The organism is Streptomyces sp. NPDC001920, assembly GCF_053594495.1.
Window position 1 is genome coordinate 334,549 of sequence record NZ_JBSFEP010000005.1, and the last position, 57,671, is coordinate 392,219.

Annotated in this window: 44 protein-coding genes (1 of these 44 running past the window's edge); 22 read left to right on the top strand and 22 right to left on the bottom strand. The window is 70.4% G+C overall.

Annotated elements, in window-relative coordinates:
- From ACWCPI_RS11125 to ACWCPI_RS11135, 3 genes are all read left to right on the top strand, one after another.
- Nucleotides 1–1,082 carry the 3' portion of a hypothetical protein gene (locus tag ACWCPI_RS11125; RefSeq protein ID WP_451037847.1) on the top strand. 376 nt of this gene lie to the left of the window's left edge, so the window shows 1,082 of its 1,458 coding nt (coding positions 377–1,458); its start codon lies off the left edge, out of view; its stop codon occupies nucleotides 1,080–1,082.
- A gap of 94 nt (nucleotides 1,083–1,176) precedes the next feature.
- A complete protein-coding gene (locus tag ACWCPI_RS11130) occupies nucleotides 1,177–1,599 on the top strand; it encodes a hypothetical protein (protein ID WP_451037848.1) in 423 nt (140 codons plus the stop codon).
- Nucleotides 1,600–1,695: 96 nt separating this feature from the next.
- Entirely contained in the window at nucleotides 1,696–1,938 is a 243-nt protein-coding gene (locus ACWCPI_RS11135) for a hypothetical protein (protein ID WP_451037849.1), read from the top strand.
- A 116-nt stretch (nucleotides 1,939–2,054) separates the two neighbouring features.
- On the opposite strand, the gene pntB is transcribed toward ACWCPI_RS11135, so the two are convergent.
- Together pntB and ACWCPI_RS11145 are read right to left on the bottom strand one after the other, a co-directional pair.
- A complete protein-coding gene (pntB, locus tag ACWCPI_RS11140) occupies nucleotides 2,055–3,509 on the bottom strand; it encodes a Re/Si-specific NAD(P)(+) transhydrogenase subunit beta (protein ID WP_451037850.1) in 1,455 nt (484 codons plus the stop codon).
- 6 nt (nucleotides 3,510–3,515) lie between these two features.
- Nucleotides 3,516–5,096: a Re/Si-specific NAD(P)(+) transhydrogenase subunit alpha gene (locus ACWCPI_RS11145; RefSeq protein ID WP_451037851.1), complete on the bottom strand. Its 1,581-nt coding sequence runs from the start codon at nucleotides 5,094–5,096 to the stop codon at nucleotides 3,516–3,518.
- Between the two features lie 174 nt (nucleotides 5,097–5,270).
- On the opposite strand from ACWCPI_RS11145, the gene ACWCPI_RS11150 reads away from it, so the two are divergent.
- Complete coding sequence (locus tag ACWCPI_RS11150) at nucleotides 5,271–6,038, top strand: class I SAM-dependent methyltransferase (protein WP_451037852.1); 768 nt, start codon at nucleotides 5,271–5,273, stop codon at nucleotides 6,036–6,038.
- Between the two features lie 234 nt (nucleotides 6,039–6,272).
- On the opposite strand, the gene ACWCPI_RS11155 is transcribed toward ACWCPI_RS11150, so the two are convergent.
- On the bottom strand, nucleotides 6,273–7,697 hold the full coding sequence (locus tag ACWCPI_RS11155; RefSeq protein ID WP_451037935.1) for a family 43 glycosylhydrolase: 1,425 nt from the start codon (nucleotides 7,695–7,697) through the stop codon (nucleotides 6,273–6,275).
- A 422-nt stretch (nucleotides 7,698–8,119) separates the two neighbouring features.
- On the opposite strand from ACWCPI_RS11155, the gene ACWCPI_RS11160 reads away from it, so the two are divergent.
- Complete coding sequence (locus ACWCPI_RS11160; RefSeq protein ID WP_451037853.1) at nucleotides 8,120–8,890, top strand: DUF4328 domain-containing protein; 771 nt, start codon at nucleotides 8,120–8,122, stop codon at nucleotides 8,888–8,890.
- A 179-nt stretch (nucleotides 8,891–9,069) separates the two neighbouring features.
- On the opposite strand, the gene ACWCPI_RS11165 is transcribed toward ACWCPI_RS11160, so the two are convergent.
- Nucleotides 9,070–10,197 (bottom strand): PP2C family protein-serine/threonine phosphatase, encoded by a 1,128-nt coding sequence (locus tag ACWCPI_RS11165; protein WP_451037854.1) that lies wholly within the window; start codon nucleotides 10,195–10,197, stop codon nucleotides 9,070–9,072.
- Nucleotides 10,198–10,439: 242 nt separating this feature from the next.
- Between ACWCPI_RS11165 and ACWCPI_RS11170 the strand changes: the two genes are divergently transcribed.
- Both ACWCPI_RS11170 and ACWCPI_RS11175 read left to right on the top strand, forming a co-directional pair.
- On the top strand, nucleotides 10,440–13,139 hold the full coding sequence (locus ACWCPI_RS11170; protein WP_451037855.1) for a SpoIIE family protein phosphatase: 2,700 nt from the start codon (nucleotides 10,440–10,442) through the stop codon (nucleotides 13,137–13,139).
- Between the two features lie 281 nt (nucleotides 13,140–13,420).
- Complete coding sequence (locus ACWCPI_RS11175) at nucleotides 13,421–14,152, top strand: hypothetical protein (RefSeq protein WP_451037856.1); 732 nt, start codon at nucleotides 13,421–13,423, stop codon at nucleotides 14,150–14,152.
- 246 nt (nucleotides 14,153–14,398) lie between these two features.
- Here the strand turns inward: ACWCPI_RS11175 and ACWCPI_RS11180 are convergent, their stop codons facing one another.
- The 5 genes from ACWCPI_RS11180 to ACWCPI_RS11200 form a co-directional block, all read right to left on the bottom strand.
- Nucleotides 14,399–16,549, bottom strand: coding sequence for a SpoIIE family protein phosphatase (locus tag ACWCPI_RS11180; RefSeq protein WP_451037857.1), 2,151 nt, complete (start codon nucleotides 16,547–16,549; stop codon nucleotides 14,399–14,401).
- A 130-nt stretch (nucleotides 16,550–16,679) separates the two neighbouring features.
- Nucleotides 16,680–17,168, bottom strand: a complete 489-nt coding sequence (locus tag ACWCPI_RS11185) for a hypothetical protein (RefSeq protein ID WP_451037858.1) — start codon at nucleotides 17,166–17,168, stop codon at nucleotides 16,680–16,682.
- The gene (locus ACWCPI_RS11190) at nucleotides 17,165–19,024 is read right to left on the bottom strand and encodes a glycoside hydrolase family 15 protein (RefSeq protein ID WP_451037859.1); all 1,860 of its coding nucleotides are present in this window, start codon (nucleotides 19,022–19,024) and stop codon (nucleotides 17,165–17,167) included. Before ACWCPI_RS11190 ends, ACWCPI_RS11185 begins: the two co-directional genes overlap by 4 nt.
- Nucleotides 19,025–19,079: 55 nt before the next feature.
- Nucleotides 19,080–19,766, bottom strand: coding sequence for a GTP cyclohydrolase I (folE, locus tag ACWCPI_RS11195; RefSeq protein WP_451037860.1), 687 nt, complete (start codon nucleotides 19,764–19,766; stop codon nucleotides 19,080–19,082).
- 26 nt (nucleotides 19,767–19,792) lie between these two features.
- On the bottom strand, nucleotides 19,793–20,524 hold the full coding sequence (locus ACWCPI_RS11200) for a helix-turn-helix transcriptional regulator (RefSeq protein WP_451037936.1): 732 nt from the start codon (nucleotides 20,522–20,524) through the stop codon (nucleotides 19,793–19,795).
- An 84-nt stretch (nucleotides 20,525–20,608) separates the two neighbouring features.
- On the opposite strand from ACWCPI_RS11200, the gene ACWCPI_RS11205 reads away from it, so the two are divergent.
- The 4 genes from ACWCPI_RS11205 to ACWCPI_RS11220 all read left to right on the top strand — a co-directional run bounded on the left by ACWCPI_RS11205 (nucleotide 20,609) and on the right by ACWCPI_RS11220 (nucleotide 26,280).
- Nucleotides 20,609–21,046: a hypothetical protein gene (locus ACWCPI_RS11205; protein WP_451037861.1), complete on the top strand. Its 438-nt coding sequence runs from the start codon at nucleotides 20,609–20,611 to the stop codon at nucleotides 21,044–21,046.
- 741 nt (nucleotides 21,047–21,787) lie between these two features.
- Entirely contained in the window at nucleotides 21,788–23,977 is a 2,190-nt protein-coding gene (katG, locus tag ACWCPI_RS11210) for a catalase/peroxidase HPI (RefSeq protein WP_451037862.1), read from the top strand.
- Between the two features lie 248 nt (nucleotides 23,978–24,225).
- Entirely contained in the window at nucleotides 24,226–25,206 is a 981-nt protein-coding gene (locus tag ACWCPI_RS11215; RefSeq protein WP_451037863.1) for an endonuclease/exonuclease/phosphatase family protein, read from the top strand.
- Nucleotides 25,207–25,269: 63 nt separating this feature from the next.
- Nucleotides 25,270–26,280 carry a DUF2278 family protein gene (locus ACWCPI_RS11220; protein WP_451037864.1) on the top strand — a complete coding sequence of 337 codons (1,011 nt, stop codon included), beginning with the start codon at nucleotides 25,270–25,272 and terminating at the stop codon, nucleotides 26,278–26,280.
- A 111-nt stretch (nucleotides 26,281–26,391) separates the two neighbouring features.
- Here the strand turns inward: ACWCPI_RS11220 and ACWCPI_RS11225 are convergent, their stop codons facing one another.
- Nucleotides 26,392–26,964, bottom strand: coding sequence for a hypothetical protein (locus tag ACWCPI_RS11225; protein ID WP_451037865.1), 573 nt, complete (start codon nucleotides 26,962–26,964; stop codon nucleotides 26,392–26,394).
- 192 nt (nucleotides 26,965–27,156) lie between these two features.
- On the bottom strand, nucleotides 27,157–28,692 hold the full coding sequence (locus ACWCPI_RS11230; RefSeq protein ID WP_451037866.1) for a fused MFS/spermidine synthase: 1,536 nt from the start codon (nucleotides 28,690–28,692) through the stop codon (nucleotides 27,157–27,159).
- A 443-nt stretch (nucleotides 28,693–29,135) separates the two neighbouring features.
- On the opposite strand from ACWCPI_RS11230, the gene ACWCPI_RS11235 reads away from it, so the two are divergent.
- From ACWCPI_RS11235 to ACWCPI_RS11260, 6 genes are all read left to right on the top strand, one after another.
- The gene (locus ACWCPI_RS11235; protein WP_451037937.1) at nucleotides 29,136–29,486 is read left to right on the top strand and encodes an alpha-amylase; all 351 of its coding nucleotides are present in this window, start codon (nucleotides 29,136–29,138) and stop codon (nucleotides 29,484–29,486) included.
- A gap of 86 nt (nucleotides 29,487–29,572) precedes the next feature.
- Entirely contained in the window at nucleotides 29,573–32,422 is a 2,850-nt protein-coding gene (locus ACWCPI_RS11240; protein WP_451037867.1) for a SpoIIE family protein phosphatase, read from the top strand.
- Between the two features lie 117 nt (nucleotides 32,423–32,539).
- Entirely contained in the window at nucleotides 32,540–34,045 is a 1,506-nt protein-coding gene (locus ACWCPI_RS11245) for a sugar ABC transporter ATP-binding protein (protein ID WP_451037868.1), read from the top strand.
- On the top strand, nucleotides 34,042–35,205 hold the full coding sequence (locus tag ACWCPI_RS11250; RefSeq protein ID WP_451037869.1) for an ABC transporter permease: 1,164 nt from the start codon (nucleotides 34,042–34,044) through the stop codon (nucleotides 35,203–35,205). Before ACWCPI_RS11245 ends, ACWCPI_RS11250 begins: the two co-directional genes overlap by 4 nt.
- 65 nt (nucleotides 35,206–35,270) lie before the next feature.
- Nucleotides 35,271–36,434 carry a substrate-binding domain-containing protein gene (locus ACWCPI_RS11255; RefSeq protein WP_451037870.1) on the top strand — a complete coding sequence of 388 codons (1,164 nt, stop codon included), beginning with the start codon at nucleotides 35,271–35,273 and terminating at the stop codon, nucleotides 36,432–36,434.
- Nucleotides 36,435–36,546: 112 nt separating this feature from the next.
- On the top strand, nucleotides 36,547–37,500 hold the full coding sequence (locus ACWCPI_RS11260; protein ID WP_451037871.1) for a cyclase family protein: 954 nt from the start codon (nucleotides 36,547–36,549) through the stop codon (nucleotides 37,498–37,500).
- Between the two features lie 312 nt (nucleotides 37,501–37,812).
- Here ACWCPI_RS11260 and urtE read toward each other — a convergent pair whose 3' ends face one another.
- The 5 genes from urtE to urtA all read right to left on the bottom strand — a co-directional run bounded on the left by urtE (nucleotide 37,813) and on the right by urtA (nucleotide 42,629).
- Nucleotides 37,813–38,505 carry an urea ABC transporter ATP-binding subunit UrtE gene (gene urtE / locus ACWCPI_RS11265; RefSeq protein WP_451037872.1) on the bottom strand — a complete coding sequence of 231 codons (693 nt, stop codon included), beginning with the start codon at nucleotides 38,503–38,505 and terminating at the stop codon, nucleotides 37,813–37,815.
- A 5-nt stretch (nucleotides 38,506–38,510) separates the two neighbouring features.
- Nucleotides 38,511–39,284: an urea ABC transporter ATP-binding protein UrtD gene (gene urtD, locus ACWCPI_RS11270; RefSeq protein ID WP_451037873.1), complete on the bottom strand. Its 774-nt coding sequence runs from the start codon at nucleotides 39,282–39,284 to the stop codon at nucleotides 38,511–38,513.
- The gene (gene urtC / locus ACWCPI_RS11275; protein ID WP_451037874.1) at nucleotides 39,281–40,402 is read right to left on the bottom strand and encodes an urea ABC transporter permease subunit UrtC; all 1,122 of its coding nucleotides are present in this window, start codon (nucleotides 40,400–40,402) and stop codon (nucleotides 39,281–39,283) included. The genes urtD and urtC overlap by 4 nt, the downstream gene beginning before the upstream one ends.
- Nucleotides 40,399–41,283, bottom strand: coding sequence for an urea ABC transporter permease subunit UrtB (gene urtB, locus ACWCPI_RS11280; protein WP_451037875.1), 885 nt, complete (start codon nucleotides 41,281–41,283; stop codon nucleotides 40,399–40,401). The genes urtC and urtB overlap by 4 nt, the downstream gene beginning before the upstream one ends.
- Before the next feature lie 95 nt (nucleotides 41,284–41,378).
- Nucleotides 41,379–42,629, bottom strand: coding sequence for an urea ABC transporter substrate-binding protein (gene urtA / locus ACWCPI_RS11285; RefSeq protein ID WP_451037876.1), 1,251 nt, complete (start codon nucleotides 42,627–42,629; stop codon nucleotides 41,379–41,381).
- A gap of 417 nt (nucleotides 42,630–43,046) precedes the next feature.
- On the opposite strand from urtA, the gene ACWCPI_RS11290 reads away from it, so the two are divergent.
- The gene (locus ACWCPI_RS11290) at nucleotides 43,047–43,520 is read left to right on the top strand and encodes a MarR family winged helix-turn-helix transcriptional regulator (protein WP_451037877.1); all 474 of its coding nucleotides are present in this window, start codon (nucleotides 43,047–43,049) and stop codon (nucleotides 43,518–43,520) included.
- Here the strand turns inward: ACWCPI_RS11290 and ACWCPI_RS11295 are convergent.
- Complete coding sequence (locus ACWCPI_RS11295; protein ID WP_451037878.1) at nucleotides 43,477–44,595, bottom strand: substrate-binding domain-containing protein; 1,119 nt, start codon at nucleotides 44,593–44,595, stop codon at nucleotides 43,477–43,479. The two genes, ACWCPI_RS11290 and ACWCPI_RS11295, sit on opposite strands and share 44 nt — an antisense overlap.
- A 114-nt stretch (nucleotides 44,596–44,709) precedes the next feature.
- A complete protein-coding gene (locus ACWCPI_RS11300) occupies nucleotides 44,710–46,116 on the bottom strand; it encodes a short-chain fatty acyl-CoA regulator family protein (RefSeq protein ID WP_451037879.1) in 1,407 nt (468 codons plus the stop codon).
- A 387-nt stretch (nucleotides 46,117–46,503) separates the two neighbouring features.
- Here ACWCPI_RS11300 and aceA point away from each other — a divergent pair, with 387 nt between their 5' ends.
- From aceA to ACWCPI_RS11320, 4 genes are all read left to right on the top strand, one after another.
- Nucleotides 46,504–47,787, top strand: a complete 1,284-nt coding sequence (gene aceA / locus ACWCPI_RS11305) for an isocitrate lyase (RefSeq protein ID WP_451037880.1) — start codon at nucleotides 46,504–46,506, stop codon at nucleotides 47,785–47,787.
- Between the two features lie 102 nt (nucleotides 47,788–47,889).
- The gene (gene aceB, locus ACWCPI_RS11310) at nucleotides 47,890–49,488 is read left to right on the top strand and encodes a malate synthase A (protein ID WP_451037881.1); all 1,599 of its coding nucleotides are present in this window, start codon (nucleotides 47,890–47,892) and stop codon (nucleotides 49,486–49,488) included.
- Nucleotides 49,485–50,354 carry a 3-hydroxybutyryl-CoA dehydrogenase gene (locus tag ACWCPI_RS11315; RefSeq protein WP_451037882.1) on the top strand — a complete coding sequence of 290 codons (870 nt, stop codon included), beginning with the start codon at nucleotides 49,485–49,487 and terminating at the stop codon, nucleotides 50,352–50,354. The genes aceB and ACWCPI_RS11315 overlap by 4 nt, the downstream gene beginning before the upstream one ends.
- Before the next feature lie 326 nt (nucleotides 50,355–50,680).
- Nucleotides 50,681–52,066, top strand: a complete 1,386-nt coding sequence (locus ACWCPI_RS11320; RefSeq protein ID WP_451037883.1) for an MFS transporter — start codon at nucleotides 50,681–50,683, stop codon at nucleotides 52,064–52,066.
- 58 nt (nucleotides 52,067–52,124) lie between these two features.
- Here the strand turns inward: ACWCPI_RS11320 and ACWCPI_RS11325 are convergent, their stop codons facing one another.
- The 4 genes from ACWCPI_RS11325 to lnt all read right to left on the bottom strand — a co-directional run bounded on the left by ACWCPI_RS11325 (nucleotide 52,125) and on the right by lnt (nucleotide 57,228).
- Complete coding sequence (locus tag ACWCPI_RS11325; RefSeq protein WP_451037884.1) at nucleotides 52,125–54,071, bottom strand: helix-turn-helix domain-containing protein; 1,947 nt, start codon at nucleotides 54,069–54,071, stop codon at nucleotides 52,125–52,127.
- 85 nt (nucleotides 54,072–54,156) lie between these two features.
- Complete coding sequence (locus ACWCPI_RS11330; RefSeq protein WP_451037885.1) at nucleotides 54,157–54,975, bottom strand: 3-hydroxybutyrate dehydrogenase; 819 nt, start codon at nucleotides 54,973–54,975, stop codon at nucleotides 54,157–54,159.
- 54 nt (nucleotides 54,976–55,029) lie between these two features.
- Nucleotides 55,030–55,509 carry an NUDIX hydrolase gene (locus ACWCPI_RS11335; RefSeq protein WP_451037886.1) on the bottom strand — a complete coding sequence of 160 codons (480 nt, stop codon included), beginning with the start codon at nucleotides 55,507–55,509 and terminating at the stop codon, nucleotides 55,030–55,032.
- Between the two features lie 105 nt (nucleotides 55,510–55,614).
- Complete coding sequence (gene lnt / locus ACWCPI_RS11340) at nucleotides 55,615–57,228, bottom strand: apolipoprotein N-acyltransferase (RefSeq protein WP_451037887.1); 1,614 nt, start codon at nucleotides 57,226–57,228, stop codon at nucleotides 55,615–55,617.
- Nucleotides 57,229–57,671 lie beyond the last annotated feature (443 nt).

The following is a 57,671-nucleotide window of genomic DNA, read 5'->3' on the forward strand; positions in this document are numbered from 1 at the left end:
ACGTCGGCAGCGACACCGACGGCGGCGCCGTCACCATCGTCTGGGGCTCCGCCACCGGCCTGGCGGGCGGCACCACCGTCGCCGACCCGAACGCCTCGGGCCAGGACAGGTTCGGCCAGTCCCTGGCAACGGGCGACTTCGACCCCGACGGCAAGACGGACCTGGCGGCGGGCGGCACGTCCGACAAGGTCTGGATCTTCAGGGGCGCCTTCACCAAAGCCGGCGGCAACGGCGGTACCTACTACGCCGTGCCGAACATCGTCAAGGCGAGCAACGCCGGTGCCCTGCAGCTGACCACCGGCGACTTCAACGGAGGAGGCGGCGACGACCTGATCGTGGGCGGCTTCGACGCCGACACCGGGTACAGGACCAACGTCCTCATCTACGCCTCGCCCACCGGCACCAGGCTGGAGGACGGCTCCCAGGACGACCTGGCGGCGGGCTTGATCACCGGCACCGGGGACCTCAACGGCGACGGCATGGACGACGTGGTCATGGGCGCACCCTGGGACGACGGCATCCCCGGTGCCGTCAAGGGCGGCAAGATCAGCGTCATGTACGGCAACACCTACCGCTCCTACCAGACGCACGTCATCGGCCAGGACTCCGCTGGCGTCCCCAGCGTCGCCGAGACCGGCGACCGCTTCGGCCTTGAGGTGGCCGTAGGCGACATCGACGGCGACGGCTACGCGGACGTCGCCGTCGGAGCGCCCGGCGAGAACCTCACCACCACGGCCACCTCGGTGATCGACACCGGGGCGGTCACCGTCCTGTACGGATCCGCCGCCGGCGTCACCGCCACCGGCAGCCAGTACCTGCACCAGGACACCGCCGGCGTGCCCGGCGGCAACGAGAAGTCCGACCAGTTCGGCGGCGAGGTCTTCCTCACCGACGTCAACGGCGACGGGAAGGCCGACCTGACCGTCGGCGCCAACGGCGAGAACGACTGGAACGGTACCGTTGTCGGTCTGCTCTCCGACGGCACCGCGATCGGCACCGCGGGAGCGGTCTCCTTCGGCCCGTCCACCGTCGGCATCTCCACCAGCGGATACCCGGAGTTCGGCAGCATCATGACCGGCTGACCCCTGTGCGGTCGCCCTCCGTCCGCACGCGATGGTGGGTCCCGAGACACATGTCCGGGGCCCGCCGGCCCACGAAGAAGGAGCAGTTCCCGCCATGCGGTACGCACGATCAGCCAAAGGCGCCCTGACCGTCGCCTCCGCCACCGCGGCCTGCCACGCCCTGATGTCCACCGGCTACGCGTGGGCCCGCGACCGCGAGGCCGCGAGCGGGGACGCGGTGCTCTCCGGTGCCTTCGAGTTCCTGCTCGCCACCGCCGCTTCCTGGGTTCTCATGCCCGTTCTGCTGTGGGGCGGCATGCGCGTGATGCGGGAGAACGGCAACGCGCTGCTCGTACTCGTCGGCGGGCTGGTCTGGGCCGGCCTCTCCGGCTACTTCATCGACGCCGTCGACCGCGCGGGCGGCCACATCCCGGTCCCGGCCCTCGCCGCGTACGTCCTCCTCGGTACGGGGCTGGCGGCGGTGGGCGGCCACACCACACGACCGCGCCTGCCGAGAACCGACGAACCACAGTGTTAATTTCATCGGACTGGTCGCATCGCCCGATACGTGGCGAACCGGACTGACGAAACCAGACCGGCGCACCAGACTTCGAACGGAATGAGGTGCTCGCAGATGCTGGTCCGTGCGTACGTGCTGTTCGAGGTGGAGCCGGCCGGCGAAGGCTCCGCACTCGACCGTCTGACGCACCACAGCCTCGGTGGCTGCAAGGTGCTGGCGACCGAGATCATGCCGAACGAGATCGTCGCCCATCTGGAGGCCGAGGGACTCGACAGCTTCAACGCGGCGTTGGCCGAGCTGCTGGGCGTCGGCGGGGTCAGGCGAGCCACGACCCTCAGACTCTCCACGACCGCATGACGTCCATGGGGGCGACGTTCGACGCGTGGTGGTGACAGCGGCGGTACGCCGCTCGCCGGCATGAGGCTGACCCCTTGTGACCGCGAGCGGCGTACCTGCGGACGGCGGGAGACCGGTCAGCGGGTGGTGCCGGCCATCTCCGGCTCCGGTGTGTCGAGGGCGTCGAGACCGCGCAGGATGTCCTCCACCCGCTGTCTGGCGTCGCCGAAGAGCATCTGGGTGTTCTCCCGGAAGAAGAGCGGGTTCTGCACGCCCGCGTACCCGGTGGCCATGGAGCGCTTGAAGACCACGACGTGGGCCGCCTCCCACACGTGCAGCACCGGCATCCCGGCGATCGGACTGTCCGGGTCCTCGGCGGCGGCCGGGTTGACGGTGTCGTTGGCTCCGATGACCAGGACGACCGAGGTGGCCGCGAAGTCGTCGTTGATCTCGTCCATCTCCAGGACGATGTCGTACGGCACATTGGCCTCGGCGAGCAGCACGTTCATGTGACCGGGCAGCCGACCGGCGACCGGATGGATGCCGAAGCGCACCTCGACGCCTCGTTCGCGCAGCTTGCGCGCCAACTCCGCGACGGGGTACTGGGCTTGGGCGACGGCCATGCCGTAACCCGGGGTGATGATCACCGAGGACGCGTCGCGCAGCAGTTCCGCGGAGTCCTCCGCGTTGATCTCCCGGTGCTCCCCCCGCTCGCCGTCGTCGTCACCCGTCGCCGTCGGGGCGCCGAATCCGCCCGCGATCACCGAGAGGAACGAGCGGTTCATCGCCTTGCACATGATGTACGACAGGTAGGCGCCTGAAGAGCCGACCAGCGCGCCGGTGACGATCAGCAGGTCGTTGGCGAGCAGGAAGCCCGAGGCCGCCGCGGCCCAGCCGGAGTAGCTGTTGAGCATCGAGACGACCACGGGCATGTCACCGCCGCCGATGGAGGCGACCAGATGCGCGCCCAGGGCGAGCGCGACCACGGTGACCGCGATGAGCAGTCCCATGTGGGGGCGCGCGACGAACGCCACGGTGAGCACGGCGAAGGCGGCGAGCGCGCCGAGGTTCAGGACGTGCCTGCCGGGGAGCATGAGCGGGCGGGACTTGATCCGCGCCGACAGCTTCAGGTAGGCGACGACGGATCCGGTGAAGGTCACGGCACCGATGAACACGTCGATGAAGACCTCGGCGTGGTGGATGCGCAGCAGCGAGCCGGTGAGTTCCTCACCGGCGTGACCACCGGCGTCCACGTCGAGGTAGCCGTTCCAGCCGACGAACGCGGCGGCGAGGCCGACGAGGCTGTGCATGATGGCGATCAGTTCCGGCATGCCCGTCATCTCGACGACCCGGGCGCGCCACAGTCCGATGCCCGCGCCGGAGACCGTGGCGAGGGCGATCAGCACGAGACCGGTGGTGGTGAGGGACCGCGAGGCGAGACCGATGGTGGCGGCGGTCGCGACGACCATCCCCGCGATGCCCCAGACGACGCCCGAACGGGAGGTCCGGTGCTGGGAGAGTCCGGCGAGGCTGAGGATGAACAGCAGTGCGGCGACGACGTAGGCGGCCTGTGCGGCCGTGTAGGTGGTCATCCCTGATCAGCCTTTCGAGAACATGGCGAGCATGCGGCGGGTGACGGCGAATCCTCCGAAGACGTTGATGCTCGCCAGCAGGATCGCGGCGAACGACAGCATGGTGACCCAGGTGTTTCCGTGCCCGATCTGCAGCAGCGCGCCCACCACGACGATCCCGGAGATCGCGTTGGTGACCGACATCAGCGGGGTGTGCAGCGCGTGGTGCACCTGGCCGATGACGTAGAAGCCGATGACGATCGCGAGGACGAAGACCGTGAAGTGGGTGATCAGCCGGGGCGGCGAGAAGGCGGTCACCAGGAAGAGCGCGAGCGCTCCGGCGCCGACGAGGGCGTACCCCGACCGCGGTGAGCGCCCTGGCTTCGCGGTGACGCCGGGCACTCCCTCGGATTCCGGGCCGTGCGTCGGGATGGGAGCGGGCGTGGCGGACACCTGTACGGGTGGTGGTGGCCAGGTCTTCTCACCGTCACGTACCACGGTCATCGACCGCTGCACCACGTCGTCGAAGTCGAGGACGAGCCGTCCGTCCTTGCCGGGGGTGAGCAGTTTCATCAGGTTGACGAGGTTGGTGCCGTACAGCTGCGACGCCTGGGCCGGGAGCCTGCCGGGCAGATCGGTGTAACCGATGATCGTGACGTCGTTGTCGGTGACGACCGCCTTCCCGGCGACCGTCCCCTCGACGTTGCCGCCCTGCGCCGCGGCCATGTCGACGATCACGCTGCCCGGCTTCATACGCGCCACGTCCTCGGCGGTGATCAGCCGCGGCGCGGGCCGGCCGGGGATGAGCGCGGTGGTGATGATGATGTCCACGTCGGCGGCCTGCTCGGCATACATCCGCGCGGCGAGCCGGTTGTAGTCGTCCGAGGTGGCCTTGGCGTAACCGTCGGCGCTCGTCTCCTGGCCGGCTCGTTCGGGCCGTACCTCCAGGAACTCCCCGCCCAGCGAGCGCACCTGCTCGGCGACCTCGGGCCGCGGGTCGGTGGCGCGGACCACGGCGCCGAGGCTGCGTGCCGCGCCGATCGCCGCGAGCCCGGCCACACCGGCCCCGGCCACCAGCACCTTGGCCGGCGGCACCTTGCCCGCGGCGGTCACCTGGCCGGTGAAGAAACGGCCGAAGGAGTGCGCCGCCTCGACCACGGCCCGGTATCCGGCGATGTTCGCCATCGAGCTGAGGACGTCCAGGGACTGGGCGCGCGAGATGCGGGGGACGGCGTCCATGGCGAGCACGGTGACCGGCCGCCGCGCCAGCTCCTCGACCAGTTCCGGGTTGAGGGCCGGGCCGATGAGCGCGATCAGCGTCGCTCCGTCCCGCAGCCGGCCGATCTCCTCGCTCGACGGACCGTTGACCTTCAGCATGATGTCGGCCCGCCACGGGTCGCCGAGACGGGCGCCCGCCTCCTCGTACGCCGCGTCGGAGAAGCGGGACAACTCCCCCGCCCCCGGCTCGACGACCACGTCGTACCCGAGGGCGACGAGTCTGGCCACGGTGGACGGTGTCGCCGCCACTCTGGTCTCGCCCGCGGTGGACTCGGCGGGTACGCCGATCCGCTGCGCTTCCTGCTCCGGTTCCCGTTCCGATGGGACCATCGTCTTCCTCTCTGATCGAGTGCCCTCCGCCGAAGGTCTGCCCTCAGTCGGCGGTCGGGAAGCGAGCCGGCTCCCCCGTGCGGCGGGCCGAGCCGCGAGTCCGGCCGGCGCCGGCCGCCGACGATCGAGTCCTTGGGCCGAGGCGTCCAGGCCGAGGCGCAGTAGCCTCGGGCCATGCCTGAGACCCCGGTGGCACGGTTCTACGACGGCCTGGCCGACAACTACCACCTGATCTACGCGGACTGGGATGCGAGCGTGCGCCGGCAGGGCCAGGCCCTGGACGCCCTGATCGGACGGGACCGGGCAGACGTGCTGGACTGCTCCTGCGGCATCGGCACACAGGCCCTCGGCCTGGCGCTGCGGGGGCACGACGTCATCGCGACGGACATCAGCCGCCGCGCAGCCGCCCGCGCAGCCCGTGAGGCCGCCCTCCGGAACGTGCCGCTGCGCACAGCCGTGGCCGACATGCGGCGCCTGCCCTTCTCCGACGCCCGCTTCGATGTCGTCGTCTGCGCCGACAACGCCCTGCCCCACCTGCTGACGGAGCAGGACGTCCACGCCGCCCTGACGGAGCTGCGCCGGGTGCTGCGTCCGGGCGGCCTGCTGCTGGCCAGCACACGTCCCTACGACGACCTGCTGCGCGACCGCCCCGTATCCACGCCTCCGCAGGTTTACCGTCCGACGAACGGTCAGGAACGGACCGTCACCTTCCAGCTCTGGCACTGGCACGAGGACGGCGAGCACTACGACCTGGAGCTGTTCCAGCTCCTGCCGTCCGGCGGAGAGTGGCGTGTCCAGGTCCACCGCACCACCTACTGGGCGCTCAGCCAGAACCGGCTGTCCGTTCTCGCGGCGGACGCGGGGTTCGTGGCGCCGAGGTGGCGGATGCCGCGGGAGAGCGGCTTCTTTCAGCCGCTGCTCTCGGCGTATGCCGCGGAGTAGGGCGGTCGAAGTCGCCACCGCCCCGCCGCCTGGTGAGGGACAGGCACGGGGCAGTGGGCTCCTGCGGTGGGGCAGTCGACGATGTTGAAGGTGGCGTCGGCGCGGCCCGTCTTGACGCTCGTGGACGCCAGTCGGGGCGTGGAGACTCTTCGCTTGTGGCGGGCCGGTTCGTTCGCGCAGCTCCGGCCCCGTGGGGTCGGAGCTGCCCGAGGGGTCACGGGACGCCGGTCCCGGTCACTGGGTGTAGAAGGTGGCGTCTGCCTGGGCGGTCGTCGTGCTCACAGCCTGGACGTACAGCAGGTAGTTGTAGTGGCGGATGTAGCGGCCCGGCAGGTTGAACGACTCGTAGGAGACCCCGGCGGAGTCCGCGAGACCGGCCCGGGCGGTGAAGGAGGCGTCACCGGCGAACAGCGACGTTCCGTCGTTCTTCTCCACCCACACCTCGTTGTTCTTGTGGCGCAGGAAGTAGCCGGGGAAGTTCGCCGACTCCAGGGAGACGGTGCCGGTGCCGGCGAGACCGGTGACCGTGCGGAACTGCGAGTCGGCCAGCGGGGCGACGTTCGCCTCGATCCTGGCGCGGTACTCCCAGTGCCGGATGAAGCGGTCGGGGAAGTTGTAGGAGGAGAGCCGGATCGGGGTGAGGCCGTCGGCGACGGGGATGCCGAAGTCGGGTGTGCCGTCGGCCTTCCAGTAGATCTTCTGGACGCGGGTGCGGCGGTTGGGGTCGTTGAGCGGGGAACCGCTGATGTCCCTGTAGCTGCGGTCGTGGTAGACGAGGATGTCGGACTTGCCGTCCTCGGAGACCGTGAACTGGTTGTGCCCGGGGCCGTACTGGCTGGTGGCGTCGTTGCTGGCGAAGACCGGGTTCGCGGTCTTGGTCCACGACGAGGCGCTGAGCAGATTCGCCGAGGCGGGCGCGGTCAGCAGGCCCATGCAGTAGGCGGCGTTGGTGGCGCTGGCGGAGAAGGTCATGAAGACCTTGCCGTTGCGCTGGATCACGGCCGGGCCCTCGTTGACCGTCTCGCCGCCGGCGGTCTCCCACGAGGCGGTCGGCCGGCTGATCATGACGGGCGTGCCGGTGATGGTCCACGGGTTGGCCATCTGGGCGATGTACAGGTTGGTGCCGCGGCCGACGGCCGGGTCGTTCTGCGCCCAGGACAGGTATCGGGTGCCGTTCACGACGAAGGTCGTAGCGTCCAGGGAGAACGTGTTGAGCGGCAGGGCGATGCGGCCCTTCTCCGTCCAGGCGCCCGTGATCGGGTTCGCGTCCGCGCACTCCAGGACGTAGGGCCGGATGTTCCAGATGTTGTTGGCGTCACCGGCGGCGAAGTAGATGTACCACTTGTCGTCGATGAAGTGGATCTCCGGTGCCCAGATGTGGGCGCCCATCGCACCGGTGGCGTGCTTGGTCCAGATGGTCGTCTCGGGGGCCGACGTGAGCCCCTGGATCGTCGTGGCCCGGCGCAGCACGATCCGGTCGTACGCCGGAACCGTGGCGGTGAAGTAGTAGAAGCCGTCGGCGTGCTTGAAGATGTGCGGGTCGGCCCGCTGCTCGGCAATGGTGTTCGTGTACGTCACACCGGGTGACGCGGGCACGGCGGCGTGGGCGGTACCGCCCGAGACACCGGTGACGGTCGCGGCGGCCGAGCCGGCGATCAAGCCGAGGACCGATCGACGGGTGAGTGCAGGTCTCACGGAGGACTCCCTCTGGTGCTGGCTGGGGCGGAGGTGGCACCTGCCCACAGTTTGCCGATATATCGAACATCGTTCGCAAACTCGACCAGAAGGTAGGTTCTGCGCCTGCCCCAGTCAACACTTCCGTCACATGAAGTCTCCCGGCGCACTTCTGCTCCGGCGCTTCCGCCGCCACCGTCGGCCGCTCGAACCAGGCCCGTCCACGGCTGGACAGACGCCGCGCCGACCGCCGTACGGAACTTCATGCCTGGTCAGACGCGGAAGGTCGCTGCTGAAACCAGTAGACGTGAAGGGGTGGTGAACCGTATGTTCCGCATACCGTGCGTGAGGTTCTGGGGAGGACCCGTACGGTTCTGCCGAATCCAGACACGGGGGGACACTCCACCATGCTGTGCACGCGATGCCACCACTTGGAGGCGACACCGGACGGCGTCATCTGCGCCCAATGCGCCGCGGCCGGGGCCCCGCACATGGCGCCGCCGCACGGCCACGACGCCCGGCTGAGCTCACCCGTCGGCCTCGGCAGGGCCGTCGCCCTGCTGCTCGGACTGGTCATAGCGACCGACCTGTTCGCCGTCTGGGCGGACATCATGTCGTACGACGTGCTGGGCACCCTCGTGGACGGTGACTTCAGCGAGGCCGTGCAGCGCAGGGCGGAGCGGGCGGACTCGCTGTCCGCGGCGGCCGGGGTCGCACAGACGGTCGCCCTCCTGTGCACCGGGGTGGTCTTCCTCGTCTGGTTCCACCGCGTGCGGGTCAACGCCGAGGTGTTCGATCCGTTCGGGCACCGCAAGAAGCGGGGCTGGGCCCTGGGCGGCTGGTTCGTGCCGATCGTGAACCTGTGGTTCCCCCGCCGCATCGCGCTGGACATCTGGGATGCCAGCGCCCCCTGGGCCACGCCCCGGCCGCACGGGCTGGTCAACGGCTGGTGGACGGCGTGGGTGATCAGCCTGTTCGCCGGCCGGATCTCCTCCACCACGTACCGCAGAGCCGAGACGGCCGAGGAGATCCGGCGGGCCGTGGGACAGGTGCTGTTCGCGGACGCCGTCGACATCGTCGCCGCCGTTCTCGCCATCTTCTTCGTACGCGCGCTGACCAGGATGCAGGACACGAAGGCCCGCAGCGGACCGGGCGTCCCGGTACCCGTCTCCGGCTGACCGCGGATGCGCGGGTGTGGACGGGAGGCAGCGGGGATGTGCTCCTGTCCACGATCGTCGCCGCCAAGGCGCGGCCGGGCGTCGCGCCCCGGGTGCAACCGGATCGGCGGCACGGAACACGCCCCGCCCGCCACGGTGGCCGCGCGCCTGCCTGAGGGCCTCACCCCGTGCGCCGGGACTCAGCACTCCCCGCCGACAGCACCCCGCTCCTGCGACCCGGAGCACCTCAGCGCGAGAGCCGCGATGTCGTCGTCGAGCTTCCCGCCCCCGTGCTGGAGCAGATCCCGGTGCAACCGGTCGAGCAGTTCGCGGGGCGGCCGCGGGCCCTGCTGCTGCATCCACTCCTGGAGCGGGAAGAACTGGCCGGCGTGGTCCCGGGTCTCCGACACGCCGTCCGTGTAGAGCAGCAACTGGTCGCCCGGGGCAAGGGCGACGCTGTCGACCCAGTAGCGGTCACCGATGAGCCCTGCGAGGTTGAGGGGCGGGGACGTGGTGGTGGGCTCCAGGACCCGGACCTTCCCGCAGTGCGCGATCAACGGCGGGGGGTGCCCGCAGTTGAGAAGCCGTACGCGGCCGCCGGCGTGCGGGATCTCGGCGAGGAGTGCGGTGGCGAAGTGCTCGGGCTGGTCATGGGCGGGAAACGCGGCGCTGTGACGTGTGACGGTGGTCTCCAGACGGTGGATGATGCCCTTCAGATCGGGCTCGTCGTAGGCGGCCTCCCTGAAGCAACTGATCACGGCCGACGCCGCCCCCACCGCGGACAGGCCCTTGCCCCGTACGTCGCCTATGAGCAGCCGGACCCCGTGTGGCGTGCCGATCGCCTCGTAGAAGTCGCCACCGATCCTGGCCTGCTCCTGGGCCGCCAGGTACAGCGACTCGATCTCGACGTCCTCGATGCGGCGCGGCAACGGGCGCAGCAGCACCTTCTGGGCCGCGTCGGCGACGAGCCGGACCTGGAAGAGGATCTCCTCGCGCTGAATGCGGACGTGACTCGCATATGCGGCCGCCAGGGTGACCGCGATGATCGCGGCCGACGTGTACTGCGTCCCCAGGTCGGTGTAGAAGAAGCTGAGGGAGACCATGGTCAGCAGGCAGAACGCCCCCAGCAGGATCGTGGGGAGCACGGGCCACATCGCGGCGGCAAGCGCGGGTGCGGCGGGCAGAAGGCGGCTGACGGCGATCTCCCTGGGGGTGGAGAACGCCAGTCCGGCGATGAGGACGGTCAGGATCACGGGTGACAGCCGGGCAGCTTCCCATCGGCCGCCGTAGGCGGTACGACGGCGCGACAGCCGTCCAAGCATGATCACAAAAATTATCATATCGACCAAAGCGGACATGTGGCGCGGATAAATCACACGTCGCGCGACAGATTGCGGAGGCCGCCCTCCGGGGGCGCCGAGGCCAGGTCGCGGATGACCGCACAGGCGCCCGAGGGCAGCCGCGGCGGGCGCGAAACGGCCGAGTTCGGTCGAGGCCGGCCGGGCCGATCGGACCGGGGTCGACTTCGCGAGCCCTAGCCGCCGGGAATCACCGATGTTAGAAAGGTCGCATGGCGAGGCGTTTCGCCCTTTTTCGGCACCTGTCAGTCAAGCGGCTGATCAGCAGGAGCACACGTAGCGTGGCCGGCCAGGTGCTGGTCTTCCAGGTGGCCCTGGTGGTGCTGCTCGTGCTCTGCGGCGTCATCGCCCTCGTCCTGCAGTCGGAGCGGGACACCAGCGCCGAGGCCAGGCGCCGCTCCACGGCCGTGGCACAGACGTTCGCGCACTCACCAGGCGTCCTGGCGGCCCTCGAGAGCCCCGATCCCAGCAAGGTCCTCCAGCCGCTCACCGAGAAGGCGCGCCGGGCCGCAGACGTCGACTTCATCGTGGTCATGGACACCAAGGGAATCCGCTACACGCACCCTCTGCCGGACCGGATCGGCAAGCGGTTCGTGGGCGAGATCGGGCCGTCGCTGGCGGGGAAGGTCTATGTGGAGAGCGTCGACGGCCCCCTCGGTCACGAGGTGCAGTCCACGGTTCCGATCGAGGACACCGACGGCACCGTGGTCGGTCTGGTCTCGGCCGGTCTGAAGGTCAAGAACGTCGAGAGTCAGGTGAACCGGCAACTACCGATCATCCTGGGCGCCGGAGCGGGAGCGCTCGTGCTGTCCACCGGCGTGACCGCGCTGGTGGGCAGGCGGCTGCAACGGCAGACCCACAGCCTTGCCCCGGACGAGATGACCTTGATGTACGCCCACCACGACGCGGTGCTCCACTCCGTACGGGAGGGCGTGGTGATCGTGGCCGCCGACGGTCGGCTGATGCTGGCGAACGACGAGGCACGACGGCTGCTGGAGCTGCCCGCGGACGTCGAGGGACGGCACGTCTCCGAACTTCCTGGGCTCGATCCCGAGACCAAGGCGCTGCTCACCTCCGGGCGCGAGGCCAGCGACGAGGTGCACTTCGCCGGAGACCGACTGCTGGCGGTCAACCAGCGGCCCACCGATCGCGGGGGAGGTCCCAAGGGGACCGTGGTGACACTGCGTGACTCCACCGAGCTGCGGGCGGTGACCGGCAGGGCGGAGGTGGCCCGCGAACGGCTCAGGCTGCTCTACGACGCCGGACTCGGCATCGGTACCACCCTGGACGTGCTGCGCACGGCCGACGAGCTGGCGCGGGTCCCCGTCCCCCGCTTCGCCGACTTCGTCACCGTGGACCTGTCCGACGCCGTCCTGCACGGCGAGGAGCCGGCCCCCACCGCGACGGACATGCGCCGTTCGGCCGTGTGCGGCCTCGCGGAGGACCATCCGCTCAACGAACGGGGCCGGCTGATCGACTACCTGCCCGCCACGCCCCAGGCACGCGGATACGGCAGCGGCCTCTCCCAGTTGGTGAGCGACCTGCCGACCGCCGCCGACTGGCGTGTGCAGGACCCCGAGCGCGCCCAGGAGATCATCGACTACGGCATCCGCTCCCTCATCGTGGCCCCCATCCAGGCCCGCGGCGTGGTGCTGGGCATGGCCTGCTTCTGGCGCACCGAACGGCATCAGCGCTTCGACGAGGAGGACCTGTCGCTGGCGGAGGAACTGGTGACCCGCGCCGCGGTCAGCATCGACAACGCCCGCCGGTACACCCGCGAGCACGCCCTCGCCGTCACCCTCCAGCGCAGTCTGCTGCCACAGGCCATGCCCGAGCAGAGTGCCGTCGACATCGCCCACCGCTACCTTCCCGCCCAGTCGGGCGTGGGCGGGGACTGGTTCGATGTGATTCCCCTGCCGGGGTGCCGGGTGGCACTCGCTGTCGGTGATGTGGTCGGCCACGGCCTCCATGCCGCCGCCACGATGGGACGCCTGCGGACCGCGGTGCACAATTTCTCCAGCCTCGATCTGCCACCGGACGAACTGCTGAGCCACCTGGACGACCTGGTCGGCCGTATCGACCAGGACGAGGCGGATACGAAGAGTGCCGCGGGCGTCGTGGGCGCCACCTGCCTGTACGGGATCTACGACCCCGTGACGCGCCGCTGTGTGATGGCGCGAGCGGGCCATCTGGCACCCGCGCTCGTCCACCCCGACGGAACCGTCGCCTTCCCGGACCTGCCGGCCGGCCCGCCCCTCGGCCTCGGCGGGATGCCCTTCCAGACCGCGGAGCTGTACCTCGCCGAGGGGACCCAGCTGGTCCTGTACACCGACGGCCTGATCGAGGACCGCAAGCGTGATCTGGACGTCGGCATGGAACTCCTGCGTGTGGCTCTGGCGGGCCACCCCGGCCGGCCACCCGAGAAGACCTGCCAGGACGTGTTGGAGAGCCTGCTTCCCGGACCCGGGCGCCCCAAGGACGACGTCGCCCTCCTCGTCGCCCGCACCCGGGGGCTGCCGTCCGACCGGATCGCCGACTGGGACGTACCGCCGGATCCCGCGGCGGTCGCCGGGATGCGGGACGCCGTTGCCGAGAAGCTCGAAGAGTGGGGCCTTTCAGAGCTCGGCTTCACCACGGAGCTGATTTTGAGCGAGCTCCTGACCAACGCAATCCGCTACGGCTGCGAGCCCATCCACGTGCGGATGATCCGCGACCGCACGCTCATCTGCGAGGTCGCCGACAGCAGCAGCACCTCTCCGCACCTGCGGTACGCCGCGACGACGGACGAGGGCGGCCGGGGCCTGTTCCTGGTATCGCAGATGGCCGAACGCTGGGGCACCCGGTACACCCCGCAGGGCAAGGTGATCTGGGCAGAACAGGCCCTGCCCGAGGTCGGCCGGCAGCCGTCCTGACACCGGCGAGGGCAGGACGGCGGCTCCCGCTTCGCGATCGGCAGCCGCAGCGTGGACGTGGGTGTCGCCCGTCTCGACTCGGGCCACTCGACAGCGGCTGTGGTGGGCGTATACGGCAGGGCCGCCGAGCCCAGCGTCGCCGGCGGCAGGCGCGCGTCGTCCGGCGCCACGCTGTGCGAGTCGGGCCGTAGAGCACAGGTCAGCCCCGCCCGCCCGGTGCGCGGCCAAGGCGACTCTCCCGGGCGGCAGTTGCCCGCCGTGGCGGCATAGGATCACCGGCCATGACCGACAGCAGACTGGGCGAGCTGATCGCCATCGGCTCGACCGACCACCTCGACGCGTACGACAGGACGCTCCTGGAGCGCCGCGCGCGTCTGAAGTCCGCTGGTGAGGAGCCGTTTCCTCTGGATCCTCGCGGCTGGTGGTTCGCCGTGCCCGGTGCGACGTACGAAGGGTGTTTCGAGGCACTCGGCCTGCACGACCGCTTCCCGGTCACGCTGGACGAGGGCGCCGACGTCGAGGACCTGCCGTTTCGCGGGGGTGCGCTCCCCACCTTCGTCACGCCCGAACTGGACGGATGGCGGCTGATCTTCGGCAATCTGGTCGATCTCGTCGGCCTCGACTGGGACGAGTGGATGGGCGCGGTGGAACGGCTCAGCGCCCACTGCGGCCAGGCACAGATGTTCTACGAGGACTCGGCGGCGGGTTCCGATGTCTGGGTGGTCGCCCACCGGGGCCGCATCCGCCGGCGATACGCGGCAGAGGGCTGCCCGGAGTGGACCGGCGATCCGCTCCCCGAGGAGGAACTCCGTGTCGGCGAGGCGGACTTCGACCCCGAGGTCGACGGTGCCTTCCCGAACGAGGACATGGCGGGCGTGAGTCCGGCCTGCGGGCGGCTCTCCGTCGATCCCCGAGACATCGGCCCGGCGACTCGTATGCGCGGCCACGGCTGGCTCGCCCTCCACGAACCGGGGGTCGGGCACCAGCAGTTGATCACGCTCGTGCACCGCTGAGTCACCGCACGGGGCTGCTGCACACGCATGTGCCCTCCGCCGACGCATGGCGGGGGTTTCGGAGGCAGCGACGGCCCGCGTGAACACCGGTGGCAGGAGGTCGCCCCGCTTGGTGTGTCCATGCGGTTCTCGTGACTTCCGCGGACGGACGACCGGCCGGGCCGTCCCGCGTGGGCGGGGCGGCCCGGCGGCCGCCGCGGACCGGCGCCCGGGGGGTCGGGATCGTGCCGGGCTCGGTCGGGTGGGTCAGGCTGTCGCCCGGATCAGCAGCAGGGCGATGTCGTCGTGGCGCGGTGCCGACACTTCGGCGTGGTGGAGGAGGGCGTCGGCCAGGTCGTCCAGGTCTTGCCGTCCTCCGTGTGCGAGTTGTTCGGCGAGGGTGCTGGTGGCGTCATCGATGTCGGTGCCGGGCGTCTCGACGAGACCGTCGGTGTAGAGGGCCAGCAAGGTGCCCGGGGGAAGGGGGAGCTCGACGTCGGGGTAGTCGACGTCCGGCTCGATGCCCAGCAGCAGCCCGGTCGGCAGGTCGAGCACTTCGCTGCGGCCGTCGGGGTGGCGTACGAGCGGTGGCGGGTGGCCCGCGGTGGCCAGCCGGGCGCGGTGCCGGGCGAGGTCGAGTTGGACGTAGAGGCAGCTGGCGAAAAGGCCGGGCTCCAGGTTGGTCAGGAGGCGGTTGGTCTTGGCGAGGACATCGGCTGGTGGTGCCGCTGTCGTGGCGTGGGCGTAGACCGCGGTGCGGACCTGGCCCATGAGGGCGGCGGCCTGGATGTTGTGGCCCTGGACGTCCCCGATGGTGGCGGCGGCACTGGCGGGGTGGCAGTGGATGAGGTCGTAGAAGTCACCGCCGATGTCGGTGCGGCGATCGGCGGGGAGGTAGCGGGCGACGGCCTCCAGGCCCGGGATCCGGGGCAGGCTGGGGGGCAGCAGGGCGGTCTGCAGGGTTCGGGCGAGGGTGTGTTCGGCGTCGTACAGGCGGGCGCGGTCCAGGGCCTGGGCGATGAGTCCGGCCAGGGAGGTCAGGATGGCGCGTTCCGGCGTCGGGAACGGGCGGGGCCTGTCGTAGGCGAGGACGAGTGAGCCGACGGTGCGGCCGGAGGTGATCAGGGGCAGGAAGGCCCAGGAGGCCATGCCGTCCTCGTGGACGGCCGCAGGGTAGGCCCGCTCCAGGTCGGTGAAGGTGGCGAAGAAGCTGGGGATGCCGGTGTTGAGCACGTGTGCGGCCGGGGTGCGCGAGGTCAGTGGTTCGCCGTCGAACCGGACCATCAGCTCCTCGGGGTAACCGCGATGGCCGAGGATGTGCAGACGGCCGCCCTGCACCGCCATGAGGGCCATGGCCGTCGGACCGAAGGCGGGCACGATCTGGTCGGCGACCCGCTCCACGACGTCACCGACCCCGACGGCCTCGGTGAGCGTGGCCGCCAGGTGCGTCAGGTGGTACAGGGCGGTCGCCCCGATCTGCTCCTCGGTTGTCGCGGAGGGCTGTCCGGTGTCCTCGGCCGGAGCGGGCCGGGTCGCGGCGGGAGCGATGTGGACGCTGATCCCCCGGTCGTCCGGATGGAGCTCGAAGGACAACCACTGGTCCGGCGGGCACAGCGCGGTGAAGGACGTGGGCCGGCGGCTGATCACCGCTGCCCGGTAGCGGTCCTCGAAGAGGGGGTTGCGCAGCCAGGTCAGTACCTCCCAGGGGCGCGTGCCCAGAAGGGCTTCGGTGCCGACGCCGAGCAGATCACCGGCGGCGGGGTTGATGTAGGTGACGCGGCCGTCCATGTCCAGCGCGCAGCACCCGGTCGGGACGCGTTCGGCGTAGTCGAGTGCGGCTGCCGCCCGGATCGGGTCGGGTGCGCGGGTCCGGGTCGGCGGCAGCAGCCACGGCTGGTCCGCGGGCAGCAGTGGACGGCCGCTGTCGGCCGCCTGCCGCACCAGCTGCGCGGCGCGGTGACAGCAGGCGCCGATCGCGTCCTGCTCGTCCGCACTCAGCTTCGGGGGGTGCTGGACGGGCCACAGCAGCACCAGCCCGCCGGACGCTCGCGCGCCTGAGGTGAACGGGGCCGCGGCCAGCATGATGTCGTAGGACAGCACGATTCCCAGGCGCGGATAGCGGCGCGCGATCTCCTCCTGGCCGGCCAGCCACACCAGACGCTGCTGCCGTATCGCGTCCACCACCGGAATCGGGTCGTCCATCGAAATCTGCAGCCAGGGGGCGGTGATCCGACGAGAGACGCCGCCCGCCGCGGCCAGCCGCAGCACCCGCTCCCCCGGCAGCATCAGGTACAGAAGGCCCAGCGACGCGCCGGTGCTTCGCATGGCGTCGGCCAGGACGGCCTGGAACTCTTCGGCGCCGGAGGCGGTCGAAGCGGCCGTGCGCCGCTGCATGCCCTCACCCGTGTGCCGGCGCATGCCCTCACCCCCCACCCCTCACCTGGCAGCAACGAGGACCCTCGCCCATATCGGGACAATACGCCGCCCTGTGGGGGACGGCATCCATGTCGGACGGTTCGGCGGCCGGGGGGCATCGCCGACCCGTCCATCAGGCCGCCAGCGCCGTGAAACCGCCGACGATCGAGCCGTAGCCGATATGGGCGACAACCGTCACCAGGGGGGTTCCCGGCCCGTAGTTGCGCAGGAGAAATCCGGGGGCCTCAAGCAGGGCGACCTTCGGAGCGCTGGTCAGCGGGCTGCCCATCCGCGGGTGGACGAGCGGCAGCAGGATGTTGACCAGTGCGGTGCCGGCGAACAGACCGTGCGCGAGTCCGAACAGCGCCCCCAGCCACCAGCCCGCCCGGCCGATCGCGGCGAAGACGGCGAGGTAGACGAACGCGAAGATCTGCCCGTTGAGGAAGTGCATCAGGTAGCCGACGAACTTCGCACGGGTGCGGTTGACGGTCACCGCCGTGCCCAGGAGGAACGGAAGGTCCATACGGGTCAGGCTCAGCTCGCTGGCGGCACGCAACGCGGTCGTCAGGGCCAACGTGCCGACGAAGGCTCCTGCCGCGGTGCCGCCGGCCCAGGCGCTCACGGCGCCGCGCCCGTGTCGTCGGCGGCATCGATGGCGCAGGCGGCGCTGATCAGCGCCAGATGGCTCAGTCCCTGGGGAAGGTTGCCGAGGAAGTCACCGGTGGCGGGGTCGATCTCCTCGCTGTAGAGGCCGACGTCGTTGGCCAGGCCGACCAGCTCCTCCATCAGGTCGACGGCCTGGGGGCGGCGTCCGGTGCGGGCGAGGGATTCGGCGAGCCAGAAGGAACAGGCCAGAAAGGCGCCTTCGGTGCCGCTGAGGCCGTCCTCCCCCGAGTACCGCTCGACGTACGGTCCGTGCCGCAACCGGTCGGCCAGTGCAGTGATCGTGACGTCCATCCGCCGCTGGTCACCCCGGTATCCGTACAGGTGGCCGAGGAGCACGGAGGCGTCCAGGTCGGCGCTGCCGGCGGAGCGGACGTAGCTGTCGAGGCCGTCCGAGAAGCAGCGGGTTTCGACGAAGGCGCGGATCCGGTCGCGCGCGGTGCGCCAACGGGCCAGGTGCCGACCCGGGATCAGATCGTGCTCGGCCAGGTCGGTGGCGCGGTCCAGGGCCACCCAGCACATCATCTTGGACTGGGTGAAATGGCGGGGCTGGCTGCGCACCTCCCAGATGCCCGCGTCGGGTTGCCGCCAGTTCGTGCAGACCAGGTCGGCGAGTTCCGCGAGGCGCCGGGCGACATCGGCGTCGAGGTGTCCGGCGGCGCGCGCGTACTGCCACGCCGTCTGCAGCAGCTCGCCGTAGGTGTCGAGTTGGAGCTGGCCGACCGCGGCGTTTCCTGTGCGGACCGGCCCCGAGCCGCGGTAGCCCTCCCAGGGCAGGGTCCGCTCCGGGGTGCGGTGGCCGCCGTCCAGGCGGTACAGCACCTTCAGGTGGGGGTGGGTGAGCTGGGAGGCGTGCATCAGCCACCAGAAGTAGGCGTGCGCTTCCGCAGGGCAGCCGAGCCGCAGGAACGCGGCGAGGGTGAAGGCGGAGTCTCGTACCCAGGAGAAGCGGTAGTCCCAGTTGCGCTCACCGCCGATCTGTTCCGGGAGCGAGGTCGTCACCGCGGCGGCGACCGCTCCGGACGGGGCGTGGACGAGCAGCTTCAGCGTGAGCAGGCTGCGCATGACCGCGTCGGACCACCGGCCCGGGTACATCCGGTCACGGGCCCAGCGCCGCCAGGCGGCGCTGGTGTCGTCCAGGCGTGCCTCGCACTCGGCGCGGGCCGGCAGAACGAGCGGTTCCTGGTCGGCGAAGGGCATCGCGATCAGGGCGCTGCGGCCGCCCGGAAGCTCGCATGCGCCGCTGATGGCCCGGCCGTCGCACTGCGGTGCGCCGGCGTCCCACGAGCAGACGGCGAGTGCTTTGGTTCCGGCTGTGGCCACGGGGACGCCCGAACGCCGGGCGAACCGCGTGCGAGCCATGCCGTAGCCGAAGCGTGGCCGCACGCTCCAACGCATCGGCACGGACCCGGACAGCCCGTCGATACGTCGCACCAGCTCACGCATCGGTGTCAGTGCCGCCTCGTCGTGCAGGGTGAGCGCGTCGGTGACGCCGACCGAGCCGCGAGCGGTGCTGAAGGTCGTCTGCAGCACGTTGGTGTGGGGCAGGTAGCGGCGCTCCGCCCGGTAGGGCACGGCCGGCTCCAGCGTGAAGCGTCCGCCGTGGTCGGCGTCCAGCACGGCACCGAACACGGCGGCCGAGTCGAGGTCGGGCAGGCCCAGCCAGTCCACCGAGCCGTCCCGGGCGATCAGGGCGGCGGTGCGGCCGTCGCCGATCACCGCGTACTCGCGCAGCGGGACGTAGCCACCGAGCCGCGAGCCGCCGGCCGCGGAAGCATGTGCTGCTGCTCCCGGAGAACCGCTGATGGCCCCCATGCGACCACGCTCCCATGTGCTGTGCCGTACCGCTCGCTCAGCCGGTTCGCCGGCTTCAGGTCAGCATGCCCGTGAGGGAGAGGAATTCGGCGCGGGAACGGGCGTCGTCGCGGAGCGTGCCGAGGAGGCTGGAGGTGAGCGTGCTGGAGCCGGTGGCCTGGACGCCGCGCAGGGTCATGCAGCTGTGCTCGGCCGCGATCACGACGCCGACCCCCTTGGGTTCGAGGTGAGCCTGCAGCCAGTCGGCGACCTGCTTGGTCAGGCGTTCCTGGACCTGGGGGCGACAGGCGAAGTGTTCGACCACGCGGGCGAGTTTGGACAGGCCGAGGATGCGGTGGCCCGGGAGGTACCCGACGTGGGCGGTGCCGACGACGGGCAGCATGTGGTGCTCGCACACCGTCCGGACGGGAATGCTGCGGGCCAGCACCAGCTCGTCGTAACCCTCGTCGTTGGGGAAGGTCGTCAGATCGAAGGGGCGCGGGCTGAACAGTTCGGCGTAGGCACGGGCCATGCGGCCGGGGGTGCCCCGCATGCTCTCGGTGTCGGTCGCGATGCCGAGCGCTGCGAGAAACCGGGCGGCGGCGCGTTCGGCTTCGGCGAGGTCGACGCCGTCGGTGTCGTGGACGACTCGCAGCGGGGCGGTGGACGCCCTCGCGGGCTGGGGCGAGGGGACCGCGGCGAAGCGGGCGGGGAGGTCGGCCGTGTCCTGCATGGAGGCGGCGGCCGAGGCGGAGATGTCCATGGGGTGCTCCTTGTGCGCGGGCCGGGTCAGGGGGTGGCGGGCGGTGGTGCGCCTTCGGAGCGCGGTGCGGCCCCGTGCGGTGGGGTGGCCGGCTGGAGGCGCACACAGCAGTGACCGGGGCTGGGTGACAGGCATGCCTGCAGGCCGGGTCCGTCGAGTCCGTCGAGCACGCCCCGCAGCAGATGCAGGTTCATGCCGCACACGGTCTGGGTGTGGTCGCGGGCGAGCGCGTGGAAAGGGCAGTTGCCCAGGACGATGGCGTCACCGTCGTAGCGGGGTTCGAACCCGTTGTCCTCCAGCAGGGCGAAGACGTCTGTCCGCTCCGGTCCGGCGATCTGCGTGCCGAGCTCGTGCGCCTTTCGGTGCAGGACGGTGCGCACCGGCTCGCCGGTGGCCTCGGATTCCTCCAGGGCCTGGGCGAGGAGGTGCCCGGCCAGCTCGTAGTGCCGCTCGGGCAGAGTGACGGTGACCTGTCGGGTGGAGCGTTTGTAGAGCTTGGCCGGCCGGCCCGCTCCGGGGCCGGTGCGTCCGCTGCGCCGCTCGTAGACGACGTCGAGGAGTGATTCGCCGGCCAGTCGATCCAGGTGGAAGGCCGCGGTCTGCCGGGCGAGGCCGAGGGCCTCGGCGGCCTCGTCGCGGCTGACCGGTCCCGGCTGTCGCACGACGTGGTCGTACAGCCTTCTGCGGGTCGGCTCGTCGAGCGCGGCGACGGCGGAGACGTCGGGGCTGGGTGCTTCTTTCGGTGCGTCCACGAACACCAGTCTAAAACACATGGGCATTGACTAAAGAAGGTTTCCGCGCTTCTATCGTTAGTAGAAGTTGTCGATAGAAGGAAGGGCGTCATGTCGTCCGCAACCACACCCCGCACGTCCGCCGCTCCCCGGCGGGCCGCGTTCACCGACCCCGGCTACCAGGCGTTCGTCATCCTGCGTACCGGGTTCGCCGTGGCGCCGATCCTGTTCGGGCTGGACAAGTTCGCCAACCTGCTCGTGGACTGGCCCGCCTACCTCGCGCCGTGGATCGACGACATCGTTCCCGGCAGCGCCCAGTCGGCCATGTACGCCGTCGGTGTCATCGAGATCGTCGCGGGCATCGCCGTCGCCCTCGCCCCGCGCTTCGGGGCCTGGCTGGTCGCCGGATGGCTCGCGGGCATCATCGTCAACCTGCTGACCGTCCCCGACTACTACGACATCGCGCTGCGCGACTTCGGCCTCCTGCTCGGCGCGGTCGCCCTCGCCCGGCTCGCCCAGCGGTACCACGGCGAGCGGCCGTCCGACTGACGGCAGCTCGCCCAGCGCTACGACGGCAAGCGGCCGTTCCGACTGACGGCAGCTCCCCCAGCGCTACGACGGCAAGCGGCCGCCGTCCGGCTCACTGCAGGCAGCGGCCGCTGAAGGGCGACGCAAGCGGGTGGGCACCGCCAACGGCTCACCCGCGGCCCTCGCCGTCCCGGGCACGACCACGCCGCGTTGCCGTGACCCGGGATCGCGTCGCCGGGCGTCTGATCCGTGCGGGTCCCAGTGCCCGCACGGATCAGACGCCCGCAGAACCGACCGGGTTCCGAGCAGAGCCCCCCTCGGCCCCTCCACGCCGAGATCCGGACCGGTCACGGGCGGGGCCCGGCTCCCACGGCGGCCCCCGAGTCGGCAGCACGGCGCGCGGTGGGTCCCTGCGGTGTCGTCCTTCCCGACAGCGGGGCGAGGGAGCCGGGGCAGCCGCCGGTCCCGGTTGCCGCCGGAGCACCGAAGGGCCCCGGGCACCCTGACCCCAGCCCCCAACACCGGCGCGCGCCCCGGCCGCGTCCTTGAGATCTTGTCTTCCAGGCCACCCGGAGGCGTATTCGAATTCTCCCGGACGTCATCGCACGACAAGAACTCGGCATTTCCTCGCACGTTCGCCATACGGGGACGCTCTGCGTGTTTCACAGCGGTGCGGTGTGCGGTGCGCGACCATACGGACGCCGACACCTCACCGACATCGGCATTGCGCGTGAGAACACCCAGACAGAAAGAAGGACGGACGTGTCCGGCAGCGAAAGCGAAAACCCAGCAATCGCCTCCCCCACTCCCACGCCGACTCGGCCCAGGACGAACCGGGACTGGTGGCCGAATCAGCTGGACCTCCAGATTCTCCACCAGCACTCTTCCCGTTCCAATCCGATGGACGAGGACTTCGACTACGCGAAAGAGTTCGCGACCCTCGACCTCGACGCGTTGAAGCGGGACGTCTTCGAGGTGATGACGGCGTCCCAGGACTGGTGGCCTGCCGACTACGGCCACTACGGGCCGCTCTTCATCCGGATGAGTTGGCACGCCGCGGGCACCTACCGGGTCGCCGACGGCCGGGGCGGTGGCGGCAGCGGCGCTCAGCGCTTCGCGCCCCTCAACAGCTGGCCGGACAACGCGAGCCTGGACAAAGCGCGCCGTTTGCTCTGGCCGGTCAAGCAGAAGTACGGCCAGAAAATCTCCTGGGCCGACCTTCTGGTCTTCGCCGGCAACTGCGCCATGGAATCCATGGGGTTCAAGACGTTCGGGTTCGGCTTCGGGCGAGAGGACATCTGGGAACCCGAGGAGATCATCTGGGGCCCCGAGGACACCTGGCTCGGAGATGAGCGCTACAGCGGCGACAGGGAACTCGCCGCCCCCTTCGGCGCTGTGCAGATGGGACTGATCTACGTCAATCCGGAGGGCCCCAACGGCACCCCGGACCCGATGGCCGCCGCCAGGGACGTGCGCGAGACCTTCGGGCGCATGGCGATGAACGACGAGGAGACGGTGGCGCTCATCGTCGGCGGCCACACGTTCGGCAAGTGCCATGGCGCCGTCGATCCCGCGTACATCGGCCCGGAGCCCGAGGCCTGCCCCATCGAGCAGCAGGGCCTCGGCTGGCGGAACACGTACGGCAGCGGCACGGGCGCCGACGCACTCACCAGTGGGCTCGAAGGCGCCTGGACCAACGAGCCGACCAGATGGGACAACGGGTACCTGGACAACCTGTTCCGGTACGACTGGGAGCTGACCACCAGCCCCGCCGGCGCCAAGCAGTGGACACCCACGGATCCCTCGGCCAGGGACACGGTGCCCGACGCCCACGATCCGTCGAAGAGGCACGCTCCCATGATGCTGACGACGGACCTCGCGCTGAAGCTGGACCCGGTCTACGGCCCGATCACGAAGCGTTTCCACGAAAACCCGGACATGTTGGCGGAAGCGTTCGCCAAGGCCTGGTACAAGCTGTTGCACCGCGACATGGGGCCGGTCACGCGTTACCTCGGCCCATGGGTCCCCGAGCCCCAGCTGTGGCAGGACCCCGTCCCCGCGGTCGACCACGAACTCGTCGGCGACGCGGACGTCGCCGCTCTCAAGAGCAGGATCCTCGCCTCGGGACTGTCCGTCTCCCAGCTGGTCACCACCGCCTGGGCGGCGGCGGCGAGCTTCCGCGGCACCGACAAGCGCGGCGGGGCCAACGGGGCACGCATCCGGCTCGCGCCGCAGAAGGACTGGGAGGTCAACCACTCGCCCGAGGTGGCCGAGGCGCTGCAGAAGCTGGAGCGGATCCGGCAGGACTTCAACCACTCACAGGCCGGCGGAACGAAGGTCTCGCTCGCCGACCTGATCGTCCTGGGCGGGTGCGCGGCCGTCGAGCAGGCCGCGAGGAACGCCGGGTACGACATCACCGTGCCGTTCGCACCCGGTCGCACGGACGCCACGCAGGAGCAGACCGACGTGGAGTCGTTCGCCGTTCTCGAACCCAGGGCCGACGGGTTCCGCAACTACCTCCGGGCGGGCGAGAAGTTGTCGCCGGAGACCCTCCTGCTGGACCGCGCCAACCTGTTGACGCTGACCGCTCCCGAGACGACGGTGCTGATCGGCGGCATGCGCGTCCTGGACACCGGCTTCAAGCGATCCCCCCACGGCGTCTTCACGCACCGGCCGGAGACACTGACCAACGACTACTTCGTCAACCTGCTCGACATGGGCACGGAGTGGAAGGCGTCGGTTTCGGACGAGAACGTGTTCGAGGGCCGGGATCGCGCTTCGGGTGAGCTCAAGTGGACCGCCACCGCGGTCGACCTCGTCTTCGGTTCGCACTCGCAGCTGCGAGCCCTCTCGGAGGTGTACGCGTCCCGGGACGCGGGAGGGAAGTTCGTGCGTGACTTCGTGACCGCGTGGGACAAGGTGATGAACCTCGATCGGTTCGACCTCTCCTGACCCCGGCGGCCCGGCGAAGGCGGGGACGCGAGTCGCTCGCGTCCCCGCAGCGCCCATGAGCGCGCGCACTCCACCCCGAGTGCGCGCCCGCGGCCTGCTCGCCGTCCGGCGGACCCGGACGGGGCTCTTACGCTCGGTTTCGCATTCAACAGCGAGCCCGCGGCTCAGTTTTCGCGGGCCGACCGATCGGGATACGCTGGGAATTGTTCGAGGCGCCAGGGGACAGATGGTCGATCGCGGAGGTCACCATGGATGTCGCCGTCGGAACATTCAACCTCAACAATCTCTTTTCACGATTCAACTTCCAGGCAGAGATTTCAGCTGTGCACCCGGTCGATGACGAGGGGCAGCTGACCTCCAGCTATGTCTTCGACGACCCGGAGAACGTACGCATACGTACGTACAGAGGCAAGCTGGTCAAGGGGATAGACCCCGAGGAGCAGAAAGTACTCGCCCGACGGATCAGGGAAATGAAGCTGGACGTGCTGGCCGTGCAGGAAGTCGAGGACATCGACACCCTGCGTTTCTTTGTTTCTCAGCACCTCGACGGCGCCTACCGTCACCTCTCATTGATCGAGGGCAACGATCCCCGCCTGATCGACGTCGCCGTCCTGTCCAAATTCCCGGTCGGGGCGGTGACCTCCTGGCAGCACGCGGTCCATCCGGACGTACCCGATGAACGCGTCTTCAGCCGGGACCTGTTGGAAGTGCACGTACTGGATCCGCGTGACCCCGACAAGCATCTGCTGACCATCTTCAACAATCACCTCAAGAGCCAGTTCATCGACCCGAACACCGACCCCGAGGAGGGCAAGCGCCTCGCCGACGAGCGACGCACCCGCCAGGCGGAGACCATCGTCCGGATCATCGGCGAACGGACCCGCCCCGACGGACGTTACATCGTGCTGGGCGACATGAACGACACTCCTGACGCACGGACGCTCGCCGAACTCGCCGAACCGACAGGCCCGTTGGGTCTGAAGGAGGCGCTCGCCCATCCGGAGGAGACCCGGGCACCCAAGCCCGACGACCCTCCGCCGCCTGCCTCGGGGTCGTGGACCCATCGGTTCAAGGAGAGCGGACAGCGAGCCAAATACGAGCTGTTCGACCAGATCTGGCTCAGCAAGAGCCTCACCACGCGACACAAGAGCTCTCACATCGACCGACGTACCAGGCACGGCGGTGACGGATCGGATCACGATCCCGCCTGGGTGGTCCTCGATCTGTGAGCCTCGATCCCCGTATGCATCACGGGCTTCGTTCCGGCTCGAGTACCGGCGGAAGGAAGAGTCATGCCTCTGAAGAACTACGGAGTGCTGGCGTGCACAGTCGTCGAGCGACGTCGTGAAGGGGCGCCCGACGACACCCCGCACTACCAACTGCATGTCACCGACAGCACGGGCACGCACTACCGCGGTGCGGTCAACGTCCTGTCCCAGCAGGCTCCTTCCGAGCTGCTGTTCCTGGCCATCGACGACTTCCGGCATCCCGTGACCGCCCAGCTTCCGCCGGCGGGCAGCGGTTGGACGGAACTGCAGTCACGGCCGGGAACGGCCAGCCTGGACTTCATCCGCGGCAACCTCTTCGCCCCGGAATCGATGCGGAAGCTGCCTCCTGATGTGGCCGGCCCCGACAACGACCTGTCCGACAGGCTGGACCACTACATCGAGCGCGCCATCGGCGATCCCACGGCCGCCCTGTACCTCTTCGGTGAGCGTTGGGGGCCCGAACGCAACAAGCGGGACAAGGTGTTCGACTTCGAGACCGGCAATGGGGTGCACGACATCCATATGAACCAGGGCAGTGTCGGGCGTTTCCGTTCCAGCAACGGCGTCTGGCAGGACGGCGCACTGATGCTCCACTTCCCCGCCGAATCGCGCTGGGTGGCCGTGTTCCTGGCGTTCCAGTCCCAGGCCTGGCACACCGACGACCAGACCGGCCATCGCATCGAGACCGCACCTGCCCGGCCCGTCCAGCGCGAGGCAGAGGTGCGCATCCTGGCCGCCATGGTCAACCCCCAGGGCCCGGCACCCGAGCGCGAGACGGTGACCCTCCTCAACGCCTCGCCCGAAGCCGTCGACCTCAACGGCTGGCAACTGGCCGACGAGGACGATCACATGCTTCCGCTGCCCGCGGAGCGGGTCGCCGCAGGCGCGACCGTGGTCGTCCAGGGCGGAAACGGCTTCGCACTCGGCAACCGCGGTGGGGCGATCACACTGCTCGACCCTTCCGGGCTCAAGGTCCACGGGGTGTCGTACACGGAAGGGGATGCGCGTCGCGAGGGATGGACGGTGTCCTTCTGACCCGGTCCTCGTGCGGAGGGTCGGCCGGCGGTGGCACCGGAGGTTCTCCGGACTTCCGTTCCGTGGTGACCGGCTGCCGTGCACCGGCAGCCGGTCAGGCACAACCGCCGCTCACCCCTGACGAGGCGTCAGCCGCCAGACCGTGAGGTCGAAGGCGAAGGCGGGGGAACAGGACAGCGGGACCCTCTTCCCGAACACGTCCACCGTGACCACCGTGCGGAGCCGCGTGTTGGTTCCCTTGGTGATCACATAATGGCCCGCCGGGTCCTCGACGACCTCGTGCACGGGTGTCGGCCGTGCCGCGGCCGCGTAGGTACCGCTGACGACGGCGTCACCCATCGGCTCGGCCGTGTCGTCCAGCTTCCTGAGCGGGATGTCGGCGGTGACCGTCCCATTCGTGAACAGGGTGGTGTCCTGCGGTCCGTGACCGCCGCCGTACTCCCCGTCCGGCGTCTCGACCGACAGGCTGGTGTGCGCGCCGAACGCGGAGTTCTCGTAGAGGTCCACCGCTACGGTGATGCCTTCGAACTGCCCGGTGCAGGACAGCGCATGGCCCTTCTCGACCGTCTTGACCGGCTTGGCTCCGCGCTCCGTCGCCGGAGCCGCGTGAACGGCGCCGCCGACGGTGACGGCCATTCCGGCACCGATGAGGCCGGCCAGCGCGAGGCGTGTCATGTTTCTCAACTGCGTTCTCCCCCTGGGCCCATGTGTGCGTTCGACGCATGGTGCGCACTCTGAGACACGCCAGTCGGGTGTTCGGTTGTACCGATCGGAAGGCGGCCAGGACCGCGCTCGGGAGGCGCTGGCGAGCAGGTGACGGCCCGGCGCCGGCAGACCGTCGCGTTCATCGTCGGTCGTGCCCGGGCGTGCGCCCTGTCACCGGCTGCTCCGTGGGCCGGAGGGCTGGAGGAGTTGGTCCACGGGTGCGTAGTCGTCGGTGAGCGCTCGGGCATCGCCGGTCCAGGAGGTGAGGTTGTCACCGGCGGTGATCTTCCAGCCCGTTCGCCGGGCGTCCAGTGCTTTCTGGGTCGCGCGGAGGTCCACCGGTCGTTCGGAGGCGAGCACCACCAGATTGCCGCCGTCGGGGGCGGCGGTCGAATCGAGGCCGATGTCGGCGGGTTCACCGATGACGGCGACGTGCTCGAAGGTCTCGCTGAGGGTGGCCGCTTCGGCACGCGCGAAGGCCAGATCACCGTGATCGATGAGGTTGGCGACATAGAGGCCGTCCTCGTCGAGCACCCGCCGTACGTCACTCATCGCTTCCACCGTGGTGAGGTGCCACGGCACGCTGACGCCCCCGAAGGCGTCGCCGACGACGAGGTCACGACTGCCGGCGTCCAGTCGCCGCAGTCCGAGCCGGCCGTCCTCGGCGCGTACGGCGATACCGTCTCCTGAACTCAGACCGAGCCGGTCGCGGTTGATGCGCACGACCCCGCTGTCGATCTCGGACACGAGACTGCGCGTCCCGGGCCGCGTGGCCGCGAGGTATCGGGGCAGGGTGAGCCCGCCGCCGCCCAGGTGGTGGGCGGCCAGTGGCTCGGCTTCGGGAAACGCGGCATCGACCACCGACGCGATGGCGCGCACGTACGCGAACTCCAGGAAGGTCGGATCGTCGATGTCGACGTAGGAGTGCCGCAAACCGTCCAGGACGAGTGTGCGGCCGCCGCTCCGGTCCGGATCCACGACGACACGTGCGCAGTGATACTTGGTCTCCGTGTCGCAGCCACCGGGCGCGACCGTGGTGGCGAGGCCGCCGGCAACGACCACGAGGCTGAGGGCGGGGGCACCGCTCCACCCGCGCGTCCGCCATTCGACCAGCGCGGAACCGAGCACCAGCAGTGTTCCGAGGCCGACCAGTATGCCGCTGACCGGCAACCGCGATACGAGGACGAAGCCGGTGAGGACGGTGCCGGCGATGGCACCGACCGTGCCGACGCCGGACAGTCGCCCGACAACGGTTCCGGTCTCGGCGAGGCTGGTCAGCCGCAACTTGGTCACGACCGGCGTCACCGCGGAGAGCAACGCGCCCGGCACCAGGATGGTCATCGACGCGATCAGCAAGAGCATCGCCGGTGCCCACTCCGCGGTGGTGCGCAGTACGGCGGGCGTGAGCGCCACGACCGCCCCCGACAACCCGAGCGAGGGGCCGATGAGCCGACGGGGATCGACCTGGTCGGCGATGCGCCCGCCCATCCAGGAGCCGAGGGCGATCGCGGTGAGGGCGATACCGATCACCATCGTGCTGGTCTCGAGCGTGAGGCCGAGGTACGGGGCGAGCAGCCGCAAGGCGACGATCTCGACCACCAGGACCGCGGCGGAGGACCCGAACACGAGCACGGCAGCGGCACGCGGACCCAGGCCGTGGCCACGAGGCGTGCCCTCGCCGGCGGACGAGGAAGACGATCCGGTCACGGCGACATCCTTGCACGCAACTCGGTGACCCAGCGGCGGTGTTCGACGCCGACGCCACTGCCGGACGGCACACGGCAGCGGGTTGACGCTTCCGCCTGGAACTGCCGCGCCCGGTGCGCCACCGATCACTTTCGGCCGTATCGCGGGCGTCGCCGCCCGATGCCCCCCGGGCACGGGTGGCAGGTGTGAGTTCTGCTCTTTCACGCCGGGCGCGGCGGCACCCGGCCACCCATGTCCCTCGGCCCGCTGGAGACCAGCACCGGCTCCTTGTCCTGCGATGACCGCCCTGACCTGGGGTGTTCACGGCACCTGGGCCCGAGGCACCAGGCAGTGAAAGAGTTTCCATCATCTTGCGAAAAATGCTGCAAAGAATTTCACGCCTTCTCCACACCCTTCTACGCTCGGGGGCACATGTTCATGAAGTGAAGGGAATCGGCCCGATCATGTGGATCACGCGTTCAATTTTCATAGCCCTCGCGGCAGTTCTGTGTGCGGCAACGTCCAGCTCAGCGGCGCCCGCAGCGACTCAAGCGGCAGAGCCGCGGCACCAGTCCACGCGATCGACACATGAACCGATCGCGGCGCCCGACTGCGTACACCTCACCGTGGACTGGCGCTACACCTTCGCGCGCAACGACTGCTCCAGCACCTACACCCTGAGGGTCGTCTACCTGGACGGAACCGAGGTCCCGTGCCGAACGGCGCCCCCCGGCGCCCTGATCACCTTCCCGGGGCGCGGAACGCAGGGCAACGAGGTCCTGGGCGCCGTCCTGTGCGACATCGTGAGCACCTAAGGAGCCGTGACTCCTGTCACCGATGCCCGTATGCTCATCAATGCCAGATTTTTCCGGAATCGCGTTGTCGATGAGTGAGGCGGAGCGTGGTTCGGTCCGGCGGCGAACCCATACGGACGGGGCGTGCGACAGGCGGCACAGGACCCGCCCGCTTTCGTGAGCGTTTCCTGCAGGGCGAACCCGTCGATGCGGGTGTCCGACCCTTGATCCTCAGTTCCTGGCAGCGCTCCCGGGCCCTCGGGCTGTCGCCGGACCAGTCCGACCTCCCGTTCCGGGAGGACTACGACAGCGACAGCCGGATCGTCCATGCCGCCGTGCCCGTTCTCGACCGGTTGCAGGCCCGGTTCGACGGCAGCGAGATGAACATCTCCGTCGCCGACGCGAGCGGGACGGTTCTGCTGCGCCGTTTCGGCAGGGCGTCGCTGGCCAAGAGCCTCCCCCCGATACAGACCGTCCCTGGGTTCGTGTTCGCCGAGCAGTCCGCCGGAACCAACGGAATCGGTCTCGCCCTGGCGGAACGGCAGCTCATCAGGGTCCACGGAGCCGAGCACTTCGCCGAGCGCTCCCAGGGCAGCGCATGCCGGGCACTCCCGCTGCGCGACCCGCTCAGCGGCCGCGTCGAGGGGGTCCTGTGCTTCGGCTATCCCCGCAGCGCCGAGGACCCCTCGCTGGACACGGTGATACGCAAGGCGGCCGAGGCCATCGAGAAACGCCTGCTGCGGCAGAGCTCGGCGCGTGAGCGGGCCCTGCTCCGGGCCTACCTGAACGCCAGGGCGCAGACCGCCACCGGTGCGCGCCGCAGCATCGCCGTGGAGGAACTGGCCGCCGGGCTGCACCCCCGTGACCAGGCGATCCTCATGGAACGGGCCGCCGAACTGATCGCTCGTGGGCAACGGGCCGCAGTCGACGTGTCCTTGCCCGGCGGCCGGCGCGTCACGCTCGTGAGCCTGCCGATGACGGGCGCCTCCGGGACGGCGGGCTTGGCCGTCGAAGCCGTGCTGCCCCTCGCCTCGCCACGCGAGACCCGGGCCATTCCACACCAGGCCGACGAGCCACTGGGCTTCTGCGCACCGCCCGCCGGCGCGGCGTCCGCAGGGATCTCCTTGGTACCGCCGCCCTCCGGATCCCTCTCCGCCGCGGCGCCTCGCCGGGGCACCGTGCCCGGCGACGGTCACCCGACCTCCCACGTCGTCGAGGCGACGGAGGACCACGACGACGCCGCGCCCCTCGCGAAAGGGCTCGTTCTCGTGGGGGAGCCTCATGTGGGGACGTACGCCCTGGCGGCGCGGCGCAGACTCGAGCTGCTGTCCGAGGCGGGCACCCGCATAGGGACCACCCTGGACGTGCGCCGCACCGCCCAGGAGCTCGCCGAGACCGCGGTGCCACGACTGGCCGACTTCGTCACCGTCGATCTGCCCGAGGCCGTACTGCGCGGTGAGGAGTCCGCAGACCCGCGCAACGACCTGCGCCGTACGGTCGTCCACGGCGTCGGGGACGACGGGCTCTTCGGCCAGGTCGACAAACATGTCGGATTCGGACCTACGGCGCCGCAGCTGCGGTCCCTGACGAGCGGGCAGGCAGTGCTGGAACCGGACCTCAAGGCCGCCGCGGTCTGGCTCGCAGGGGACCCGGAGCATCCCGAGCAGTTGCTGAGCCGGGTTCGGTCCCTCATCGCCGTGCCGCTGATGGCGCGCGGCCTCGTGCTGGGTGTCGCCTGCTTCTACCGCGCCGAGGGCTCCGCCGCCTTCGAGGACGACGACCGCTCGCTGGCCCAGGAACTCGCCGCCCGGGCCGCGCTGTCCATCGACAACGCCAGGCGCTACACGCGCGAACGAACCATGTCCCTGGCCCTGCAGCGCAGTCTGCTCCCGCACGGCCGGCCCGACCAGGACGCCGTCGACGTCGCCCATCGTTACCTGCCCGCCGAATCCGATGTCGGCGGGGACTGGTACGACGTCATCGCCCTGTCAGGCGCCCGCATCGGCCTCTTCGTCGGCGACGTCGTCGGCCACGGCATGCTCTCCGCCGCCACCATGGGCCGCCTGCGCACCGCCGCACGCAGCTTCGCCGAGCTCGACTTTCCTCCGGACGAGGTCCTCACCCACCTCGACAACCTCGTGGGACGCCTGGACCGGGAGGATCCCTCCTCCAACGGCGCCGGCATCATCGGCGCGACCTGCCTCTACGCCATCTACGACCCCACGTCGCAGCAGTGCGTCATGGCCCGCGCAGGCCACCCTCCACCCGCACTGGCCCACCCCGACGGCACCGTGACCTTCCCGGACCTGCCCGCCGGGCCTCCGCTCGGCCTCGGGTGCCTGCCCTTCGAGGCCGCCGAGGTCCATCTTCCCGAGGACAGCCGACTGGTCCTGTACACCGACGGGCTGATCGAGGACCGGAGCCGGGACGTCGACGCGGTCCTCGACCAGTTGCGCGTGGTTCTGGCCCACCCCGGGCGCACACCGGAGGAGACCTGCCAGGCGATCCTGGACACCGTCGCGCCCGCCACTCCCTGCGACGACATCGCCCTGCTCGTCGCCCGCACCCACGCCCTCGACCCGCATCGGATCGCCAGCTGGGACCTGTCCGCCGACCCGGCTCTCGTCAGAGAGGTCCGGGCATCCGCCCTGGGGCAGCTGGCCGACTGGGGACTGGACGAGGCCGCGTTCGCCGCCGAACTGATGCTCAGCGAGCTGGTGACCAACGCCATCCGTCATGGTTCCGGACCCATCCGGGTACGGCTGCTCCATGGCCGCACCCTGATCTGCGAGGTGTACGACACCAGCGACACCGCGCCCCATCTGCGCCGGGCTGCCACCACCGACGAGGGCGGCCGCGGTCTCTTCCTCGTCGCGCAGCTCTCACAGAGCTGGGGGACGCGCTACACCCCGGAAGGCAAGGTCATCTGGGCCGAGTGCGGGCTTCACGCGGCGTGAGGCGGCCGCTGAGCCGTTGGAGCCACACGAGGGCCATAGATGCCCGAAATATAGACATATCTACCGCTAATATCGCTCATGACAGTCGGGAAGAACCCGCCAGGCCGATCACCGGGGATGGCCGTGGAACCTCTGGTCCGTGTCCGTGGGCTCGCCAAGCGGTTCGGCGGGACCCTCGCGCTGGCCGGGGTCGACCTCGACGTCCACCCAGGCAGTGTCCTCGCCCTCCTCGGCCCGAACGGAGCCGGGAAATCCACCCTCATCAAGGTGCTCGCCGGCGTCCACCACGCCGACGCCGGGCAGATCACCGTGGACGGGCACCCGCTCGGGAGCCACGGCGCCTCCCGCTGCATGTCCTTCATCCACCAGGACCTCGGCCTGGTGGAGTGGATGACGGTCGCCGAGAACATCGCCCTGAGCACGGGGTATCCGCGCCGCGCCGGACTGATCTCCTGGCCGCGGACCCGGGAGCGCTGCACCGGGGCCCTACGGGCCGTCGCCGGACATCTCGACCCCGACACGCCGATCGCCGCGCTCACCCCGGCCGACCGTGCCCTGGTCGCCATCGCGCGCGCTCTGGCGGCACGGGCGAAGCTCATCGTCCTCGACGAGCCGACGGCGCGCCTTCCCGCCGCGGACTGCGCCCGGCTGTTCCACGTCCTGCACACCCTGCGCGACCGTGGGCACGGCATCCTCTACGTCACCCACCGTCTGGACGAGGTGTACGAGGTCGCCGACGCCTTCGCCGTCCTGCGCGACGGCCGCCTCGTCAGCCGCGGCTCCACGGCCGGGCACAGCCCGGCCCGCCTCGTGCACGACATCATCGGCATGGCACCGACCCCGCGCAGCCCCGCCCGGACGCCCGCCGACGGGCCGGCCGTCCTGACCCTCGACGGCGTACGGACCGCGGGGGCGGGACCGGTGAGCCTTGAGCTGCGGGCCGGGGAAGTACTGGGGCTGGTGGGCCTCACGGGTGCGGGCCACCGGGAACTGGGCCGAGCCCTGGCGGGTGCGCGGCCCCTCCTCGACGGACGGGCCAGTCTCGGTGGACGCCCCTACCGTCCCCGAGCGGTGGCCGAAGCCGTCCGTCGCGGGGTTGCGCTGGTGCCCGGTGACAGGCAACTGGAGGGCTGCCTCACCGAGTTGACGGTGCGGGAGAACCTCCTGGCCCATCCCCGTGCGGGTGGTCTGCCCACACTGCGCTGGATGGGCCCGCGCCGGGAACGCCGAGAGGCCGCGGCCCTGATCGACAGGTTCGCGGTGCGCCCCCGCGACGGCGAGGCCCCCATCGCCACCCTGTCCGGTGGTAACCAGCAGAAGGTCATGATCGGACGATGGCTCCGGGTGGACCTGCGCCTGCTGATTTTGGAGGAGCCCACGGCGAGTGTGGACATCGGCGCCAAGGCCACGATTCACCGTCTGCTCGACGAGGCACTGACCACCGGTCTCGCGGTCCTGCTCATCTCCAGCGACTTCGAAGAGGTCGCCGGCGTATGCCGGCGTGCCCTGGTCTTCGTCCGCGGCCACGTGGCGGCGGAGCTGAACGGCCCGTCCCTCACCGTCGCCGGGCTCACCCGGGCGGCGTCGACCCTGCCTCCTGCCGAGACAGCGACGAACCGGTGACCGCCTCGCCCTCCCCCGCGTCACCCCGGCGCCCGCGATCCGGACGCCCGGGACGGCCGAGCCGACTCCGTCAGCGGGGCGGACCGAGCAGTCCCGCCGGGCTGCGCGACACGGCCGGGCATCTCGTCGGCGCCTACGGCCTCCTTGCCTTGACCGCCCTGCTCTTCCTGATCTTCTCCCTGGCCCTGCCGCGCACCTTCCCGACCCTCCACACCGTCGACTCGATCCTGTCCACCCAGTCGATCCCGGCGGTGCTCGCCCTCGCCGCCATGGTGCCCATCGTGACCGGCGCGTTCGACCTCTCCATCGGCTACGGCCTGGGCCTGGCCCATGTCATGGTGATGCAGCTCGTCGTGCACGTCGGGTGGCCCTGGCCGCTTGCCTGCCTCGCGGTGATCATCGGCGGGTGTGCCGTCGGCGTACTCAACGGTGTCATCGTCGAGTTCGGCCGGATCGACTCGTTCATCGCCACCCTCGGCACCGGCAGCATGATGTACGCCGTGACCGGCTGGATCACCGACGGCGCCCGGATCGTCCCCGGCCCACAAGGTCTGCCGGCCGCCTTCACCGACGTCTACAACTCCACCTTCCTGGGGATTCCGGTCCCCGCCTTCTACGTGCTCGTGCTCGCGGCCGTCCTCTGGCTGGTGCTGGAGCGGCTGCCACTCGGCCGGTACCTGTACGTCGTCGGCTCGAACCCCCGCGCCGCGGACCTGCTCGGCATCCCGGTCCGCAAGTACACCGTGTACGCCTTCGCCACGTCGGGGCTGCTCGTCGGTTTCGCCGGAGTGCTGCTCGCGGCACAGCAGCAGATCGGCAACCCGAGCGTCGGCCTCGACTATCTGCTGCCCGCCTTCGTCGGCGCCCTCCTCGGCTCCACCGCGATCAAGCCGGGGCGCCCCAACGCCATGGGCACCCTGGTGGCCGTCGCCGTCCTCGCCGTCGGTCTCACCGGCATCGGCCAGATGGGCGCCGAATTCTGGACGGTGCCGTTGTTCCACGGCGGCACGCTGCTCCTCGCCGTCGGACTCGCCGGCTACGCCGCGCGCCGCCGACTGCGCACCGGCGCCACCGCGGCCAGAGACTCGCCGGCCGCGACGACACAACCGCCGTCCTCCCCCACTGAGGACGACGGCACCTCTGGCAGCACCACCCCCTGACCAAGGCCGGGGACACGGACCGCTCCCGGCCGCATCTTCCCGGCATCCCTCCGCGAGGAGCCACCGTGCACCCAACCCTCAAGGCCACCCCCGGCGTGCCCAGGGCGAGGTCCGCCGCCGCCGCGCTGTTGGTGGTGGCAACCGCCCTGGCCGGCTGTGAACGCGGCTCGTCCGGGGGGCAGGAGGACTCCGCCACCGCGCCCGGCGGCTGTCCCGCGGCCCTCGCCAGGGCCCAGGCGGCCGTCAGCAGGGCGGAACGGACCGACGTCCCTTGGAACGGACCGGCCAGCGGCCCGACCGCGGTCTCCGGCAAGAGCATCGTCTACGTCGCCCAGACCATGACCAACCCCGGCGTCGCGGGCACCGCCGACGGCCTGCGCAGGGCCGCGCGGGTCATCGGCTGGAAGGTCAGGGTCATCGACGGCGGTGGCACTCCGGCAGGCATTCAGGCGGCGATGAGCGAGGCGGTGGCGCTCAGGCCGTCGGGCATCGTCATCGGCGGCTTCGACCCCGAGTCGACCTCGCAGCAGGTGGCGCGGGCGAACGAGGCCCGCATCCCGCTCATCGGCTGGCACGCGGTCGCCTCCCCGGGCCCCAGCCGACGTCCCGCACTGTTCACCAACGTCACCACCAACGTCCAGGACGTGGCCAGAGTCAGCGCGCAATGGGTGATCTCCCAGTCCCGCGGCAGGGCCGGCGTCGTCGTCTTCACCGACGCCTCGATCCCCTTCGCCCGGAACAAGTCGGAGCTCATCAGGAAGGAACTCGCCACCTGCTCGGGTGTCAGGCTGCTGGCGTACGAGAACATTCCGATCCCGGACGCGAGCAGCCGCACGCCCCGGGCGGTCTCCTCGCTCCTGTCCCGCTTCCAGGACCGGTGGACCCACTCCGTCGCCATCAACGACCTGTACTTCGCCGATGCCGCACCGGCCTTCCGCGCGGCCGGCAGGCAGGGATCCGGTCCACCCTTCAACATCGGCGCCGGAGACGGCGACCCCTCCGCCTTCCAGCGCATCGACAGCGAGCAGTACCAGGCGGCCACCGTGCCCGAGCCGCTGTCCCTGCAGGGCTGGCAGATCATCGACGAGTTCAACCGCGCCTTCTCCGGCCGCCCCGCCAGCGGGTATGTGGCCCCGGTCCACATCAGTACGGCCGACAACACGGACGGCGCCACGGCGTGGGACCCGCCGGGCTACCAGGAGGGGTACCGAGAGCTCTGGGGCAAGTAGGCGCTCAGCGCGCCCGACACGCACGTCCGTCACCTCCCCCACCCGTCACGCAGTGCCCGAGAGTCCGGGCCGGTCGACGCCACCCTGCGAGCCTTGGAGCGCTGAGCAGCAGATGACTGATTCCCCGCCTCTTCCCTCCGTGCCCGGCAACGGACCTCGCGTCTCCCGTGCGGAGTTCGACTCCCTCTTCGACACGCTCAAGACCTGGGGGCGTTGGGCCGACGCGAGCCGGGGCGCCTGGAACCGGGTGACCGCCGAGCACGTCCGGCGTGCCACCGCACTGGTGCGCACCGGGACCGTCGTCCCGATGGCCCTGGCGTGGAACACGGTGCCGGGCCCGGACAACGGCAAGCCGGCCCTGCACTACATGTCCGAGCTGGGCGACATCGAGGCCCCTGAGCCCACCTGCCACAAGGACTTCATCGCCGTGGACTACCACGGCAAGGGCGTCAGCCACCTCGACGCGCTGTCCCATATCGCTTACCAGGGGCAGCTCTACGACGGCCGTACCGCCGCCGAGGTCATCGACGCCAAGGGCGCGCACTTCGGCGCCGTCGACTCGCTCGGCCCCCTGGTGACCAGGGGCGTCCTGATCGACATGCCCGCCGTCCTCGGCGTCCACTGGCTGGAGCCCGGCCGGGCCGTGCACACCGGCGACGTCCTCGCCGCGCAGAAGGCGCTCGGCGTGACGATCGGCGAGGGCGATGCGGTGCTGCTGCGCTCCGGCCACTTTCGCCGCCGCCGGGAACTCGGCGCCTGGAACCCGGACAACGCCAGCGCCGGCTTCCACGTGGACGTCATGCCGCTGCTGGCCGAGCGCCGGATCGCCCTGCTCGGCGGCGACGGCGACAGCGACGTACGGCCCTCCCCGGTCGAGGGGGTGTCCTCGCCCGTGCACGCGCTCGCCATCACCGCGATGGGCGTGCCCCTGCTGGACAACCTGGACCTGGAAGCACTCTCCGCAGCCTGCGCGCAGGCCACGCGCTACGAGTTCATGGTGGTCGTGGCCCCGCTGAACGTCCCCGGCGGCACCGGCTCGCCCGTCAACCCGGTGGCAGTGCTGTGAAGGGCCGGGGGACATCCGCGTCACATCACCGGGGACCTCCTCGACTGCGACGTACGACGCAACGCCTGGGCGACATCCGCCTCGGCGAACTCGACGCCGCCGGCGTCCATGAACAGACATGGTGGCCCCACGCACAACGACGCCCCGAAGTATGTTGCCCCACCACATGTGCCACGCGCATCCGCGGTACCAGCAGGACGGGCGGCAGCTCACGTCCTCCGCCGCCGCCTGCGGTGGTCCGGGCCGCGGGACGGCGCACTGCTGTGAACCCACCGGGGGGCGACGTCCCGTCGTCCCCGGCGCAGCCCCGAGTCACACGCTGAGCGCCGCTCGTACGGTCTGCTCGGACTCTGCCCCTCCCGCTCCCGAGGAGGTGACGCGTCCCGCTTCCAGCACGTAGTACTGCTGGGCGGCGCGCATGGCGAAGCCGACGTGCTGTTCGACGAGGAGGACGGACAGGCCGCCGCGTCGGGTCAGGGCGAGGATCGTCTCCTCGATCTCGGCGACGATGGAGGGCTGGATGCCCTCGGTCGGTTCGTCGAGGAGGAGGAGCCTGGGGCGGGTGATCAGGGCGCGGGCGATGGCGAGTTGCTGGCGCTGGCCGCCGGAGAGGAGGCCGGCGCGGCGGCCGGACAGTTCGCGCAGGGCCGGGAAGAGGTCCAGGGCCTCGGTGATGGCCTCCTTGCCGTCGGGGCGTCCGTCGGCGACGAGTTGGAGGTTCTCGGCGGTGCTCAGGTGCGGGAAGGACTGCTGGCCCTGAGGGACGTAGGCCATGCCGCGGGCGACCCGCTGGTGCGGGGCGAGGCGGGTGATGTCCTCGCCGTCCAGCAGGATCGTGCCGCCCGTCGGCTTGATCAGGCCCATGGCCGCCCGCAGCAGGGTGCTCTTGCCGGCGCCGTTGTGGCCGAGGACGGCCGCCACGCCGTCCTTCGGTACCGCGAGGGTCACGCCGTGCAGCACGGTCGTGCGGTCGTAGCCCGCCCGAACGGTGGTGATCTCCAGCATGGGCGTCACGCCTCCTCAGCGACAGGAATGGCAGCGGGCTCGGGTTCGCAGGCGCGCCCCAGGTAGACCTCCTGGACCTTGGCGTCGGCCTGGACTTCGGCGACCGATCCCTCGCTGAGGACCTTGCCGGCGTGCAGGACACTGACGCTGCGGGCGAAGGAACGCATGAAGTCCATGTCGTGCTCGATGACGACGACCGTGTGGTCTGCGCTGACCCGCTGCAGCAGTTCGCCGGTGGCCTCGCGTTCGTCGTGGCTCATGCCGGCGACGGGCTCGTCGAGCAGCAGCAGCTTCACGTCCTGCACGAGCAGCATGCCGATCTCCAGCCACTGCTTCTGACCATGGGCCAACACACCCGCCGGGCGATCGCGCAAGTCCGTCAGGCCGGTGGTCTCCAGCGCCTTCGTCACCGCCTCCGGCACACCCGTGCGGCGCCGCAGCATCGTCAACGGGCCGCGCCTGGCTCCCGCGGCGATGTCGAGGTTCTGCAGGACGGTCAGCTCCTCGAAGACGGTGGCCGTCTGGAAGGTACGGCCGATCCCCAGGCGGGCGATGCGGTGCACGGGCTTGCCCAGCAGGTCCTGGTCTTTGAATCGGACCGAGCCGGTCGCCTTCACCAGACCCGTGACCGCGTCGACGAGTGTGGTCTTGCCGGCGCCGTTCGGCCCGATGAGGAAGCGCAGGTCGCCGGGGTGGATGTCCAGGTCCACTCCATCGACGGCCTTGAAGCCGTCGAACGTGACCCGCAGGTCGCGGACGGTCAGTCCCTCGCCGCTCATGCTGTCTCTCCCGTCGGGGTCGTACCGGTACGGCGCTTGCGCAGGACGGTCACCAGGGACGCCAGGCCGCCCGGCAGGAAGCCGACCGCCACGACGAACAGCAGACCCTGGAGGTACGTCCACGCGGCGGGGTAGGCGTCCGAGAGCGTGCTCTGCGTCCAGGCCACCGCGATCGCGCCCAGCACCGCGCCCACCAGACTGGCCCGGCCGCCGACCGCCGCGCCGATGACGAAGCCGATGGACGGCACGATCCCGATCAGCGCCGGGGAGATGATCCCGACCGCGGGCACGAAGAGGGCACCGGCCAGGCCCGCCATACCGGCCGCGACGACGTACGCCACCAGCTTGACGTTGGCCGGGTCGTACCCGAGGAAGCGCACGCGTTCCTCGGAGTCCCGTACGGCGATGAGGAGTTCGCCGTAGCGGCTGACGAACAGCTGGCGGGCGGCGGCCATCAGCAGGAGCAGGGCGGCGGCGATGATGAAGTACACCGTCCGCTGGTTGACGGGGTCGCCCAGGTCGTAGCCGAAGAAGCCCTGGATGTCGGTCAGGCCGTTGGTGCCCCCGGTGGTGGCCTGCTGGCCGACGAGCCAGATGGCCAGGGCGGCGGCGAGCGCCTGGCTCAGGATCGCGAAGTACGCGCCCTTCACGCGGCGTCGGAAGACGAAGAAGCCGAGCAGCGCGGCCACCGCCATCGGCAGCAGTACGGTCATGGCGAGGGCGAAGGCCGGGTCGGCGAAGGGCTTCCACCACCAGGGCAGCGCGTCACCGGTGCCGTACAGCTGCATGAAGTCGGGCAGGGTCTGGCCGGTGGCGGCGGCGTCGGCGAGCTTGAGGTGCATGGCCATGGCGTAGCCGCCGAGACCGAAGAAGACGCCCTGGCCGAGGACCATCAGCCCGCCCCGGCCCCAGGCGAGGCTCACGCCGACCGCCACGATCGCGTAACACAGGTACTTGGCCAGGAGGTTGAGCCGGAAGTCGGACAGGACGAGCGGGGCCACGCCGAGGAGCAGGACGGCGCCGAGGAGGAAGGCGCCGGGTACCCGGAAGCGTTCCAGGAGGGACGCCGACGGCTGAGCGACGGACGTCGTCTTGGTCGGTGAGGTCGTTGTCGTCATGCCAGGCTCCGGGTGCGCAGTGTGTACAGGCCCTGGGGTCGCCACTGCAGGAAGGCGACGATCGCCACGAGCACGATGACCTTCGCGACGCTCACGGTCGTGGAGTACTCCAGCACCGACTGCAGCACGCCGAGGACGAAGGCCGTGATGACGCTGCCCTTGAGTTGGCCGATGCCTCCGACGACCACGACGAGGAAGGCGTCGACGATGTAGTTGGTGCCCATCGTGGGACCGATCGGGCCGACCAGGGTGAGTGCGACGCCGGCCACGCCCGCCAGGCCCGAGCCGATGAAGAACGTCGTGCGGTCCACCCGCTCGGTGGCGACACCGGACACCTCGGCGAGGTCGCGGTTCTGCACGACGGCCCGGATACGGCGCCCCAGCGGGGTGAGCCGCAGGATCAGCGTGAGACCGAGGACGCACAGCAGCGCGAGACCGAGGATGAACAGCCGGTTGTTGGCGAGGGTGATGCCCGCGACCGAGATGTTGCCGGTCAGCAGATCCGGGGCGGCGGTCTGCACGTTGGGGGCGCCGAAGATGTCACGGGCGAGCTGCTGGAGCATCAGCGAGACGCCCCAGGTGACCAGCAGGGTGTCCAGCGGCCGGGTGTACAGGCGCCGGATGAGCAGCCACTCCAGGAGCGCTCCCATGGCACCGGCGACGAGGAAGGCCAGCGGCAGGGCGACGAGCAGGGAGACGCCGGCGCTGCTGATGGACTTCTGCAGCACGTACGTGGTGTAGGCGCCGGCCATGATGAACTCGCCGTGCGCCATGTTGATCACGCCCATCTGCCCGAAGGTCAGGGTCAGGCCGAGGGCGATGAGCAGCAGGACGGCACCGATGCTGATGCCGGTGAAGGACTGGTTGAGGATGACCGTCATGAAGCGGCTCCGGGTCGGGGACGAAAGGTGCGGGCTTTCCACGGGCGTGACCCGGCCTCACGACGAGGCCGGGTCTTACCGGGAGAGGGCTCGGCTCAGGAGAGGCCGGAGGCCCAGGAGTAGCCCTTCAGGTACGGGTCCGGCTTGATCGGCTTGCCCGAGTTCCACACCTCGGTGATCAGTCCGTCGGAGCCGACCTTGCCGATGCGGGCCGTCTTGTGGACGTGCTGGGTGGCGCCGTCGACGGTGACCTTGCCCTCGGGGGCGTCGAAGGTGATGCCGTCGGAGGCGGCCTTCACCTTCGCCACGTCGAAGGAGCCGGCCTTCTCGACCATCGCCTTCCACAGGTAGACCGAGATGTAGGCGGCCTCCATGGGGTCGGACGTCGGCTTGTCCTTCCCGTACGCGGCCTGGTACGCCTTCACGAACTTCTCGTTCGCCGCGCCCGGAGTGGTCTGGTAGTAGTTCCAGGCCGTCAACTGGCCCTCCAGGTACTGGGTGCCGATGCTCTTGACCTCCTCCTCGGCGATGGACACCGACAGCACCGGCAGGCTCTTCGCGGTGAGCCCCGCGGACTTGTACTCCTTGAAGAAGGCCACGTTGCTGTCGCCGTTGAGGGTGTTGAACACGGCGTCCGCGCCGGCGTCCTTGACCTTGTTGACGATGGTGCTGAACTCGGTGGAGCCCAGCGGCGCGTAGTCCTCCCCCATGATCTGCATGCCGTTGGCCTTCGCGTACGTCCTGATCTCCTTGTTGGCGGTACGAGGGAAGACGTAGTCGCTGCCGACCAGGTAGAGCTTGGTCAGGCCCTGCTTCTTGAGGTAGTCGAGGGCCGGGATGATCTGCTGGTTGGTGGTCGCGCCTGTGTAGAAGATGTACGGGGACTGCTCCAGTCCCTCGTACTGCACCGGGTAGAACAGCAGCGACTTGTTCCGCTCGAAGACCGGCTTGACGGCCTTGCGGCTGGCCGAGGTCCAGCAGCCGAAGGTGGCGACGACCTTGTCGTCCGTGATCAGGGTCTGCGCCTTCTCGGCGAAGGTGGGCCAGTCGGAGGCGCCGTCCTGGCTGATGGGCTTGAGCTTCTTGCCGAGGACGCCGCCGGCGGCGTTGATCTCCTTGACCGCGAGCAGCAGCGCGTTGTGGACCGTCACCTCGCTGATGGCCATGGTGCCCGAGAGCGAGTTCAGCAGACCCACCTTGACGGTGTCGCCGGAGGTGTCCGCCTTCGCTCCGGCGGAGGACGTGTCGCTGCCGGTCTTGGCGCCGCACGCGCTGAGGGCGGCCGATGCGCCGAGGGCGGATACGCCGGCCAGGAGACCGCGTCTGCTGATGCTGAGCCCGGACATGCAAAACCTCCTTGCCCCGAAGGGCGGTGCGAAGTGAACGGAAGACTCTGGGGAGGGAATGGAGGGAGTGAATGGGACGCGCTTCAGTGGCGGCGGCGTTGGCGCACGGGTTCCCCAGCCGTTCCGGGGTGGCCTCCGGGCTGGTCGCTGAAGTGCGTCCACAGCCTGCGGCGGAACTGTTTCAAGCGCGTTTCGGCGCAATTGAAGGACAGTTTCCAGCGGAAGTATCTCCGTGGGTCAGAAATGAGAAAAGCCGCCGCTGGCGCCGCATGTTGACGGCGTCTCAGTGACGGCATTTATTGCTTCCGCGGGAAAGGATCAGATTCTGGGAATGCTCTGTCAAGACTGAGATGATCGGCGGTAGGCTCACGGCATCCCGGCCGCGGGGGACCGCGCGGATGCGAGCTGAGGAGTGCGATGGCGAGGCAGCCCCAGGAACTGCTCCACCTGCTGACACGGGCCGAGCGCCTCTCAGTGCGCCGAATTCAGTCCGTGCTCGAGGAGTTCGACTGCTCCATCGAGGCGTGGCGGGTACTCGACCTGCTCTCCGACGGCGAAGGCCACAACATGACGGCCCTCGCCGACCACGCCTTCCTGCCGGCACCGACCCTGACCAAGCTGATCGACCAACTCGTCGACCAGAACATGGTCTTCCGCCGCGTCGACCCCGCCGATCGTCGCCGTGTCCTGGCCCAGCTCACCCCACGGGGCATGCAGCGCTGGCAGCGGCTGTCCCGCGCGGTCCGGGCCGAGTGGGGCGAGGTGAAGCCCCTGCTCGCGGAGAACGATGAGGAGCACCTGAAGACCCTGCTCGCCCAGTTGGCCGGGGCACTGGAGGGCGGCGGAGTCACAGCAGCTCGTGTGGAGCGCGCAGTTGGGCGAGGACGTTGAAGTCGAGCCCCTCCGCCTGCGCCAGGTAGATGCGCTGGCGGACATGACGGCCGTCGAGGCTCAGCAGGCCGCGTGGGCCTTCGTACGCGACGTTCTCGGCGGCCGCTCCGATGGCGGACACGTCCAGGGTGCGAGCCCGTTCGATGAGCGCCGCGAGCAGCAGCACGCCTTCATAACAGGATTCGCCGAGGCTGCCGGGAACCGGAGCGTCCACACCGAAGCGGCCCGCGTACCGGCCGTGGAAGTCCATGGTGTTCTGGTCCGCCAGCGAGGCGAAGAACCCAGCCGTGCTGTACAGGTCGACGGTGGCTTCGGGGCCGCTGCCGAGCAGCATGCTCTCATCCATGAGCGTGCTCAGCCGCAGGCAGCGCTGGTCGAGCCCGGCAGCGGCGAAGGCCCGGTTGAAGCGGACCGCGTCGCTGCCCACCAGAAGCATGAGCACGGCGTCCGCGTCCGCCCGCTCGATGCGCCGCAGCACGTCGGTGAAGTCATCGGTCCCCAGCGGCAGGTACACCTCGCCGCAGACCCGGCCCCGGCCCTCGCGCGCGTAGCGCCGGGCGACCCGGGCGGTGCGCCGGGGCCAGACGTAGTCGTTGCCGACCACCAACCAGCGACGCACGCCCCGCGACTCCGCAAGCAACCGCATGGCGGGCAGCAACTGCCAGGCGGGCGTCTCGCTGGTCATGAAGACACCCTCGGTGCGCTCGCCGCCCTCGTACAGGGCCGTGTAGATGTAGGGCACCCGGTGCGCGATCCGCGGAGCCACCGCCTGCCGCACCGAGGAGATGTGCCAGCCGGTGACGCCCTGCACCGCACCCGTCGCCACCAGGGCTTCGACCTCGTCCGCGACCCGCCGGGGATCCGCACCACCGTCGACCTCCAGCAGCCGCAGCTCCTTGCCGAGCACGCCGCCCGCCTTGTTGATCTCCTCGGCGGCCAGCCGTCCGCACGCCTCGCAGGTGGGACCGAAGATCCCGGCAGGCCCCTGCATCGGGTACACAAGTGCGACATTCAGGGTTGACTCGTCGGCCGTGAACCACTCGGGGGCGTGGAGGCGGAGCGGCGGCCGGTGCATGGCCCCATGATTGCCGCACCCCCCTCACGGCCCAAGCGGTGGCCCGGATCGAGACCGATTCGTAGAAATAGGGCACGACTCGCCGTCTCGGGGCCGGGTCGGGTCTGCGCGAGCTCACGTGGCCGGGCCCACAACCGGATACGGCACGTACGTGCTGCTGTTCTGGTCGATCCGCAAGGGGCGGCCCAGTGGCGGAACGGCGCGCTGGGGGCAGTCGAGGCGTTCGCAGACGCGGCAGCCCATGCCGATGGGGGTGGCGGCGGAGGCGTTGGCCAGGTCGAGGCCGTCGGAGTAGACGAGCCGGTGGGCGTGGCGGATCTCGCAGCCCAGGCCGATGGCGAAGGTCTTGCCGGGTTCGCCCCAGCCGCCGCGATGTCGGGTGACGGCGCGGGCCGTCCACAAGTAGCGCTGCCCGTCGGGCATTTGGGCGATCTGGACATGGATACGGCCGGGGGCGGTGAACGCCTCGTAGACGTTCCACAGCGGGCAGGTGCCGCCGGCCCGGGAGAAGTGGAAGCCGGTCGCGGACTGGCGCTTGGACATGTTGCCGGCCCGGTCGACGCGGACGAAGGAGAAGGGCACGCCGCGCAGGCGGGGGCGCTGGAGGGTGCTCAGGCGGTGGCAGACGGTCTCGTAGCCGAGGCCGTAACGGTCGGTGAGGCGTTCGATGTCGTAGCGCACCTCCTCCGCAGCCGCGTGGAAGTCGGCGTAGGGCAGGATCAGCGCCGCGGCGAAGTAGTTGGCGATGCCGATGCGGGCCAGGGCGTGGGCGGGGGAACCGGCCGGGAAGTCCTCGGCCGCCTGCCGGTCGAGCTCGCCGCCGTACTCCAGCAGGGCGAGCTGGGTCGCCATGCGGAACGCGCGCTGCCCGGGGCGCAGTCGGTTGGACAAGTAGAGAGTGCGAGACGTTTCGTCGTAGTGGTGCAGGTGGTCGGCGGTCACGGCCGCCAGGCGTACGCCGTGGCCGTCGGCCAGTCGTGTGGTGAGGGCGCGCAACACCTCGCCGGGCCGGATGCCGATCCCCTCGGCCAACTGCTCGGCGCCGAGGTCGGTGTCATGCAGGTAGTTCTGGCGGCGGTAGAAGAAGTCGCGGATCTCCTCGTGGGGTGAGCGGGGTGCCGCCTGCTCGGCGTCCCGGCCGTCCGCGGCTCCGGCGAGGCGTTCGACCAGGAGCTGGTTGCGGCGGCCGAGGTCGAGCAGGACCTCGGCGACCGCGGGCATGCGGGAGGCGAGTTCCGCGAGGTCGGACGGGGAGACACGGGCCTCGGAAAGCTCTCCCGCCAGGGCCTCGCGCAGGTCGGCGACGAGTCGTGTGGTGTCGCGCTCGGAGAAGAACGTGGGATCGACGCCGAAGGCTTCGGTCAGCCGCAGCAGGACCGGCACGGTCAGCGGGCGGGAGTCGTGCTCCATCTGGTTCAGGTAGCTGGGCGAGATGCCGAGCACGCGAGCCAGCTCCGCCTGGCTCATCCGGCGCTCTTCACGCAACCGCCGCAGTCGCGCGCCCGCGTACGTCTTGCCCACCGCGCTCCTCACGTCGTCCGTCGTCCGGGACGGTGGCCAGCGTACGTGAACCAGCACCCCGGCAGTCTTTGCAACCTTGGCAGAACAGACCGCGAAGATTCGCAGAAGTTGGCATCCGTCCACGGTTGATGGCACCCAGTGCCAGTGCAAGAGTTCCAGTACGGCCCGCCGGACCTCCGGCAGTCGCGGCGCCACGTCGGGGCACGATTCGCGCCTTGACGTCGGGGATCCCGGCAGCGGCGCCTCGCCTCCGGGCAGACATTGCTCCGCTCCGCCCAGCAGCCGGGCGGCGGGCCGCGCTCCAGCGGACGACACACAGTGCCATCTCCTTGTCATGGCGTCCAGGGGATTGGCAGACCCGAACAACCGAGAGAGACGGTGAAGGCCATGACAGAAGCGAAGACGACGGCGGCCGAGGAGCTCACGCGGCACTGGGCCACCGATCCCCGCTGGCGGGGCATCGAGCGCACCTACAGCGCCGAGGACGTCGTACGGCTGTCGGGCAGCGTCCGCGAGGAGCACACCCTCGCCCGGCGCGGCGCCGAACGGCTGTGGCGGCAGCTGCACGAGCTCGACTACATCCACGCGCTCGGCGCGCTGACCGGCGGGCAGGCGGTGCAGCAGATCAAGGCCGGGCTGCAGGCGATCTACCTGTCCGGGTGGCAGGTCGCCGCCGACGCCAACCAGGCCGGCCACACCTACCCCGACCAGAGCCTGTATCCGGCCAACTCCGTCCCGCAGGTGGTCCGGCGCATCAACAACGCGCTCCTGCGCGCCGACCAGATCGCCACCGCCGAGGGCGGCGAGGACACCACCGACTGGCTCGCGCCGATCGTCGCCGACGCGGAGGCCGGGTTCGGCGGCCCGCTGAACGCCTTCGAGCTGACCAAGGCGATGATCGCCGCCGGTGCCGCGGGCATCCACTACGAAGACCAGCTCGCCTCCGAGAAGAAGTGCGGCCACCTCGGCGGCAAGGTCCTCGTGCCCACCTCCCAGCACGTCCGTACCCTCAACGCGGCCCGCCTGGCCGCCGACATCGCCGACGTGCCGACCGTCATCATCGCCCGCACCGACGCCCTTGCCGCCAACCTCCTCACCACCGACATCGACGAGCGCGACGCCGAGTTCGTCACCGGCGAGCGCACCGCGGAGGGCTTCTACCGGGTCCGTAACGGCATGGCTCCGGTCATCGCGCGCGGCCTGGCCTACGCGCCCTACGCCGACCTGATCTGGGTGGAGACCGGCACACCCGACCTCACCCAGGCCCGCGAGTTCGCCGAGGCGATCCACGCTCGGTACCCGGACCAGATGCTCGCCTACAACTGTTCGCCCTCTTTCAACTGGAAGACCGCGCTGGACGACGACCAAATCGCCAAGTTCCAGCGGGAGCTGGGCGCGATGGGCTACAAGTTCCAGTTCATCACCCTGGCCGGCTTCCACTCCCTCAACCACGGCATGTTCGACCTCGCCCGCGGCTACGCCGAGCACGGCATGACCGCCTATGTCGATCTGCAGGAGCGGGAGTTTGCCGCACAGGCGCACGGCTTCACCGCCGTCAAGCACCAGCGCGAGGTCGGAACCGGCTACTTCGACCTGGTCTCCACCGCCGTCAACCCGGCCTCCTCCACCACCGCCCTGGCCGGCTCCACGGAAGAAGAGCAGTTCCACTAGGCCGCCGGACCGGGCGCCTCGCCGCCCGGCCTGCACCTGGCCGGCGGAGGGCGGGCGACCGTCCCCGTCCCCCTCCGCTCCCGACCACTGACGGAGAACCCGATGTCCACGATCGCACCACCCCACCACGTCCGCGTCCTCGCCGCACCCGGCCACCGGCACGACGAGATCCTCACGCCCGCCGCCCTGGACTTCGTCGGCCGTCTCGCCGCCGTCTTCGGCCATCGTCGCGGGGAACTGCTGAAGGAACGCCGTCGGCAGGTGCTGCGGTTGGCATCGGGCTCTCCGCTCGACTTCCCCATGGTCAGCTCCGCGGTCCGGGCCGACCCCGGCTGGCGCGTCGCCCCACCCGCGCCCGGCCTGACCGACCGGCGCGTGGAGATCACCGGCCCGCCCGACCGCCGTATGACCGTCAACGCGTTGAACTCCGGCGCCAAGGTGTGGATGGCGGACTTCGAAGACGCCACCGCACCCACCTGGGCCAACATCGTCAGTGGTCAGCTCAACCTGCTCGATGCCATCGAGCGGCGCATCGACTTCACCACCGAGGAGGGCAAGGAGTACCGGCTCGCGGACCGGGACGATCTGGCCACGATCATGGTCCGCCCGCGCGGCTGGCACCTCGACGAGGAGCACCTGGAGTACGACGGCGCCCCGGTGCCCGCCGCCCTGGTGGACTTCGGCCTGTACTTCTTCCACTGCGCCCAGCGGCAGATCAACGCCGGGTATGGCCCGTACTTCTCCCTGCCGAAGCTGGAGAACCGCTACGAGGCCCGGCTGTGGAACGACGTCTTCGTCACCGCCCAGGAACTGCTCGGCGTCCCGCGCGGCACGATCCGCGCCACCGTCCTCATCGAGACGATCACCGCCGCGTTCGAGATGGAGGAGATCCTCTACGAACTGCGCGAGCACAGCGCGGGGCTCAACGCGGGCCGCTGGGACTACCTGTTCAGCGTCATCAAGACCTTCGGCCACCGCACCGACTTCCTCCTGCCCGACCGTGCCAAGGTCACGATGACCGCGCCCTTCATGCGGGCGTACACCGAACTCCTCGTGCGCACCTGCCACAAGCGCGGCGCCCACGCCATCGGCGGCATGGCCGCCCAGGTGCCGGGCAGGGATCCGGCGGCGAACGAGGCCGCGCTTGCCGAGGTGCGGCTGGACAAGGAGCGGGAGGCCGAGGACGGTTTCGACGGCTCCTGGGTCGCCCACCCCGCTCTCGTCCCCGTCTGCCGGGAGGTGTTCGACGGTATCCTCGGCGAACGGTCCCACCAGATCGACCGCACCCGTGACGACGTCGAGGTGGCGCCGGCCGAGCTGCTGTCGGTGCGCCGGATCAGCGGCCCGCCCACACAGGAGGGCGTGCGGACCAACATAGCGGTCGCCCTGCGCTACTTCGCGGCCTGGCTGCGCGGGCAGGGCGCCTTCGCCCTGTACGGGCTGATGGAGGACGCGGCCACCGCCGAGATCGCCCGGGTGCAGATCTGGCAGTGGCTGCGGCATCGGGTGATTGACCGAGAAACGGTCCTGCGGCTGCTGGACGACGAGATCGCGGCCGTAGGCGCCGAGCACCCGTGGGCGCAGGTCGACGAGATCCGCGCGCTCTTCGAACACACCGCGCTGTGCGCAGAGTTGCCGCTGTTCTTCACCCCGGACGCGTACACCCGTCACCTCGTGCGGCGCACGGAGGCCGGGGCATGAGCGGGGACATCCGGCGCGTCGGCGTGGTCGGCGGCGGGCAGATGGGCGCCGGCATCGCCGAGGTGTGCGCGCGGGCCGGGCTGGACACCGTGGTCTGTGAGGTGGACGCGGTCGCGGCCCGAGCCGCCCGGGACCGGGTGGCGGCGTCGCTCGACCGCGCGGTACGGCGCGGCAAGCTGGAGGAGGCCGCCGCGCGGGACGCGCTCACCCGCTTGGTGTTCACCGGCAGCCTGGAGGACCTGGCGGACCGGCAACTCGTCGTCGAGGCCGTCGTGGAGAACCCAGACGCCAAGACCGAGGTCTTCACGGCCCTGGACAAGATCGTCGAGGATCCGGCGGCGGTGCTGGCGACCAACACCTCCTCCCTGCCGATCATGCGGCTCGGCATGGCCACCGGCCGCGCGGACCGGGTTGTGGGCCTGCACTTCTTCAACCCCGTACCCGTACTGTCGCTGGTGGAGGTCGTGACCTCCCTGCACACGTCAGCGCAGACGGTCGCCGCCGTCGAGGACTTCGCGACCCGCACGCTCGACAAGAGGGTGATCCACTCCCGGGACCGGGCTGGATTCGTCGTCAACGCCCTGCTGATCCCCTACCTGCTGGCAGCGGTCCGGATGGCAGAGTCCGGCTTCGCCACCGCAGAGCACATCGACACGGGCATGGAGCTGGGCTGCGCCCACCCCATGGGCCCGCTGAAGCTGGCCGACCTGATCGGCCTGGACACCGTCGCCTCGATCGCCGAATCCCTCTACGACGAGTTCCGTGAACCGCTGTACGCACCGCCACCCCTGCTCCAGCGGATGGTGCAGGCGGGACTCCTCGGCCGGAAGACCGGCCGCGGGTTCCACACCTACGACCAGGGCTGAGGGCCTGTCACGGCGCGGGCTGAGGGGCCCGCTCCACCGCCGGGGTGAGGATCCCGAGCGGCGTCACAGGGGAAAGGGCGGGAAGCGCGAGTGCGGCGCTTCCCGCCCCGCGGCAACCACCGTCAACCCACCGGCTGGGGCAGCAAGCGGCGAGCCAACCTCGGCTGCTCGGACCCTCTCAGCCGCCCGTCCACGAGCCGTCATGGTGGTCTGACGCACAGCCGCGCCCTGAACTATGTTGCCCCACCACATGTGCCCCTGACCTGCACCTTCCTACGGTGTGCGAACACATACCCGTCCCCACCGCACACGAGGAAGTGGCGCACATGGCCTCCGCAACCACCGCTCCCCCACCGCCGGGCAACCTCAGGCGCATCGTCGCCGCCAGCCTCATCGGCACCACCATCGAGTGGTACGACTTCTTCCTCTACGGTTCCGCCGCCGCCCTCGTCTTCAACAAGCTGTTCTTCCCGGACTCCGATCCGCTCGTCGGTACGCTTCTGTCGTTCCTGACGTACGCCGTCGGGTTCGCCGCCCGGCCCTTGGGCGCACTCGTCTTCGGACATTACGGTGACCGGCTCGGCCGCAAGAAGCTGCTGGTGCTGAGCCTGTTGCTGATGGGCGGGGCGACCTTCGCGATCGGGCTGCTTCCGACGCACGCGACCATCGGGTCCGCCGCGCCGGTGCTGCTGACGGTGCTGCGCCTGGTGCAGGGCTTCGCGCTCGGCGGTGAGTGGGGCGGGGCCGTGCTCCTGGTGTCCGAGCACGGTGACGCGCGGCGGCGCGGTTTCTGGGCCTCGTGGCCGCAGACCGGCGCACCGGCCGGACAACTCCTGGCGACCGGCGTGCTGTCCCTGCTGACGGCCCTGCTCTCGGAGAGCGCCTTCGGGACGTGGGGGTGGCGGATCCCGTTCCTGCTCTCCGGCGTCCTGGTGATCGTCGGTTTGTGGATTCGTCTTTCTGTCGACGAGTCGCCCGTCTTCCGGCAGGCACTGGCACAGGCCGAGGCCCGTAAAGCGGCGCACACGGCCGACGCCGAGCGGATGCCGCTGGTCTCCGTGCTGCGGCACCACTGGCGTGACGTCCTGGTGGCCATGGGTGCGCGTATGGCGGAGAACATCAGCTACTACGTCATCACCGCGTTCATCCTGGTCTACGCCACCAACTCCGCCGGTGTCTCCAAGCAGACCGCCCTCAACGCCGTACTGATCGCCTCCGCCGTGCACTTCGCGGTGATTCCGGTCTGGGGTGCGTTGTCCGACCGTATCGGCCGCCGTCCCGTGTACCTGCTCGGCGCCGTGGGCGTCGGAGGGTGGATGTTCCCGTTCTTCTGGCTCGTCGACACCGGCGGCTTCGGCAACCTGATCCTCGCCGTCACGGTCGGCCTGGTCCTGCACGGCGCCATGTACGCGCCCCAAGCCGCCTTCTTCTCCGAGATGTTCGCGACCCGGATGCGCTACTCCGGCGCCTCGATCGGCGCCCAGTTCGCGTCGGTCGCGGCGGGTGCTCCCGCGCCGCTCATCGCCACCGCGCTGCTCCAGGACTACGGCAGCTCCACCCCGATCGCCCTGTACGTCATCGCCGCGGCGCTCCTGACGGTCATAGCGGTGGGCGTGGCCAAGGAGACGCGTCACCGCGACCTGGCCGACATCGAGCCCTCGGTGGACGCGGAGCCCACGCCGACCCGAGCGGCGGACGCGCACCGGGTCTGACCTGCGGTCCGTCCGGTGGCTGTGCGCATCCGACCCCCGTACGCCCGGCGTGCGGGGGTCAGTGCCGTGCCGAGCCCGACAACCGGTGCAGACGGAGTGCCAGTTGGATCTCCAGGGCACGGGCCGGGCTCTGCCAGTCGTCGCCGAGGAGGCGGCCGACGCGCTCCAGGCGCTGCGCGACCGTGTTCACATGGACGTGCAGTTCGTCCTTGGTGCGGGCCGGGCTCATGCCGCAGGCGAAGTAGGCGTCGAGGGTGCGCAGCAGGTCGGTGCCGCGCCGTTCGTCGTACGCGACGACCGGCCCGATCGTACGGCCGACGAAGCCCGTGATGTCCCTGTCCCCCGCCAGCAGCAGGCCGAGGAACCCGAAGTCCTCGGCGGCCGCGCCGTCCCCACAGCGACCCAGCAGCCGCAGGGCGTCGAGGCAGCGCCGGCTCTCCTCATAGGCGGCGGCCACGGTGTCCGGGTCGGTGGCCAGGTCCCCGACGGGCGCGGAGGAGCCGACGGTGACCGCCTCGTGGACGGCCGTGCCGAGGTGCCGGGCGGTACGGCGGGCCAGGGCGGAGGCCGTGTCGCCCGGTTCGAGAGGGAGGAGCAGTACCGTGCCGCCGTCGCGGGCGGCGGCCAGGCCGTGTCGCGTCGCGGCCAGATGGGACGCGGCGGACCACAGGCGCCTACGCGTGTCCGCTTCCTGGTCGGCGTCGGCCGCGGCGGCTCCCAGGCGGGCGGCGAGCACGACATGGGTGGCGTCGAGGTCGGCGTGCAGCCGCGCGGCGCGCTCGCGCAGCAGACGCGGGTCGCGGTCGCGGGCGTCCAGCAGGTCGTCCAGCAGTTCGCCCCGGACGCGCTGTTCGGCCTCGGCCGCGGAGCGACGGGCCAGGAGCAGCAGGGAGGTGACCATGGCTGCCCGCTCCAGCGTGCGCTGGTCGACGGGGTCGAGGCCGGGGTGCCCGCGCAGCACGAGCGCGCCGAGCAGTTCGCCGCCCGCGGACACCGCTGCGATCCAGTCGGCGCCGTGCCGTACGGCGTGGCCCTCGGCGCGGGATGCCTCCAGTGCCCGGGCGGGTGCGGCGGTGGCGTCGGCGAACTCCACGGTGCCGTCGAGGACTTCGGAGACCGCGGCGGCCACGTCGTGCACTCCCCCGCCGCGCAGGACGAGTTCGGCGAGCCGGTCGTGCACGTCCGAGGCCCGTTCGATGACTCCGCTGCGGTCGCGGATGATCTCGTTGGCCCGCTCCAGGTCGGCGAGGGCCGAGCGGGTCTCGGTGAGCAGGTTCGCGGTGTCGATGGCGGCCGCGGCGAGCGCGGCGAAGGAGCCGAGCAGCGCGATCTGCTCCCGCTCGAAGACCCGGGCCCGGCGGTCCGCGGCGAAGAGGACACCGATCACATGGTGACCCAGCATCAGCGGCACACCGAGAATGGCGACCAGCCCCTCGTCGCGCACACCGGAGTCGATGGCGAGGGTGTGCTGGAAGCGGTCGTCCTTGAAGTAGTCGTCGGTCACATAGGGGCGTGCCGTCTGCGCGACGAGGCCGCCGAGGCCTTCGCCCATGCCGAGCCGCAACTGCTGGAACCGGGCGGCGACCGACCCCTCGGTCACCCGCATGTAGGTGTCGCCCCTCTCCGGGTCGTTCAGGCTGAGGTAGGCGACATCCGTGCCGAGCAGTGAGCGGGCGCGCTGCACGATCGCCTGTAGTACGGAGTCCAGGTCCCGAAGTCCCGCGAGGTCGTGGGCCGTCTCGAAGAGGGCCGACAGCTCGGCCTCCCGTCTGCGGCGCCCCTCCAGCTCGGAGCGCACGCGCAGCGCGAGCAGCTTGGCCTGTTCGAGGGCGACGATCCGCTCGGTGGGCCTGCCCTCGGCCCGCGCGAGCAGCACCGGCTGCTCGTAGGCGTCGGCCGAGGCGCCCCGGGCCAGCAGTTCGAGGAACGGTGTCTCGGCGCTGCTCAGGGGTGCTCCGGCAGCGGTGGCGGAACGCTCGGCGGGGTGGACGTGATCGCGGGGCATGCTCACAGGATTGCTCATCTCCCCGCCGCCTCGTCAGCCCTGTGGACAACTCGGAAGTCGACAGGATGCTCGATGATCAGGCGTGTCAGTGCGCGGTCCAGCCACCGTCGAGGACGAGGGACGTGCCGGTCACGAAGGACGCGTGGGGGCTGCACAGGTAGGCCACGGCTTCGGCGACCTCCTCCGGTTCGATGAGCCGCTTGACCGCGCTGTCCTGCAGCAACACCTCGGTCAGCACCCGTTCCTCGGGGATGCCGTGCGCCCGCGCCTGGTCGGTGAGCTGTTTCTCGACCAGTGGGGTGCGCACATAGGCGGGATTCACACAGTTCGAGGTGACGCCATGGGCTGCGCCCTCCAGGGCGGCGGTCTTGGACAGCCCCTCCAAACCATGTTTGGCGGCCACATAGGCGGACTTGAAGGCCGAGGCGCGCAGCCCATGGACCGAGGACACATTGATGATCCGCCCCCAGCCCTGCCCGTACATATGGGGCAAGGCTCCACGGATGAGCCGGAAGGGAGCCTCCACCATCACGGTGAGCACCGTGTGGAAGACGTTGGGTGGGAAGTCCTCGATGGGGCGCACCAGTTGGAGCCCGGCGTTGTTGACGAGAATGTCCGTGCCGGCGGCGGCGAGCTCGGCGGCGTCCAGGTCGGTGAGGTCGAGGACGTGCGGCTCGACCGTACCCGCGAGCGTCCGTGCCGTCCCGGCCAGCGCCTCCAGACCCTCGGCGTCCCGGTCGACCGCTCTCACCTTGGCCCCGGCGGCGGCGAGCCGCAGCACACAGGAACGGCCGATGCCTCCGGCGGCACCGGTGACGAGGGCGCTGCGGCCGCCGAGGTCGAGCGTGAAGGACGGGGAGGGCGAGGACGCGCCGGGAGCCGGGAGGATGCTGGGCGGGGTCATGGCTCGACCCTAGGCACCGCCATCGCTGGGCCACATATGGTCGAAACCCATACTTCAGCCAGAACTCATGGGCTCGAACCATGTGGGTTCATCGGACAGTGCCTGCTTGATCCGGAACAGCTGACGTTCGCCCATCACCGGCAGCGCGTCCACGTCGAACCAGCCGACCTGCAGCGATTCGTCGTCGTTCACGCGCGCCTCGCCGCCGACGGCCCGGCAGCGGAAGGTGATGTCCATGAACTGGCACATGTCGCCGTTGGGGTAGGTGACCTCTTCGCCGGACCGCACGAGGACCACGCGCTCGACGACGCACTGCACGCCCGTCTCCTCGTACACCTCCCGCACGGCACAGGCCGCGGGCTGCTCACCCGGGTCCGGGATGCCGTTGATCACCGTCCACTTGTGGTTGTCCGCGCGCTGCCCCAGCAGGACCCGCCCCTCGTCGTCGAAGACGACGGCGCTCACGCCCGGAAGCCACAGAAGTTGGTGACCGGCGGCGGCCCGAATCGTGCGGATGAAGTCAGGAGTAGCCATGGCGTCGACCCTAACGGGCGAACGCCCCGCCCCCTGCGAGTTCCGGGGGGCGGGGCGTCCGTAGGGCCGGACTGCGCGGGCGATTCCGGTGGGCTCCCGCGCCGGTCAGGCGGGGTCGGCGACGCGCCGTGTGCGCACGCCGGCCCCGATCGCCCAGCCGAGACCACCCGCCGCGACGAGCACCAGGGCGATCTCCGGCAGGATGCCGAGTCGGGTCGCGGGCGTCTCGGTGGAGCGCAGCGGCACCTTCTGGACCAGTGAGTCGGCCACGAACATGCCGGTCTTCTGGGTGATGGTCCCGTCCGGCATGATGATCGCGCTGACCCCGCTGGTCACCGGAACGGTGACGGTCCGGCTGTGCTCGACGGCACGGACGCGTGACATGGCGAGTTGCTGGTAGGTCATCTCGCTGCGGTCGAAGGTGGCGTTGTTGCTCGGTACGGAGATCATCTGCGCGCCGTCCCTGACCTCGGAGCGCACGGTCCAGTCGAAGGCCGCCTCGTAGCAGGTGACCAGGCCGACCTTGGCGCCGTCCATGGTGAACACGCCCGGCTCGCTGCCCCGGCTGAAGTCCTGGCGGACCATCGAGGTCCAGTTCTCGTTGATCGCCCCGACGAGCGAGCGCAGCGGCAGGTACTCGCCGAAGGGCTGGATCTGCCGCTTGTCGTAGGTGTCGACGGGCCCCTTGGCCGGGTCCCAGAGGATCTGTTCGTTGAGCAGCTTGCCGTCCCGCTCGACGACGCCGCCGACCGAGATGGGCACACCGATGGCCTTGGCGGCCGTGTCGATGACCGCTCGGGCGTCGGCGTTGGCGAAGGGGTCGATGTCCGAGGAGTTCTCGGGCCACAGCACGAAGTCGGGCTTTTCGACCGTGCCCGCCTTGACCTCGGCGGCAAGGCGCTCGGTCTCCCGTGCGTGGTGGTCCAGCACGGCTCGGCGCTGGGCGTTGAAGTCCAGGCCCGCGCGCGGCACGTTGCCCTGGATGACCGCGACCGTCGCCGTGCCGTCCTCCGCCTTGTCGCTGACCAGTGGCCGCGCGGCCACCGCGCTCACCACCGGTACGGCCACGCTCAGCAGTGCCACCGCCGCGGCGGACCGCTGGACGGCCCGGGTGCGGCGCCGCTCCAGGACCAGGCGCACCGCCTCGTACGAACCGAAGCCGCACAGGACGACCGCGAAGCTGAGGACCGGTGTGCCGCCCACCGCGGCGAGGGGCAGGAAGATCCCGTCCGCCTGGCCGAAGGCGATCTTGCCCCAGGGGAAGCCGTTGAACGGCGCACGCGCGCGTGCCGCCTCGCCGGCGATCCACAGTGCCGCCGCCCACGCCGGCCAGCCCGGCAGTTTCGAGACCGCGGCGGTTCCCGCGCCGACGAGTGCGACGAAGAGCGCCTCGATCGCGACCAGCGCGAGCCAGGGACCGGGGCCGACCTCCACTCCCGTCCACACCAGCAGCGGCAGCAGGAAGCCGAGGCCGAAGAGGTAGCCGAGGCCGAGTCCCGCCTTCCAGCTGCGGCCGCGCAGCACCCATCCGAAGACGGCGAAGGCCGGCAGGGCCAGCCACCACAGGGTGCGCGGCGGGAAGCTGACGTAGAGCAGCACTCCGGAGAGCGCCGCGGCGAGGGCCGGAACCAGACGTGCGAGCCGGGCCGCCCGCGAGGCGGGGGCGATCTGCGGCTGCACCTGGTCCGACTCGTCCACGGAAGTTGCGGTGACGGTCACTCCGGGAGTGTACGGCGGTTGACCTCGGCGCGGACAGCGCGGTCGGGCGGCAGCGGGGCTCCCCGGCGGGCGTATGCGGTCGTGGTAGCGGAATGCCCCGGCCGAGCGCACGGCCTCGGTTCCGATGCCTTCGCGCGCGGTTCCCGTCTGCGTCCCTTCAGCGTGCGGCGCCCGTTTCAGCGTGCAGCGCCCGTTTCGGGTCCGCGGCGATCCCCCGGCAGCCACCTGACGCATCGTTCCTGCACGAGACGTCCACAAACCGCCCATCAGCGGTTACGGTATGCCGGAGCCTCAGCCGTACCGCCGGTCAGATCCGGGCGGAGGCGCTGGGGCCCGTCACAGGTCGGGGGACCGGGTTCGGGGGGCGGGGTGGGTCTCACGAAGACGACGTCTGCGGCAGGTCCGGATGAGGACGGCGACAGACGAAACGTTTCTGATGCCGC

What these genes read in the sequence shown, in the direction of transcription:
- ACWCPI_RS11220 (WP_451037864.1), top strand. Translation starts at nt 25,270, where the DNA reads ATGCCTCTGAAGAACTACGGAGTGCTGGCGTGCACAGTCGTCGAGCGA.
- urtC (WP_451037874.1), bottom strand. Translation starts at nt 40,402, where the DNA reads ATGACGACAACGACCTCACCGACCAAGACGACGTCCGTCGCTCAGCCG.
- ACWCPI_RS11245 (WP_451037868.1), top strand. Translation starts at nt 32,540, where the DNA reads ATGGCCGTGGAACCTCTGGTCCGTGTCCGTGGGCTCGCCAAGCGGTTC.
- ACWCPI_RS11130 (WP_451037848.1), top strand. Translation starts at nt 1,177, where the DNA reads ATGCGGTACGCACGATCAGCCAAAGGCGCCCTGACCGTCGCCTCCGCC.
- ACWCPI_RS11135 (WP_451037849.1), top strand. Translation starts at nt 1,696, where the DNA reads ATGCTGGTCCGTGCGTACGTGCTGTTCGAGGTGGAGCCGGCCGGCGAA.
- ACWCPI_RS11215 (WP_451037863.1), top strand. Translation starts at nt 24,226, where the DNA reads ATGGATGTCGCCGTCGGAACATTCAACCTCAACAATCTCTTTTCACGA.
- urtA (WP_451037876.1), bottom strand. Translation starts at nt 42,629, where the DNA reads ATGTCCGGGCTCAGCATCAGCAGACGCGGTCTCCTGGCCGGCGTATCC.
- aceA (WP_451037880.1), top strand. Translation starts at nt 46,504, where the DNA reads ATGACAGAAGCGAAGACGACGGCGGCCGAGGAGCTCACGCGGCACTGG.
- ACWCPI_RS11145 (WP_451037851.1), bottom strand. Translation starts at nt 5,096, where the DNA reads ATGGTCCCATCGGAACGGGAACCGGAGCAGGAAGCGCAGCGGATCGGC.
- ACWCPI_RS11235 (WP_451037937.1), top strand. Translation starts at nt 29,136, where the DNA reads ATGTGGATCACGCGTTCAATTTTCATAGCCCTCGCGGCAGTTCTGTGT.
- ACWCPI_RS11180 (WP_451037857.1), bottom strand. Translation starts at nt 16,549, where the DNA reads ATGCGCCGGCACACGGGTGAGGGCATGCAGCGGCGCACGGCCGCTTCG.
- urtD (WP_451037873.1), bottom strand. Translation starts at nt 39,284, where the DNA reads ATGAGCGGCGAGGGACTGACCGTCCGCGACCTGCGGGTCACGTTCGAC.
- ACWCPI_RS11175 (WP_451037856.1), top strand. Translation starts at nt 13,421, where the DNA reads ATGACCGACAGCAGACTGGGCGAGCTGATCGCCATCGGCTCGACCGAC.
- ACWCPI_RS11320 (WP_451037883.1), top strand. Translation starts at nt 50,681, where the DNA reads ATGGCCTCCGCAACCACCGCTCCCCCACCGCCGGGCAACCTCAGGCGC.
- ACWCPI_RS11205 (WP_451037861.1), top strand. Translation starts at nt 20,609, where the DNA reads ATGTCGTCCGCAACCACACCCCGCACGTCCGCCGCTCCCCGGCGGGCC.
- ACWCPI_RS11325 (WP_451037884.1), bottom strand. Translation starts at nt 54,071, where the DNA reads ATGCCCCGCGATCACGTCCACCCCGCCGAGCGTTCCGCCACCGCTGCC.
- ACWCPI_RS11330 (WP_451037885.1), bottom strand. Translation starts at nt 54,975, where the DNA reads ATGACCCCGCCCAGCATCCTCCCGGCTCCCGGCGCGTCCTCGCCCTCC.
- ACWCPI_RS11160 (WP_451037853.1), top strand. Translation starts at nt 8,120, where the DNA reads ATGCTGTGCACGCGATGCCACCACTTGGAGGCGACACCGGACGGCGTC.
- pntB (WP_451037850.1), bottom strand. Translation starts at nt 3,509, where the DNA reads ATGACCACCTACACGGCCGCACAGGCCGCCTACGTCGTCGCCGCACTG.
- ACWCPI_RS11150 (WP_451037852.1), top strand. Translation starts at nt 5,271, where the DNA reads ATGCCTGAGACCCCGGTGGCACGGTTCTACGACGGCCTGGCCGACAAC.
- aceB (WP_451037881.1), top strand. Translation starts at nt 47,890, where the DNA reads ATGTCCACGATCGCACCACCCCACCACGTCCGCGTCCTCGCCGCACCC.
- ACWCPI_RS11190 (WP_451037859.1), bottom strand. Translation starts at nt 19,024, where the DNA reads ATGGGGGCCATCAGCGGTTCTCCGGGAGCAGCAGCACATGCTTCCGCG.
- folE (WP_451037860.1), bottom strand. Translation starts at nt 19,766, where the DNA reads ATGGACATCTCCGCCTCGGCCGCCGCCTCCATGCAGGACACGGCCGAC.
- ACWCPI_RS11295 (WP_451037878.1), bottom strand. Translation starts at nt 44,595, where the DNA reads ATGCACCGGCCGCCGCTCCGCCTCCACGCCCCCGAGTGGTTCACGGCC.
- urtB (WP_451037875.1), bottom strand. Translation starts at nt 41,283, where the DNA reads ATGACGGTCATCCTCAACCAGTCCTTCACCGGCATCAGCATCGGTGCC.
- ACWCPI_RS11290 (WP_451037877.1), top strand. Translation starts at nt 43,047, where the DNA reads ATGGCGAGGCAGCCCCAGGAACTGCTCCACCTGCTGACACGGGCCGAG.
- ACWCPI_RS11335 (WP_451037886.1), bottom strand. Translation starts at nt 55,509, where the DNA reads ATGGCTACTCCTGACTTCATCCGCACGATTCGGGCCGCCGCCGGTCAC.
- ACWCPI_RS11260 (WP_451037871.1), top strand. Translation starts at nt 36,547, where the DNA reads ATGACTGATTCCCCGCCTCTTCCCTCCGTGCCCGGCAACGGACCTCGC.
- ACWCPI_RS11315 (WP_451037882.1), top strand. Translation starts at nt 49,485, where the DNA reads ATGAGCGGGGACATCCGGCGCGTCGGCGTGGTCGGCGGCGGGCAGATG.
- ACWCPI_RS11170 (WP_451037855.1), top strand. Translation starts at nt 10,440, where the DNA reads ATGGCGAGGCGTTTCGCCCTTTTTCGGCACCTGTCAGTCAAGCGGCTG.
- urtE (WP_451037872.1), bottom strand. Translation starts at nt 38,505, where the DNA reads ATGCTGGAGATCACCACCGTTCGGGCGGGCTACGACCGCACGACCGTG.